Consider the following 55,912-nt stretch of genomic DNA (forward strand, 5'->3'; position numbering starts at 1 on the left):
GTCGGTCGCGCTCTCCTCGTACGTGCCCATGTGCTCACCTGCCCCCGTCGTGTCGCCCATGGCGGCTCAGTCCGCCGTGATCTCCGCGCTGTCCGTGATCTCCGCGCTGTCCGTGACGTTCGTGATCTTCGGGCCGGCCGTGATCTCCGTGATCGCCGTGCCGGGCTTCTCCGCCTCGGCCCCCGTGGCCCCCTCGCCCGTATCGGCCCCCGGCGGCTCCGGCGCCCCCTCCGCCCCGAACGGCAGCACCCGTACCTCAGGCCGCTCCACCGGCTTGGCCGTCATCGGCGTCTCCAGGCCGTCGATGAAGACGAGGGACGCCTGGTAGACGACGGACAGGGCGTACGGGGTCTGGTAGAGCATCCCCCACAGCTTCGATGTCTCGTCGATGTCCATCACCATCGGTGTGAACCGCACCCGCTGCGCCGCCTCCGCGAGGTTGCTGCCCGCCAAGTAGGGCTTCTCGCCCGCGAGTTCGATGACGTCCTTGGGCAGGACCGGTATCTCGTGCAGTGTGCGCACCACGGAGCCGATGAGTCGCTGCCCCACCAGTTCGGTCTCGTCGCCGTACGCGCTGATCACGTAGTGCAGGTCGAGTGCCGCGGCGGCCCGGCGTACCAGCGTGCCGTCCGGGGCGCGGGTCGGCAGATCGTTGGTGCGCCGCGAGGTGTTGGGGGTGACCTGGTGGAGGAAGACGGAGATGGTGGGGTCGGTCGGCGGCTCGGCGGGCGGCTTGCGCGGCTCCACCTTGACGGCCATGTCGATCTCCGGCTGCAGGTGGGACTCGATCAGCAGGGCGAGGGCCTGGCTGACATGGGCGATGGCAAGTGCGTTGCTCATGGCGTCGGTTCCCCGGTTCCTGTCTGTCGTGTCGCCCGTACGGCCACTCGTGCCCCTGCCACCGCGACATGGTTCACTTGCGCCCCCGGGCCAGGTATTCCGCCAAGCCGAGGGTGGCGCCCGGCCGCTGGGCCACGTCCTGCCGTACCTGACCGGCCACGGAAGACTTCTGACGAGTGGTCACTTCCAAGCGGCCGATCTGTACATGCACCACCTGCTCGGGCGTCCGCCCGGGTCGGCGTGCGGACGCCTGCCGTGCGGCGGCGGCGCGGGCCGCCGTCGTGTCCGCGGGGCTGGGGTGCGGTGCCGTGGACACGACGGCGGCGGGAGCGGCGTCCGCGCCCAGGGGGGTGGGGGCGGACGCCGCGACTCGGTCCGCGCCGGCGTCCGGGCCGGAACGCCCGGTGTCGCGCGGAGTGGCCCGTGACACCGGGAGCGGCCCGGCCGCGAAGGGCGCGGCGGGACGCAGCAGCGGTGCTTCGGGCAGGGTGGCGGCCGGGGCGGGTCGCACCGACTCCGTTGCCGCGAAGGGAGGTTCGGTGTGAACGACGGTCCGTTGGTGTTCCGTGTGCCGTCGGATCTCGGCCGGGGGCCGGGGACCGTCCCGGTCGGGCAGGACCGCGAAGGTGGCGGGCGTCCCTGCCGCGGCATCAGGGACGTCCGGTTCCGGCGCGCGGGCCCGTACGGCTTCGACGCGTTCGAACGGGCCGGGCAGCCGCGGCCGTAGCCGGGCGGTGTCCGGTGCCGCGGCGGCGTGCCGGGCGAGCAGCCGGTCCAGGAAGTCGGGTTCCGGCGCGGGCGCCCGCGAGGAGGGGTCGGACACTCGTGGATCAGACATGCGTGAGTCGGGCGCTCGGGAGTCAGACATCCGCACACAGCTCCAGGTAGTAGCGGCGCCGCAGCGGGCTGAGCGCCAGGATCTCCGGCTCGCTCCAGCCGTAGGCGGTGGCGAGCAGATGGACGTCGAGGAGCATGTCCCGTGCCCACGCGTCGAGTTCGCTCCACAGGTAGGAGGCGATGTCGAGGTCGGCCCGGGAGGCCGTGTCGCAGTCGGGGCAGTTGATGTTCAGGGTGACGTCGGCGCCCGGGTCGGCGCTCTCGACGGCCTCGGCGATCCGCCGCTGCACCGGCACCGGGAGGGCGTCGGCGGGGTGCGGCGTGCCGTCGTGGACCGCCGAGACCAGGCAGCGGGCGAGCAGCGTGGCGCGCGGGTCGGCGGACCGGGCCGCGGTCGCGAGGTCGGCCGCGGCAGGCAGCCGGAAGGTGACGTCCCAGCCGTCCTCCGTCAGCCGTACGAGCGGCTGCCCGGGTCGGGTGAGGGAGCGGGCGAGGTCACCCGCGTCCAGCTCGAACTCCATGTCCGAGCCGCACACTTGGCAGTCCAGCCGTACCTGCATCCGCTCCCCGAACAGGGCGCGGCGCAGGGCGAACAGGTCTCCCTCGCGTTCGCCCAGCGGTACGGCGGGCAGCGCCGCGGGGTCGAGGTCCGGGCGCGCCGTGCCGTGCAGCAGCAGGGCGCGCCCGGCGGGCGTCTCGGCGAGCCCCGCCTCCCAGGTGGCCAGCAGCTCGGCCGCCCCGGTGTTCGCCATGTGGTCTCCCGGTGTCCTCACCTCGCGTCGGACAGGGCCTGGTCGGGATCAGGCCGGGTTGAGGAAGGAGGGCTCTTCGGGCTCGGGGACCTCGTAGTCCCGCTCCCAGCCCTCGCATTCGAGCTTCAGCGACTGGATGGCCACCGCGTTGGCGTTGGCGTCGAGTTCGCCGAGGACCTGGTACTCGCTGGGCCAGGTCCGGTACAGCTTGTGCGAGACGGCGACCTGCCCGGCCTCGTTGAGGACCTGGATGACGATGTCCTTGCGGAAGTCGGCGAGGGAGACCTCGGCGCCGAGGCCCGCGCCGACCTGCCAGACCTTGTTGGCCCAGCGGTCGAACTCGGGGTCGTGGGTGACACCGCGTTCCAGTGTGATGCCCTCGAACTCGGAGCGTCCCGGCGACTTGCGCGGGGAGCTGGGGTCGCCGCCGTGCCGGTGCTTGACGACCTCGGTGGTGCGCTTGAGCGGGCTGACCTTGCTGATACCGGCGACCGTCCGACCGTCCCACAGGACTAGGAACTTGAAGTTCTTGTAGGGGTCGAAACGATGGGCGTTGACGGTGAACTCTGCCATCGGATTCCTTCAGCTCTCCAAGATTCCCGCGGGACTACAGCTCGAACCGGCCGGACTGGTCGAACTGGTCGAACTGGCCGAACTGGCCGAACTGGCCCGACTGGCTGAACTGGCCGGACATCTGCTGGATGTTGACGATCACGAACTCCGCGGGGCGGACCGGTGCGATACCGACCTGGACGTTCACGATGCCGTTCGCGATGTCCTCGTCGGTCGTGGTGTCGCGGTCGCACTTGACGAAGTAGGCCTCGCGCGGGGTGCTGCCCTTGAAGGCGCCCTGCCGGAAGAGCGTGTGCAGATACGAGGACGCGACAAGGCGGATCTGCTGCCACAGGCTCTCGTCGTTGGGCTCGAACACCACCCATTGCAGGCCGCGTTGGAGGCTCTCCTCGATGTGCAGGGCGAGTCGGCGTACGGGGACGTACGCCCATTCGCTGTCGAGCGCGTCGGCGCCTTCCAGGGTGCGGGCGCCCCAGACGACCGGGCCGGTCGCCGGGAGGCTGCGCAGGCAGTTGACGCCGAGCGGGTTGAGCAGCCCGGTCTCGCGGTCGGTCAGGTCGACGGTGAGGGAGTGCACGCCCGCGAGCCGTGCCCCGGTTCCGGCCGGTGCCTTCCATACGCCGCGCTCGGCGTCGGTGCGCGCGATGACGCCCGCGATCGCGCCGGAGGGCGGGAAGGCGCGCAGCCGTCCGGTGAGCGGGTCGGTGAGGTGCAGATGCGGGAAGTACAGGCCCGCGTGGTTGCCGCGTACGGCGTCGAAGGCGGCGATACCGGCGCGCGCCGCCTCGGCGCCGGTCCACTTGCCGGGGGCGTCGACGAGCAGGAAGATCCGCCGTTCCTGGCACAGGAGTCGGGCGGCGGAGACGACGGTGAGCACGTCCTCGGTCTTCTCGTACGCCGCGAGTTCGGGCAGGACGAGGAGGTTGACGTCGGCGACCTGGCGCAGCGCCTGGATGCCGGTCTTGTCGGCCTCGGAGCCGATCAGGTCGCGGGGACCCGGGGCCTCGCCGTCCGTGCCGCCGGTCAGCGGGAAGACGGGCGGGTTGACGGAGGCCTCCAGGCCGAGGTCGTTGGCGCACTCGCCGAGGAAGCGGACGACGTCCCCGGAGTCGGTGGATCCGGCGACCACTTGGAGACGGCGGCCGAAGGCGGTGACTTCGGTGCCCGCGAAGGCGTGTCGGCCGTGGGCGTCGGGCAGGGCGCGCAGCTTGCGTTCGAGCAGTAGGCCCAACTCGGCGACGGAGCAGGGCACTTCGCCGTCGCAGTAGGGGTCGTAGAGCGTGAACTCGCGTTCCACGTCGCCGATCTTGACGGTAAGGTCGACGGCGAGGTCGGGCAGGTGGTGGCCGAACGGCTTGGAGACGGTGCCGGACGGGTCGGGGCGGCCCTCGCCGACCGCTTCGACGCGGATCAGCCGGGAGCCGGCGCCGACGACGGTGGGTGCGTAGCGGTCGCTGTCCGCGTCCATGGACAGGGCGGTGAAGCTCTCGCGGGCCCGGCCCCGGACGTCGAAGACGCGCAGGTTGAAGGTGTCGTCGGGGCACAGCGTGTGGTGGTCGACGGCCACGCGCAGGCCGTTGCCCCACACCCCCGGTTCCTTGGCGCGCACCTCGAGGACGTCGCAGTCGCTGTGTCCCTCGGTGGACCTGAGGGTGACGTGTGCGCACTGTCCGCTGCCCGCCTTGGTGACGCGGACGACGACGGCGGTGGTGCCGCCGTTGCCGAAGAACTGGTGGACCGCGTAGCCGATGGCACTGCGCGCGCTGAGGCCGCCGAAGCGGCGCTCGAACTCCGCGAAGCTGGTGACACGCACCGGCTCGTCGATCGGACCGCGCCGGGTGTGGCCGACGAAGGCCGTCACCGATGTGGTCAGGGTCGAGATGGTGCGGGTGCTGCTGGGAAGCTCTTCGACGTAGACGCCGGGATACGTCGGCCTGGCGGCGCTCACCGCGCTCATCGGCATTCCCCCTCCTGTCCCTGTTGCGGGCACCGGACGAAGGCACCAAGAGGCAGGCGGCGGAAGGATGTTCGGGTTCCGAGTCGGGCAACGCTTGTGGCTCCTGATGCTCAGGTACGCGACTCACCTTGCTGCGCCGGGAGTTGAGCAACAAGGTGCCTTTCGGTCACCCCAAGGAAGTCTTTGGTGAAGGTCAAATCCTGGAATTCACTCATCGCTTCCGCGGGCCCTCGACAGCAGGCTCACAGAATCTGCACAGGCACAGCCGGGGCAGTACGGCACCGACTGCCCTGACATGCCCGGCGACCGTTGGACAGCGCGGCATCCGCCTTCCGGTCCCGCCGCGCGCCCCCACGCACCGCTCCCCGGTCGCGCGTATTCCGCATGGCGGGATCCACGGCGCTCCGGCGACGCCCGGAGTCACAGTCACCGCCTCTCGGCGGCAGCGACGGCGCGGGCATCGAGCAGGCCACCACCCCTCGGCTTGACGAATTGCAAAGTTTTGCAATTTGGCACATGATGGACGGTCTGCCGTACCCGCCACCGGTGCTCCGTACGCCGTACTGCCCCGTACCCCGTACCCCCCATCCCGCAGGAAGCACGGCAGTGTCGTCATCGAGGAGGAGACCAAGCAATGCCGGTTCCGCTGTACCAAGCGAAGGCGGACTTCTTCCGGATGCTGGGGCACCCGGTACGGATCAGAGTGCTGGAGCTGTTGCAGGACGGGCCCAAGGCGGTACGTGACCTGCTCGCCGCGCTCGAGATAGAGCCGGCCGCCCTGTCCCAGCAGCTCGCGGTGCTGCGCCGCTCGGGGATCGTGACCTCCGCCCGCGAGGGGTCCACGGTCATCTACCAGCTCGCCGGAGGCGATGTCGCGGAGCTGATGCGCGCGGCCCGCCGCATCCTGACCGAGATGCTCGCGGGACAGAGCGAGTTGCTGGACGAGCTGCGGGAAGCCGAGGTCACGAACCGGTGAGCTCCCTGGTGTCCCCGGCGCTCGCCCGGTTCCGTTCCCTGCTGCCCACCCGCGCCGACTGGGCGGTGATGGGCCGCAACCCCAAGCGTGACCTGCTGGCCGGGCTGACCGTGGCGATCGTCGCGCTTCCGCTCGCGCTCGGCTTCGGCGTCTCCTCCGGTCTCGGCGCCGAGGCGGGTCTGGCGACCGCCGTGGTCGCGGGCGCCCTCGCCGCCCTGTTCGGCGGCTCGAACCTCCAGGTCTCCGGCCCGACCGGCGCGATGACCGTGGTACTGGTGCCGATCGTCGCCCAGCACGGCCCCGGCGGCGTCCTCATGGTGGGGCTGATCGCGGGCGTCCTGCTGGTCGGCCTGGCCCTGCTGAGGGCGGGGCGCTACATGGCGTACATCCCGGCCTCGGTGGTCGAGGGCTTCACCCTCGGGATCGCTCTGGTGATCGGCCTCCAGCAGGTCCCGAACGCGCTCGGCGTGGCCAAGCCCGAGGGCGACAAGGTCCTGGTGGTGACCTGGCACGCCCTGGAGGCGTTCGCCAAGGCGCCGAACTGGACCGCCGTCGGGCTCGCCGCGGCCGTGGCGCTCGTCATGCTGCTGGGCGCGCGGTGGCGGCCGACGATCCCGTTCTCGATCATCGCCGTGATCGCCGCCACACTCGTGGCGCAGATCTGCCACCTCGACGACGCCGCGCCGATCGGCGATCTGCCCGCGGGGCTGCCCGCCCCGTCCCTCGGCTTCGTCGATCTCTCCGCGTTCCCGTCGCTGCTCGCCCCGGCCGTCGCGGTGGCCGCCCTCGCGGCGCTGGAGTCGCTGCTGTCCGCGCAGGTCGCCGACGGCATGACCGTCGGGCAGAAGCACGACCCGGACAAGGAGCTGTTCGGCCAGGGCCTGGCGAACATCGCCGCCCCGCTGTTCGGCGGCGTCCCGGCGACCGGCGCGATAGCCCGTACCGCGGTCAATGTGCGCACCGGCGCCTCCTCGCGGCTGGCCGCCCTCGTCCACGCCGCCGTCCTCGCGGTCATCGTGTTCGCCATGGCCCCGCTGGTCGCGAAGATCCCCCTCGCCGCGCTGGCCGGGGTGCTGATCGCGACCGCGATCCGGATGGTCGAGGTCGGCTCGCTGCGCGCGATGGCCAAGGCCACCCGCGCGGACGCGGTCGTCCTCGTCCTGACCGCCGTCGCGACCCTCGCGCTCGACCTGGTCTACGCGGTGATCATCGGCCTCGTGGTCGCCGGGGCGCTGGCGCTGCGCGCGGTCGCCTCCCAGGCCCGGCTCGACCAGGTCGACTTCCGCCCCGATCTGCCCGGCGAGCACAGCGAGGAGGAGCACGCGCTGCTCGCGCAGCACATCGTCGCCTACCGCATCGACGGACCGCTGTTCTTCGCCGCCGCGCACCGCTTCCTGCTGGAACTGTCGGAGGTCGCCGACGTCCGCGTCGTCATCCTGCGGATGTCGCGGGTGTCCACCGTCGACGCGACCGGCGCCCTGGTCCTGAAGGACGCCGTCGACAAGCTCAACCGGCGCGGCATCGTCGTCATGGGCTCGGGCATACGGCCCGGTCAGCGGCAGGTGCTGGACTCCGTGGGCGCGCTGGACCTGCTGCGTCTGGAGGGCCGGGAGTACGCGACCACGCCCGAGGCCATCGCGGGGGCCCGCGCGTATCTCGAAGGCGCCGGACTGCTGGAGCCCGTACCCGCACCCGCCACCGGGGTGGCCGTCCGATGATGGCCGCCCAGGCGGCGGGGCTGCCGCTGCGGCACGTCCTGACCCTGCCCACGATGGGCTCGGCCGTACGCCTGGCCCGGGAGACGGCGGAACTGGTGCTCGCGGAGTGGGGGGTCCCCGCTCGGCATCCGAGCGTGGACCCGGCGCTGCTCATCCTGTCCGAGCTGGTCGCCAACAGCGTGCGGCACGCCGCCGCGCTGTCCGAGACGGTCACCGTCATCTACGCGGCGAGCAAGGACACGTTCGCGTTCGCCGTCCATGACCGCCACCCCCACCAGCCGACCCTGTACGGGGCACACGCCGCGTCGCCGGGCAGCGGCCTCGGCACGGTCGTCGAACTGACCCATTCACTGGGCGGCACCGCGGTGCTACGGGGAGACGCGGACGGCGGCGGCAAGAGCATCTGGATCACGCTGCCGCTGTGACCGGGCGGCCAGGACGACCGGCAAGTGGCCATCGGAAGCAGCCTGTTCGCTTCCGGTTCACGGGGGGGCGTGTCGTTTCCGGTACACGGGGGGCCGTGCCCGAAGTGCTGTGGCACGATCGGCTGCCATGTCGTTCTTACCCACATGGTTGTCAACTGCCCGCCGCCGCCTGCCCGTTGCCCTGGCGACAGCGCTCCTCGCGGCCGGAACCGGTGTCGCCGAGGCCGCCCCGGAGTCCACGGCTGCCGCGACACCCGATCTCCCACGCTACGACGTGACGTTGCGCGCGGACACCGACGGAACCCACTGGACGGGCCAGGAGCGCGTGTCGTTCCGTAACGCCTCCGAGCAGCCCCTGCGCGAGGTGTACCTGCGGCTGTGGGGCAACGGCGTGGACGGCTGCGGCACTTCGGGCAGCCCCTCCCCCGTCGCCGTGTCCCGGGTGCGCGGCGGTACGGCGGGGTCGCTCGACGTGGACTGCACCGCGCTGCGTGTCACCCTGCCCACGCCGCTCGAACGCGGTCGGCGCACCGCCGTCTCCTTCGACGTGTCCCTCACCGTGCCCGGCCGCAACGAACGCTTCGGCAGCGAGGGCGCGTTCCGCTTCCTCGGCAACGCGCTGCCCGTCCTGGCCGTGCACGACGCAGCGGGCCCGCACCTCGATCCGTACGTGGCGACCGGCGAGAGCTTCTACACCGTGGCCGGTGACTTCCAGGTCACGCTCGACCACCCGTCGACCCTCCGGGTCCCGGCGACCGGCCGCACGAGCAGCGGCCCCGGCGCACCGGGACGCACCCGCACGCACAGCGTCGCGCACCACGTACGGGACTTCGCCTGGGCGGCGGGCCCGTTCCGTACCGCCGAGGAGACCACGCCGGGTGGTGTACGGGTCAGGTCGTACTGGTCACCCGACACGCCCGCCGAGGGTGTGCGCCTGGGCCGCCAGGAAGGTGCCGCCGCCGTCGACCGGTTCGGCGAGGAGTTCGGCGACTACCCGTACGGTGAACTCGACTTGGTGATGACACCGGAGTTCGGCGGCGGGATGGAGTACCCCGGCCTGGTGCTGCTCGGCACCACGGAGGAGGGCAACGCCGTCGTCCACGAGGTGGCCCACCAGTGGTGGTACGGCATCGTCGGCAACGACGAGTACGGTGCGCCCTGGCTGGACGAGAGCTTCGCCCAGTACGCCAACTACCGCTTCTACGGCGTGGACACCGTCGACTGCTGGGACCCGGACGACTGGCCCGACGAGGACGCCGCGCTCACCAGCTCGATGTCCTACTGGTCGCAGCAGCCCAACTGGTACCACCTCATCTACACGTCCGGCCCCTGCGCCCTGTTCGACCTGGAGCGCACGCTGGGCAGCGCCACCATGGCACGTGTCATGAAGCGCTACGCCGCCGACCACTGGTACGGCATCTCCACCACCGCCGACTTCAAGAAGACGGCGCAGTCCATGACCGACAAGGACCTGACCTCCTTCTGGGAGAGCCACCGCATCCGGTGAACCTCACGCACCGAGGCCCAAGAGTCGCGGTCCAAGATTCGAACAGGCGGGCAGGTACTCCCCAGAACGGGTGCACGGTACACATGTGCCTGCGGAGAGCCCTGTTGTTCAACGATTCTTGTGGTGCGCGGGAAACGGGCTGCAGACCGAATCTTCGCGCATGTCCCTCACGTGCCCGGCACGTGAAGCGTGCGTAGTCCCACGCACGCGACTGCACACACATGGAGAATCAGTAATGAACGTTCTGACCAACTTGCTCGCCGGCGTCCTCCACTTCGTGGGCTGGCTCGTCTGAGTGAGTTCTTGAGGGTGCCGCCTCCACGCTGAGGGAGGCGGCACCCCGCCACCTGACGGCACCCCGCCACCCGACGGCACCCTGCCGCTCGGCGTCAGCCCTCGAATCCCTGATCCCGGAGGATCTTGTCGATGCGGGTGCGATGAGTCCTCTCCCACGCATCGAGTGATTCGCCCGCCTCCTTGGCCGACTTGGCGCGAGCCGCGGCCATCACCTCGTCCCGGCGAGCGAACGGGACGACCACGACGCCCTCTTCGTCGGCCACCACGATGTCGCCCGCGTTCACCGACACCCCGCCGCACCGCACTTCGACGTTCAGCGGTTCAACGGCCCGCTTGCCGCCGGGGATCGGGATGACCCCGCGGGCGAAGACGGGGAAGCCCATCGCGCGCACCTCCGCGAGATCGCGGATCAGCCCGTCCGCGACGAAGGCCGCGACGCCCCGGCGCTGGGCGACGGCACAGACATTGCCTCCGGCCAGCGCGTAGTCGAGATCGCCGGACTCCACGACGATGACCGTCCCCGGCTCGGCCCGGTGAATCGCGGCGTGCAGCATGAGGTTGTCGCCCGGCGGACACCGCACGGTGAACGCGGGCCCGGCGACGCGGGGAACCGGCTGCCACAACGGACGGATGCCGATGTCCATGACCTGTGCACGGCCCAGCACGTCAGCGAGGGTGGTCGTCGGGATGTCCGCCCAACCGACGGCGGCTGCGGCTTCGTTGACGTCTGCCATGGCTCCCCTGTTCCTCTTCCTCGTCGCTGTGGCTACGACGCCCGGCCGCGTCCCCGCTGCTCCGGATCCCCCAACTCCCGTTCCCCGGCGGCCTGGCCGTCCGTCGCCGACAGTACTCTTCCTTGGTCGTCCGTGATCGAACTCGCACAGACTCAGGGAGACCATCGACATGCGACTGCGCTGCGCCGTTCTCGACGACTTCCAGGACGCCGCCCTCGGCTCGGCCGACTGGAGTGTGCTGGAGGACCGCGTCCAGGTCGTCACCTTCAGCGAACACATCGCCGACGAGGACGAACTCGCCCTGCTTCTCGCCGACTTCGACATCGTCGTCACCCTGCGCGAGCGGGTGCCGTTCCCGGCCACGCTGCTGGACCGCCTGCCCCGACTGCGGTTGCTCGTCGCCTCCGGTATGCGCAACTCGGTCATCGACTACGCGGCGGCGAAGCGGGGCGGGGTGACGGTGTGCGGCACGGCCAGTTCCTCCACCCCGCCCGTCGAGCTGACCTGGGCACTGCTGCTCGGGCTGGCCCGCAACCTCGTGGCCGAGAGCAACGGGCTGCGGGCGGGCGGCCGTTGGCAGTCCACGGTCGGCACGGATCTGCACGGCCGTCGGCTCGGTCTGCTGGGCCTGGGCAAGATCGGCAGCCGGGTGGCGCAGGTGGGGCTGGCCTTCGGGATGCGGGTGAGCGCCTGGAGTCAGAACCTGAGCAAGGAGCGCGCCGAGGAGGTCGGTGTCGAACTGGCCGCCTCCAAAGAGGAGTTGCTGCGTGACAGCGACTTCGTCTCGATCCATCTCGCGCTCGGCGACCGCACCCGCGGCCTGCTCGGCGCGGCCGAACTCGCCCTGCTCAAGCCCACCGCCTACCTGATCAACACCTCGCGCGCGGCCCTGGTCGACCAGGACGCGCTGCTCGCCGCTCTGCACGAGGGCCGGTTCGCCGGGGCGGGCATCGACGTCTTCGACATCGAGCCGCTCCCCGCCGACCATCCGCTGCGCACCGCCCCGCGACTGCTCGCCACCCCGCACCTCGGCTACGTCTCGCAGGCCAACTACGCGACGTACTACGGCCATGCGGTGGAGGACATCCAGGCGTTCCTCGCGGGCGAACCGGTACGCCGCTTGGGCTGACCGGGATGCGCCCGCAAGGACTTACGGGACAGCCCTCAACAGCGCGAGGATGTCGACAGCCGCCGTAGCGCCGGGCTCCCGCCCTTGCGCCGCCGAGGCGTTGGCGAGTCTCAGCAGCGTCTCGTTGACGGGCGTGGGCACCCCGTGCATCCGGCCCAGGAGCAGGAACTCCCCGTTGAGATAGTCCACTTCGACGGAACCGGCGCCCCGTGCCAGACTCTGCCACGTCGATCCCAGCGCACGCTCGCCCTCCGGCATCGGCCGCGCCTCCACGGCGCCTTCGCGCAGCGCGGCCAACTCGGCGGTGTCCGCGCAGTCGATACCGGCCGCCTTCAACACCGCCGTACCCTCGGCCCGAGCCCGCTCGGCCAGCTCCGCCGCGGGGCTCCCGGGCGTCACGGGACCGCACAGCGCCTCCACCGTCTGGGCCAGGTTGCCCAGCAGTTTGGCGTACTTGAACCTCATGACGTCGGGGACCACCGGGGCGCGGAACACCGAGTCCTCCAGGTCCGCGGCGATACGGCGAGCGGTGTCGTCCGTGCCGTCCGGGTAACGGCCCAGCACCAGCACCCCGGTGTACGGGCCGCAGGCCGCGGTGACCGCGCCCGGACGCAGGAAGGAGGCGGGCAGCACCACGCACACGCCGTACACGCGGCGGAAGAGACGCAGGGCCAGCCGCTCGTTCTCCACTCCGTTCTGCGCGCACACCAGCGGCAGTGACTCACCCGCCGTGCCGCCACCCGCGACGGGCCGACCCGCCCACCGGGTCAGCGCGTCGGCCGTGTGCTGCGTCTTGACGGCCAGCACCAGGACGTCGTCGGGGCGCAGTTCGACGTCCTCGGGCCCGCCCGCCACGGGCACGCGTACCTGCCGCGTGCCTTCCGGGGTGGTGAACCTCAGCCCGTCCTCGCGCAGGGCCGCGCCGTGGGCACCACGCGCCACCAACACGACGTCCCGGCTGCTCTCGTGAAGCCGCCCGCCGATGGATCCGCCGACCGCACCGGCCCCGATGACGATGTACCGCATCGCTGTTCCTCGCCCCTTCCGGACGGACCGCTCAGTGTCCGGAAGGCTACCGCTCGCGGGAACCTCTCAGCCCCGGATCGCGGCCTGGTACGCCGCCAGTGCCGCCGCGTCGTCGATGCTGCCGTGGTGGTGGAACTGGCTCCAACGGCCGTTGTCGTAGCGGAAGTAGCGGCTGGTGCGGATCGACAGGGGTACGGCCTCGCCGCCGTTCACCGCGTACTCCCCGGTCTCGCGTCCGGCGAACACGGCGTGGGTGTCGTCGGCGTACTCGACCACGTCGCCGAAGGTGACGGTGACTTTGGCCGGGCCATGGAAGACCTGGTCGTACAGCGCGGTGATCGCGTCGCCGCCGCGCAGGATGCCGCCGAGCGGGTTGTTGAGCTGCGCCAGCGGATGCTTGGTCCACACCTGTGAGAAGACGTCGAGATCGCGGTTGTTGAAGGAGAAGTAGAACGTCTCCAGCGCGGCCAGCGCACCGTCGATGCCGGGGGTGACCGTCTCGTCGATCCGGTTGCGGGAACCGGGGCCGAAGGAGATGTCGAGCTGCTGTGCCATGAGAACCCCTAGAGTGTTCGATGGAGGTCGACCACATGAGTGTACGACAAACATCGAACAGTGCGCGGGCTCGTGGCCTGACTCACGCGCATCCGCGCGACGTCCCCTTGCAGGACGCGCTGACCGCGGTCGCGGACCCCGTACGGCGCGCGATCGTCAGGGAGTTGGCCGGACTGCCGGACTGGACGAAGGCGTGCGGGACCTTCGACCTGCCGGTCACCAAGGCCACCCGGAGCCATCACTTCGCGGTGTTGCGCGCCGCCGGGATCATCGAGCAACGCGACGAGGGCCCACGCCGCCTCAACCGCCTGCGCCGCGAGGAGTTCGACGCGGTGTTCCCCGGCCTGCTCGACCTGGTGATCGCCGAGCGGGTCGAAGAGGGGAGTGCACAGGACTGACGCACGGCACGCCTTCAGCGTGACCCCCGACTCGCGAAACACATACCGTCAACTGGTCACGACAGCCCAGCAGTTCACAGTAGGACTTCCGTCCGTCAGCCATCGCCCCACCGCCCACATGTCCGGCAGGATCGCGAGCGGGCCGTCCGGCGTGCCGCGTCCTTCGGCGCGCACCGCGATCACCGACGCCCCCGCGGCCCGCGGCGGACACGAGCAGTTCCACCACCGGCGGGGTTCACCTTCCCGCAACCACGAGCATGTTGCGGTCATGTCAACTCATCCCTTACGTTTACGCGCGTCAACTCACCTCACAGACAGCGGCGTTGACGACGCGCGCGTGACCCTCTGACACCCCCACCCCACCCGGCTCCGACGCCCCCACCGACCGTCGAAGGACGCGCTACGGCCGCCCCGGCCCGAGCGCATCGCGGTATCCCTCCACACACCTGGGAGCACCATGCCCGCAGCCACTCTCACGCGCCGCAGATCCGGTCACCCGGGTACCGGCCCCCGCCGAACGCTCGCCAGTGCCGCCGCACTTCTGGCCGCCGCCCTCACCGTACTGCTCGCGCCCGGCACCGCCTCGGCGGCGGACTCCCCCGACCAAGGCACCTCCGAGCACGGCACCCCGGTACGCATGACGCACCCGGAGGAGGACCACGCCGGATCCGGGCTCCAGCGGCTGACCGCGCGCTCCCTGTCGGCCGGGGCGACGGCCGCCGTCAGCACGGGCCCTGCGGGCCTCGACGTCAGCGGCCACCAGGGCAACGTCGACTGGGCGTCCGTCAGGAGCAAGGGCGCCGCCTTCGCCTACGTCAAGGCCACCGAGGGTACGACGTACACGAGTCCCTCCTTCTCCCAGCAGTACGACGGTGCGTACAACGCCGGACTGATCCGCGGCGCCTACCACTTCGCGCTGCCCGGCAATTCGAGCGGTGCCGTACAGGCCGACTGGTTCGTCAGCCATGGCGGCGGCTGGAGCGCCGACGGCAAGACGCTGCCGCCCGCGCTGGACATCGAGTACAACCCCTACGGGGACACCTGTTACGGGCTGAGCCAGAGCGCGATGGTGTCCTGGATCCGGGACTTCAGCAACGAGGTGCGCGCCAAGGTCGGACGCTACCCGACGATCTACACCACCACGAACTGGTGGACGACGTGCACCGGCAACAACAGCAGCTTCGGTGCCACCAACCCGCTGTGGATCGCCCGTTACGCCGCCGACCCCGGCACGCTGCCCGCGGGCTGGTCCGCCCAGACGATCTGGCAGTACGCCGACTCGGGCACCTTCCCCGGCGACCAGGACACCTTCAACGGCACGCTCACCGACCTCCAGGCCTTCGCCAAGGGAGGCGGCTACACCCCACCGCCGACGGCCGGTTGGCCCACCGTGCAGCAGGGGGCGAGCGGTGAGCGGGTCAAGACCGTGCAGTCCCTGCTCAACGCGCAGGGCTCCGCGTTGACGGTGGACGGCTCGTTCGGGCCCGCCACCGACACCGCGGTGCGCTCGTTCCAGTCCGCACACGGCCTCACCGTCGACGGCGTCGTCGGCCCCCACACCTGGCAGGCGCTCGTCGTCACCGTACGACAGGGGTCGTCCGGACCTGCCGTCCAAGCGGTGCAGCGCCAACTCAACGCACACGGTGCCGCGTTGACCGTGGACGGCTCGTTCGGGCCCGCCACCGACACCGCGGTGCGCTCGTTCCAGTCCGCACACGGCCTCACCGTGGACGGCATCGTCGGCTCCAACACCTGGCAGGCCCTGGTCGCTTGACCTTCGGCGCGTCATCACCCGAGGAGGAGACTTCCATGACTACGGCACGACACTTCGCGCGCGGGATCGACCGCCGCACTCTGTTGCGTGGCGCGGCGGGGTTCACGGCCACGCTCGGCCTGGCGGCGACGGCCGGTCTCGCGACGGCGGGCAGCGCCTCGGCCTACGGCTGGAGCCGCACCCTTCAGCAGGGCGCGTCCGGCGCCGATGTGGTGGAGTTGCAGATCCGCGTGGGCGGTTGGGCCGCCGGCAGCGCCCAGCAGACGTATGTCGCCTGGGACGGCGCCTTCGGCCCGGCCACGGCCGCCGCCGTCCAGCGCTTCCAGTCCGCGTACGGCCTGAGCGCGGACGGCGTCGTCGGCCCGGCGACACAGAGCGTGCTCAACAGCCTTGAGGCGGGCGACGGTTCGACCGCCCACTTCAGTTTCAGCGAGTTCTACTCCAAGGACGGCGCCGCCTTCAACAACGGCAAGGTCGGGGCGGCGACGGTCAAGGAGAACGTACGGCGGCTGATGTACAAGCTGGAGGCCGTGCGCAAGAAGGCCGGCAACAGCGCGATCACCATCAACTCCGGCTTCCGCAGCATCGCGCACAACGCCGCGTCGGGCGGCGCGTCCAACAGCATGCATCTCTACGGTGTCGCCGCGGACATCGTCGTCTCGGGACACAGCACCCTGCAGACCTACAAGATCGCCGAGACCTGCGGCTTCTCCGGCCTCGAGGCGTACTCGCACTCGTGGCAGCACGTCGACAGCCGTGTGCAGTACGCCTCTTACGGCTCGGGCTCGTGGTGGTGGGAGAGCGGCGTGGTGTGATCCCCCCGCCCCGCCGGACCGGGCCCGGCCACGCCACCACGGCGCGGACGGGCCCGCAACCGTCGTTACGCGTCCCGGGAGTTGCTCGGCTCCTGGCCCTCCTCGCCGCGGTCCGGGCGGGCCGATCGGACGATGAGGGCGCGTAGTTCGTCCACCGCCTTGGTACGCGCCCCGACCAGGTCCGGACGGGCGAGCGTGGCGACGGCGACAGGGACGGGACGCGGAGTCCGGGCGAAATGTTCGCGCACCTCCGCCACGATATCGGCCTGTGCCCCCCATTCACCCCCGATGACGATCATGCGCGGGTCGGCCAGGGAGACGGCGGCTGCCAGGACACCGCCGATGGCGCGTGCGAGGGCGGTACGCAACCGCGCCGCCCGATCGGCTCCGGCAGTCGACTCCGCGACCAGTGCGGCCGTGTCGATGGCGGTCGAACCGGGCCGGCGCAGACCGAGAGCGGCGAAGACCTCGGTGAACAGCATCGCCGTACCGTCCGGACCCACGGTCCACAGATGCGCGATCTCGCCCGCCAGACCGTGGTGACCACGACGCACCTTCCCGTCGTTGACGACGGCGCACCCAAGGCCTTCGCCGAGGTGGAGGTAGACGAAGTCCGCGACGTCGACGGCGCATCCCTGGTGATGCTCGGCCTGGGCCGCCCAGTTGACGTCGTTGTCGACGAGGACGGGTCCCCGGACATGGGGGGCGAGAACGGCGGGCGGGTCGAGTTCGCCGACGAGGAACGGCGCGTCCGGGAGATGGACGAGCCGGCCCGTGGCCCGGTCGACGGGGTCGGCCGCGCTGACCACCGCCGTGCGCAGCGCGACCGTGGTGCGCGCGGCGAGGTCGGCGGCAGCCTCGCCGAGGGCACGTGCCGCCTGGTGTGGTCCGTCGCTGTGGCCGAGGCCGCTGTGGGACCGCGCGAGGACGGCGCCCCGGACGTCGACGGCTTCGGCGATCACGCCCTGCGGGGTGATCCCGGCCACCAGAGCGGCGCCGGTGCTCGGGGCGAGGGCGTAGTACGAGCCGACCCGTCCGCGCCCGGTGGTGCGTTCGCCGGTGTCGACGACCAGACCCCTCTCGTTCAGGCGCTGGACGCTGTCGGAGATCGTCGGCTTGGAGATCCCGGTGTGCGCGGAGATCTCCGCGCGGGTCAGCCGGGGGTGGTCCATGAGGGAGCGCAGCACGTTCTCGTCGGTCAGCGCGCGCAGCATCTCCAGCGAGGGTTTCGACGGGGCCATACCCACAGTCTAGTAAGGAGCCTTGCCTAAATGCGCCCGAGGGCTTACCTTCCCGTACCAGTAAGGAGTCTTCACCAAAAGGAGTCGAGCGTGCCGCTCGCCGCTGAACCCCCCGCCTCCCCCGCCCTGCCGCACTGGGCGGAGGCCCCGGCCGACCTCGCGGCCGCCATCCGCGAGATCAAGCCCGCCCTGCGGGCCCGTATCGAGTCCTCCGGCCGCACCGTCCCCGAGGTGTTCGCGGCTGTCGAGCGGCGCATCGAGGCCCGTATCGCCGAGATCGAAGCCGACCGGGAACGGGGTGAGGAGGTCTGGCCCGTCCTCGACTACGCCGCCATCGCCGACGGAACGGTCACGCCGGACCAGCTCGCCAAGGTGCGCAAGCGCGGCTGCCTCGTCGTCCGCGGCCACTTCCCGCGCGAGCAGGCCCTGGCCTGGGACGCGGACATCGTCGACTACGTCGAGCGCAACGGGTTCTTCGAGCAGTACACCGGCCCCGGAGACGACTTCTTCGGCAGTGTCGGTTCCAAGCCCGAGATCTACCCCGTCTACTGGTCCCGGGCCCAGATGCAGGCCCGCCAGTCCGACCGCATGGCCACCGTCCAGTCCTTCCTCAACTCCTTCTGGAAGCACACCTCCGACGACGGCACCCAGTGGTTCGACCCCGACCGCGACGCGCTGTACCCCGACCGCATACGGCGCCGCCCGCCGGGCACCGACTCCTCGGGCCTCGGCACCCATTGCGACCCCGGCACCCTCGACCTGTGGATGACCGAGGAGTACCAGAAGGCGTTCCGCCACCTCTTCGACGGCACCGCCGAGCAGTACGACCCCTGGGACGCCGCCCACCGCACCACCGGGCCGCAGTATCCGGGCTCCACCATGTGCTCGGCGTTCCGCACCTTCCAGGGCTGGACCGCCCTGTCCGACATGGACGCCGACCAAGGCGTCCTGCACACGATCCCGATCCCGGAGATCATGGCGTACCTGCTGTTGCGCCCCCTGCTGCCGGACGTCCCCGAGGACTCCCTGTGCGGCGTGCGCACCAACCAGGTCTTCCCGGTCACCAAGCGCTGGCACCCCACGCTCTACCGCGCCCTCACCCCGATCCCCGACGTGCAAGCCGGCGACTCGGTCTGGTGGCACTGCGACATGATCCACAGCGTCGCTCCGGTCGAGGACCAGAAAGGCTGGGGCAATGTCGTCTACATCCCCGCCGCCCCCTGGTGCGCCCGCAACGAGCACTACGCCGCGGAGGTGCGCAAGGCCTTCGTGACGGGCTCCAGCCCCAGCGACTTCCCCGCCGAGCACTACGAGCGGACCTGGCCGGACCGCTTCACGATCGACGACCTCAACGAGACGGGGCGGCGCGGTCTGGGCCTCGACTGACACACCGAACCGGGGGTGGCCGGTGGCCGGTCACCCCTGCCTGGCGTCAGTCCTGACCGTGCAGGGACTCCGCCGCCGCGTCGGCGATCGTCTCCGCCACGAGGGCGAGTGCCGGGACGTCCAGCTTCCACTGCTGCCAGTACAGCGGTACGTCCACCCGCCGCCCCGGCACCAGTTCCCTGAGGGCGCCCGACCGCAGCAGGGGTGCCGCCTGCGGCTCCGGGACCAAGCCCCAGCCGAGACCCGCGGCCACGGCGTCGCAGAACCCCTCGGACGTGGGGACGTAGTGCCGGAGCCGACCCGCGCCCGACCCCTGAGGGGTGAGGGAGCGCACGAACCGGTCCTGGATCTCGTCACGCCGGTCGAAGACGATCACCGGCGCGTCGGACAGACAGCGCTCCAGCGGTCCGGCCGACAGATGGCGCGCGGCGAACCGCGGACTCGCCACCGGCAGATACCGCGCCCGGCCCAGCGAACGTACCGTGCAGCCCACCACGGGCTCCGCCGACGACGTCACCGCCGCCATCACCCGCCCCTCGCGCAGCAGCGCCGCGGTGTGGGCCTCGTCCTCGCGGTGGAGGTCGAAGCAGATCGGCGGGTCCTGCGGCACCCGGGTCAGGGCGGGCAGGAACCAGGTGGCCAGGGAGTCCGCGTTCACCGCGATGGGCACCCGGACCGGACCCGCTTCGGCCGCGATGCCCAGTTCGCTGTGCATGTCCCGTTCCAGGGCGGCGAGTTGGCGTGCGAAACGCACCACCACCTCGCCCGACTCCGTCGGCCGGACCGGCTTCGTCCGCATGAGCAGCACCCGCCCGGTGCGCTGCTCCAGCGTCTTGATCCGCTGGCTGACGGCGGACGGGGTCACATGCAGAGCGGCGGCAGCGGCGTCGAAGGTGCCCTCGTCGACGACGGCGAGCAGCGTACGTACCTGGTCGAAGGGCAGCTCGTTCATCACGTCTGCTAATGCTAGCTAAGAAACTTTAGCTGTACTGATGGCTCGCTGGTCCTTAGCGTCCCATGCCATGAACAGCGGAATCCTCCCGGCGGCCGTCGCCGGGTTCAGCACAGGCCTGTCCCTCATCGTCGCCATCGGCGCGCAGAACGCGTTCGTGCTGCGCCAGGGGGCTCGTCGGCACGCTGTTCTCGCGGTGGTCGGCATCTGCGCCGCGTCCGACGCGGTCCTGATCGCCCTCGGTGTGGCCGGACTGGGCGCCGTGGTCACCGCGTGGCCCGCCGCGCTGACGGTGGTCGGTCTGGCCGGTGGCGCCTTCCTCACCTGCTACGGCGTCCTGGCCGCCCGCCGTGCGCTGCGCCCCGCCGCGGCGGCGGGACTCACGACACAGGGCACGTCGGCGGGCTCCGTCCGCACCGCGGTCCTCACCTGCCTGGCCCTGACCTGGCTCAACCCGCACGTCTACCTGGACACCGTGCTGCTGCTCGGCTCGGTCGCGGCCGACCGCGGCTCGCTGCGCTGGGCCTTCGGCCTCGGCGCGATGCTGGCGAGCCTGACCTGGTTCACCGGCCTCGGCTACGGGGCCCGGCTCCTCGGCGGCGTCCTGGCCCGCCCTGCCGCCTGGCGGGTACTGGACTCCCTGGTCGCGGCCACCATGCTGGCGATGGGCATCATGCTGCTGGCACGCACCTTCTGACGCGCCGTCAGCCAGTCCGAGGCGAGGACGAGGGCGATCGGACCGCAGGCTAGGATGAGCGCCCACTCATCGACTGTGACAGGCCCTGGGAGGCCGGATGTCCCAAGCGGACCACAGCACCAACCCGTTGATCGACACCAGTCGCCCGCACCCTGCGCGGATGTACGACTGGTTCCTCGGCGGCAAGGACAACTACCCGGTGGACGAGGCGATGGGCCGACAGCTCATGGCCATCGAGCCGAACGCCCCGATGATGGCGAAGATCAACCGCGCGTTCATGCACCGGGCCACCAAGTGGCTTGCGGGGCAAGGGGTTCGGCAGTTCCTCGACATCGGCACCGGCATACCCACTGAGCCCAACCTCCACCAGGTCGCCCAACAGGTCGCCCCCGAGACGCGCGTTGTCTACTGCGACCACGACCCGATCGTGCTGGCCCACGCGGAGGCTCTGCTGCGAGGCAGCGCCGAAGGTGCCATCGACTACGTGCAGGCCGATGCCCGTGACCCCGAGGCCATCCTCGAACAGGCCGGGAAGACCCTGGACTTCGACCAGCCGGTCGCCCTGTCGCTGATCGCGCTGCTCCACTTCGTCAGCGACGAGGCCGGGGCGTACGAGCTGGTCGACAGGTTCAAGGGCGTTCTGGCGCCCGGGAGTTACGTGGTGCTCTCCCACACCACCGCGGACTTCCACCCGCCGGAGGAGGCCGAGCGGGCCACGGACATGTACTCCGCCAACGGGCTCACACTCGCGCTGCGCAGCCGTACGGAGTTCACCCGGTTCTTCGACGGCCTGGACCTGGTGGAGCCGGGTGTGGTGGCCTCGGAGGCTTGGCACCCGGAGCTGGCGCAGCCGGTGCCGGGGCAGGAGGACGTCATCAGCGCGGGGTACGCGGGAGTGGCACGCAAGCCGTGACGGCCCCGGCCGTACGGGGTGACCGGGCCGAGGCCGTCATGTGACGGCCCGGCCCGTCGGTCCGGGGCCGACGGGCGCGCAGCACTGTTCGACTCATGTCCAGGGAGATGATCATGTCGACCGCCGACCGATTCCGCGCCGCCGTGGACCGCCGTGACCTCGCGGCGCTGGGCGAGCTCTTCACCGAGGACATCCGCCTCTACAGCCCGGTGAAGTTCACCCCCTTCGAGGGCAAGCCGATGGTACTGGCCCTCTTCCAGGTCCTGCTGCGCACGTTCGAGGACTTCCGCTACATCGGCGACCACACCGGCACCTCGCAGACCAGCTCCGACGACGCGTCCGTACCCTCCGCGGTGCTGATCTTCCGTGCCACGGTGGCCGGTAAGGAGATCCACGGCATGGACCTGCTGCACTTCGACGACGACGGCCGGATCAAGGAGATCACGGTCATGGTCCGGCCTCGGTCCGCTGTCCAGGCCCTCGGCGAAGCAGTCCTCACGGGCTTGGTCGCGGACGGCCTCGTACCGGCTCCGCAGGGTCAGTAGACACACACGGTGCGTGCGCGCCTGCCCGGTGCGGCGCGCGGGTTCACCGCCGATGGACGCTCACGGCATACCCACCACCGTCGTACGGATCGGCGTCCCACGTGGCGAAGCGGTCGATGAACGTGAGGCCTGCCGCGGCGCAGTACTCGTCGTACTCGGCCGACGTGATGCTGGGCGGCACGGGCAGATGGGCCGCGTCCAGGCCGAAGCCCGCGACCAGCAGACCGCCCGGCCGCAGGGCCGCGGCCAGGCGCCCGACCACCGCGGCCTCGGTCCCGGAAGCGAGCAGCGGGAGGACGTTACCGGCGGCGACCACGAGATCGAAGTCCGCCGCGACACCGAGCGCACGGGGCTCGAACTCGGTCAAGTCGGCCTGGAACCAGGGCAGTTCAGGAGCCTGCTGCCGCGCCACCGCCAGCATCGACGCATCGAGATCCACCCCGACACAGTCGTACCCCAGCTCCGCGAGCCGGATCATGACCCGTCCGGTCCCGCACCCGGCGTCCAGCACCCGCGCCCCGACGGGCACGAGAGCCGCGCAGAACCGCGCCTCCCCGTGCACGTCCTTCCCGCTCCGGGCCAGGGCGGCGAACCGCGCGGCGTAGTCCTCTCCGGACGCGTTCCCGGTCAAATCCGTCCAACGGCTCATGGGGCCAACTATAGACAGGAGATCAGGCCAGGGTCTCACGCAGCCAGGCACGCTCGGCACGGCTGGTGGCACGGGCCATCACCAGCATGCCCCGGCGATACGGATCGTCCATGTCCTCCGCACACAGGGGCCGATCACCCTCGTAGAAGAACCCGGCCGGCTGCTCCAGGAACTCCAGGCGCCGGCGCAGGACCGCATGCTGCGCGCTGGTGTCGGGGAGCTGGGAGAGGAACGCCAGGACGGTGAAGTACCGGGTGCTGTCGCTGATGTCGTGGTCCGTCGGTGTCCGCAGCCGCCGATGCAGCTCACCACGGCCGTCCTCGGTCAGGCTCAGCACGTTCCGCCGGGCGGCCGACGTACCGGACTCGGCGCGCTGCTCCACCATGCCCGCCTTGCGCAGGCGGTTGATCGCCGGATAGAGGCTCCCGTCGCTGACGGGGCGAGCATGCCCGGACAGCGCCGCGATCCGACGGCGCAACTCGTAGCCGTGCAAGGGCCGTTCGGCCAGGAATCCCAGGATCGCCAGCTCCAGCATGCTGCTATCGTCGCACATCGAAACGACATACCTCGAAACGAGGTATCCAAGTCAAGGCGCCGCGACTCGAAGCGCCGTGGGGGAGGAACGCGTCATGAGGGACGCACGCGTCATGACCTACACCGAGGAATGGGTGACCGCTCGGGCCCGGACCGCCTACGAACAAGGGCTGGCGACCTTCGAGATCCGTCCCGAGCGCTCGGCGCTGCTGGTCATCGACATGCAGGACGAGTTCGTCCGCCCCGGCTGGAGCCCGTACTGGGTCCCCGCGGCGACCCGGATGGCTCCGCGTCTGCGCCGCCTCGTGCGCCACTGCCGGGACGTTCATGTCCCGGTGATCTGGACGATCTTCGACGACACCCACCTCGGCCTCGACCGCCCGCACGCCCTGCGGCACCTGCCGCACGCCGACACCGACTGGCGCAGACCCGAACCGGCCCAGGTCTGGGACGAGATGGGCCACCGCGCCGACGAGGTGCTGATCCGCAAGCCGTCCTACGGCGCGTTCTACGACACCCCGCTCGACACGATCCTGCGCAACCTCGGCCGGGACACGGTCATCGTCACGGGAACGCTCACCAACTACTGCTGCGGCACCACCGCACGCCAGGCGTACGAGCGCGGCTACCACGTCGTGTTCGGCGCGGACGTCACAGCCACCGACGACGAGTCCCGCCAGGAACCCGAACTGGCCGTGCTGCGCAAGGGATTCGCGCTCGTACTCAAGGCGGACGAGATCACGGAGCGGCTGCGGGCGCAGGACGCGGCGCCGGTGTCGGCGCCGACACCGTGACTACCCGTGGAACGGCCCCGTCACCGCGAACGTCGTGCCGGGGGTGTAGCAATTGACGTACATAGTCCGTCCGTCCGGGGCGAAGGTGACGCCCGCGAACTCGCCCCACTCGGGGGCCTCGGGGGTGCCGATGTTCTGGCGGTTGCGGGCCATGGCGTACACCTCGCCGCGGCGGCTCACGCCGAAGACATGCTGCGCGCCGTTGCCGTCCTCGCAGACCATGAGGCCGCCGCCGGGCGCGAGGCAGATGTTGTCCGGTGACTCGCCGGGCAACTGCACCTCCGTGTCCGGGCCGAAGACGATGACGAGCGTGAGGCGGTGGGCCGCGGGGTCGTAGCGCCAGATCTGCCCGAAGTGGTCCGCGGCGGAGCCCTCCGTGCTGTGCGCGAAGGACGACACGAAGTACACGCACGTGCCGCCCCAGTAGCAACCCTCCAGCTTCTGGGCGTGGGTGATACCCCTCGGCCCGAAGTCCTGCAGACGGACGGGCGTTCGGGTGGCGAGCGGGTCGGGGACGTCCACCCATTCGATGCCGTCGAACGAGGCGCCCGTCTCCTGGACGGAGGAGAGGTCCGGTACGCCGGGCACGCGCATCGCCTGAAGCCGACCGCCCGCGCGCAGTGAACCGACGCCGCCGCGCGGGCGGTTGGGCAGGAACCGGTAGAAGAGACCGAAGGGCTTCTCGAAGGCGTCCTCGGTCTCGTAGACGATGCCCTGCTGGGGGTCGATCGCGATCGCTTCGTGCTGGAAGCGGCCCATGGCCGTGAGGGGTACGGCCCCGGTGCGGTGGGGATCGACCGGATCGACCTCGAAGATGAAGCCGTGGTCCTTGGTGTAGCCGTTGGTACCGGCTCTGTCCTCGGTCTCCTCGCAGGTGAGCCAGGTACCCCAAGGCGTCGGTCCACCCGCGCAGTTGACGGCCGTACCGGCGATCGCGACCCGCTCGGACACCACGGTGCCGCGGTGGTCCAGGGTCAACGCCGTGCACCCGCCCTTGCCTTGGGGGTCGTAGGTGATGCCCTCGACGGTCGGGACGGCGAACCGTGCCGTGACGCGGTTCTCGTGGTTGCGTACGAGGTGCACGCTGCCGCCCTTGCCCGCGAAGGCCGACATACCGTCGTGGTTGCTGGGGACGGTCCCCTCACCGGAACGGAGTCGGTCACCCTCGCGGGAGAGCACCTGGTAGCGGAACCCCGCCGGCAGGTCGAGCAGGCCGTTCGGATCGGGCACGAGCGGTCCGTAGCCGGAGCGGCCGAGCGCACTCGCCGTACCCGCGAAGAGCTCCGAGAGGGCTCCGCTGAACGCGATGCCCAACCCCACGGCACCGGAGCGAGCGAGTACTTGACGTCGGTTCACCGTGCGACCGCTCTCGGGCGTGCTGTCGGACCTGGTCTCGGACATGGGTAACCCTCCTGTTGGCGGACAGGAACTATGGCCCCGCAGTGTCTACCACCTGACAGCGACCTCGGAAACCACACAACCGGCCGTCCACCGCAGACTCGACGAGGGCCGCTCAGGGTCATCACAACTGACGGGCCCTGCTCACCGCCTCGCGTATCGCACCCTGCGTCCGGGGCCGCTGCGTTGCCAGTAGGTCGACCGCCCGGCCCAGCCAGTCCGCGTCGGCGAACCTTTCCGCCTCGCCCTCGTCGGCGGTCTGCGGGCTCCGGCTCGGTTCACCGGGCGGAGACCTTGTGGACGGTGGTGTCGTCGGGGTTCAGCCGGCGCCCGTCCGCGGAGAGCACTTCCAGTGGGCGCAGGCGTTGTCCCTGTCGGCGGTCGACCAACTGTGAGTGGGGTTCGTCGGGGGCGAAGAAGTTCTGTTCGCCCCACTGCCGCAGCGCCACGATGACGGGCTGCCCCTGGCCTTCACCCCGCGTTCGGCTGCCTCGGGCTCGTGCTGTGGGCCTTCACCCGAAACAGCACCCCGGGCCCCACCACCGAAGTCACCCCGGGCGGTGAGGACCGACACCTCACCGGGTGAGCGATGCCGAGGCCGCTGGGCGCCCGTCACGTTTCGGTAACCTGGCCGAAACCCTTGACGTTCCTCCTCGCTCGTTCTTAACCTCACTGAACCGCGTAATCAGCAGTTCCAGCAGTTCCAGCAGTTCACGTGCTGCGGCGCTTTCCGCAGTGTTTTGGCAGGCACAGACATAGACCACCTGTCGGTGGCTTGGTCGTGCCTGTTTTCTGTGCCCCCTATGCCGCCGTCAGGTCTTCCTCGAAGGCGGGATTCATGGCACAACGTCCGAGCGTCAGAGGCGTCGCAGACGTCGTTGCGCTCATCGATGGGCTGGGCAAGATCACCGGCCGGGCCCAGGTCCTCTGGTTCCTCGTGTTCGGCGGGCTGTTCCTCGATGCCTACTCGAACGCGGCGCTCAGCGCCGGTCTGGGGCCGATGACGTCCCAGATGGAGCTGACCAGCACCCAGGTCTCGATCCTCACGGCCACCGCTCCGGCCCTGGCGATCATCTTCAACCCCCTCGGCGGCTGGCTCGCCACCCGCATCGGCCGCGTTCCCCCGCTGCTCATCGCCAAGGTGTTCGCGATCGCGGGTGCCCTGCTCGCCGCGTTCTCCGGTGACTTCACCGTCGTCTGGCTCGGCCGGGTCCTGGTCGGTATCGCGTACGGCATCGACTTCGCGGTGGCCATGGCGCTGCTCGCCGAGTACACGCCCGCGAAGCTCGGCGGCCGGCTCAACCTGTGGCAGGCCGTCTGGTACGTCGCCACCACCAGCAACCTCGCCCTGGCCCTGGTCTTCTTCAACCTGGACGTCGGCCCCGACATCTGGCGCTGGTCGGTCGGCTCTGCCTCGGTCGTCGCCGTCGCGCTGCTGCTGGGCCAGGCGCTGCTGCTCAAGGAGAGCCCGACCTGGCTGGCCAGCAAGGGCCGGCTGGACGAGTCCGTCGCCAACCTGGACCGGATCTACGGGATCAAGGCCGTCGCCGGTACGCCCGACGCGGCGACCCGCACCGCGGCCGAGGCACCCGCGATCGGGTTCCGCCAGGCGGGGATCCTGTTCAAGGGCGAGTACCTGCCGCGTACGGTCCTCTCCTCGGTGATCTCGCTCGGACAGTCGATGCAGTACTTCGCGGTCGGCTGGTACCTCCCGCTGATCAGCCTGACGATCTTCGGCGAGAGCTTCGAGAAGGCCACCGTCGGGTCGATGGTGTTCAACGCCTTCGGTATCGCGGGCGGGCTGCTGTCCGCGTACTTCGGCCGCCGTCTCGGGCTGCGGCTCAGCTCCGCCGCCGGTTTCGCCGGGGTCTTCGTGGCCCTGGTGGCGATGGGGCTGACCTTCGAGAAGGTGCCCACGGCCGTGGCGTTCCTGCTGCCCGTGCTGTTCATCCTGTGCCACTCGGCGGGCCCCGGCGCCAACGGCAAGTCCATCGCCGCGCTCTCCTACAGCAGCGACGTACGCGCCCTGGGCACCGGGGTCACCGGAATGGTCGGAAGCTTCGGCAGTGTCGCCGGCCTGTATGTGTTTCCGCAGATCAAGGACTCGCTCGGACTCGCCGACACCTTCCTTGTGCTGTCCGTCGTACCGCTGATCGGCCTGATCACCTGCGTACTGATCAAGTGGGACCCGACGAAGGCCGCCTCGCCCGACGGGACGGCCGGGCAGGACCGCGACACCGCTGCCACGGTCTCCGCGACCGCGCGCTGACCCCGCCCGCCGCGACCTGGCGCACACGCCCCACGCACCACTTCCCCGTCCCCGCACCACTTCCCCTCCCCCACACGACTCGCCTCGCTCGCGATGCTCGATCGCTCGGATCGCTCGGATCGCTCGATTGAAAGGGCTGCCATGACGCAGACGTTCCCCGGCGCCTCCCCACGGCGCGGTGTGCTGTCCATCGACGAAGGCACCACGGGCACCCGGGCCGGGATCGTGCTCGAATCGGGCGCCGCCCACGAGGTGTTCTACCGGTCGATCAAGGTCAGCCACCCGGACGACCTCTCGGTCGAGCAGGACCCGATGGAGATCTGGAGCGCCACCCTCGAGGTGGCGCGCCGGGCCGTCGGCCGGGCGCGTGAGGACGGCATCGAGATCACCTCGGTCGCGCTGTCGACCCAGCGGGCCACGGCGATGCTGTGGGACCGGGTCACCGGGCGCCCGCTGCTGCCCGCGGTGGTGTGGCAGGACCGGCGCAACGCACACGAACTCACCGCCTACGAAGCGGAGTGGGACGCCGTTCTGCTGGCCCGGCAGGGCCGCCCGGTCGGCGCCCGCTCCCCCTTCCTCTGGGCCGCCCACCAGATCACCGCGCACCCGGAGGTGGCCGAGGCGCACCGGGCGGGACGCCTGCTCTTCGGCACCGTCGACACCTGGCTGATCTGGCGCCTCACCGGTGGCGCCGTGCACGCCACCACTCCGACCAACGCCGCGTCCACCGGGGGCTATCTGCTGGAGCGACACGCCTGGGACGAGGCGTGGATCGCCCACCTCGGCTTCCCCCTCGACCTGCTGCCCCAACTCCGTTCCGACGACGCCGGTTTCGGTACGACCGACCCGGCCGCGCTCGGTATCGCCGTCCCCCTGGCGGCCTCCATGGGCGATCAGCACGCCGCGCTGATCGCGCTCGGCGGGCTCGCGGCCGGACAGGGCATGTGCGTGTACGGGACCGGTGCGTTCGTCGACGCGGCGACCGGCACCACCCCCGCCCTGCCCCGGCCCGACATCACCGGAGTACTCGCCCATCCCGGCCGGCGGCAGGGCGACATCAGCCACTACAGCCTGGAGGCGTACGCCTCCACCGTGGGGTCCGCGCTGCGCTGGCTCTGCGACGATCTGGGGCTGTTCGCCTCGCCGAAGGAACTCGGTGAGGAAGCGGGCCGGGTCCCCCGCCGACCGGGCCGCACCCCGTGTCTCGTCCCGTCGTTCGCCGGGATCCGTACGCCGGTCTGGCACCCGAAGGCCACGGCGTCGCTCACCGGACTCACCCTCGCCACCACACGCGCCGACCTCGCACGCGCCGCGCTCGACGGGATCGCGCACTCGGTGTGCGACCTGATCGACGGGGTCGCAGGCACCATGGGCACACCGTTCACCCGGCTCCGGGTCGGCGGCGGCGTGTCCGGCAGCGACCCGCTGATGCAGATCCAGGCCGACCTGACCGGCCTGCCGCTGGAACGGGTCTCCGACTCCGCCACCGCGAGCCTGCGCGGCACCGCGTATCTGGCCGGGGTCGCCCAAGGTCTGTGGTCCTCGCTCGAGGAGGTCGTCGAGGCGCAGGAGCGGGGCCGGGTCTTCGAACCGTCGATCCCGGAGGCCGAGCGCACCGAGTCGCGGGCCGCCTGGCGCGACGTGCTGATCGCCCATCTCGACGACCCCGCGCTGCTCCCCCTGCGGGATACCCCCGAACCTCACGCCCCCCACTGACGGCCCCGGGTCGTCGCACCGGCGGCCCGCACCGACGGGGCCGTCGAACCGAAACACCAGGAGTTGATGTTGTGATCACCATGCCCGCCCGGAAACCGCGGCGCAACGCCGGGGCGACCCGCCGGACGCCGCTGCTGCTCGACCGGGCCGCCATCAAGCGCCGGCTGGCCGACGACACGTACGACGTCCTCGTCATCGGTGGTGGCGTCACCGGGGCGTACGCCGTGCTCGACGCCGCCTCGCGCGGTCTGCGCGCGGCCCTGGTCGAGAAGGACGACTTCGCCTCCGGCACCTCGTCGAAGTCGTCGAAGATGGTGCACGGCGGCCTGCGCTACATCGAGCAGGGCAATGTCAATCTGGTCCGGCACTCGCTGCTGGAGCGTCACCGCTTCCGGAAGAACGCACCGCATCTGGTGCACCGACTGCCGTTCCTCTTCCCGATCCTGGAGAAGGAGGGTGTCTTCGACGCCCGCCTCGCCAAGGGCTTCGAGGGCCTGCTGTGGACGTACGACCTGGTCGGCGGGTGGCGTATCGGCAAGCTCCATCAGCGGCTCACCGTGCCCGAGGTGCTCGCTCAGGCGCCGACGCTGCGCGCGGAGAACCTCAAGGGCGGGCTGATGTACTTCGACGCCCGTACCGATGACGCCCGTCTCGTCCTCACCATCGTCCGTACCGCCGCCGCGCTCGGTGCGACGGTCCTCAACGGGGCCAAGGCGGAAGGGCTGTTGACGCAGGCGGGCCGGGTGTCCGGTGCGCGGGTCCTGGCGGACGGCGACAGCATCGACATCCGCGCGCGGGCCGTCGTCAACGCCACCGGGGTGTGGACCGACGAACTGGACGCGAAGGCGGACGACGGCCACACGCCGCAGGTCCGGCCCGCCAAGGGCGTTCACATCGTGGTGCCTTGGGACAAGGTGCGCATCAACTGCACGGTCACCGTGCCGATTCCGGGCCGGGCCCGCCGGGCGACCTGCACCCGCTGGGGCAACAACGTCGTCCTGGGCACCACCGACGAGGACTACCAGGGCTCCCTGGACGACGTGCACTGCACGCGCCAGGAGATGGAGTTCCTGCTGGAGGGCGCCAACACCGCCTTCGAGGGGAAGCTCACCCCGGACGACGTGGTCGGCTCCATCGGCGGTCTGCGCCCGCTGGTCGGCGGCAAGGAGGGCGCCACCCTCGACATGCGCCGCGACCACCACATCACCATCGGCCGTACCGGCATGGTGACCGTGACGGGCGGGAAGCTCACCACGAGCCGGCACATGGGCGAGCTGGTCATCGACAAGGTGATGACGGTGCTCGGCCGCAAGGGCAGGAGCCGCACCACCGACCTCCCGCTCCTCGGCGGCGCCGGTTACGACTCCGAGGCCGTCGCCGCGTCCGGTGGCGTCGCCGCGCACCTGGGCGAGCGCTTCGGCACCGAAGCCCGGTTCGTCGGCGATCTCATCCAGGACGACCCGTCGCTGGCGGAGCCGATCGTCGCGGGACTCCCGTACACGAAGGCGGAGGTCGTGTACGCGGCCCGCGCCGAACTGGCCCGGTCGGTCGACGACGTCCTCTCCCGCCGCACGCGTGCCCGGCTGTTCGCCCGGGACGCCTCCGCCGACGCCGCCGAGGCCGTCGGCGCGATCCTCGGCCGGGAACTGAACCTCACGGACGCGGAGGTCGAGCGCTCGGTCGCCGAGTACCTCGCGGCCGTCCGTCATGAGAAGTCCGTACTCCTCGAAGGGGCAGCAGCATGATCAGCCGTCAGACCATCACCCACCCGTTCAACCGGGGCAACTACACCGTCGGGGCCCCCAGCTTCGCCAAGTGGGCGCAGAAGACGCCGATCGGCGACGGCGAGGCCGCGCTCCAGGTGGACCCGGTCGAGGTCCCCGCGTCCGTGGTCGAGGCGCTGCGTGAGGCCGCGCACGCGGTACACACCTCCCGCGACGAGGTCGTCACCCGGACCCGTGACTGGTGGGCCGGTTCGATGATCGGCGAGACCGAGGGCCGTCCCGCGACCCCGAACGCCGTGATCGTCGAGGTCGCCGACGCCGACCAGGTCGCGGCCGTGCTGCGGATCTGCCATGACGCCGGTGTCCCGGTCACCCCGTCCGCGGGCCGCTCCAACGTCACCGGCGCCGCGCTGCCCGTCTTCGGCGGCGTCGTCCTGGACGTCTGCGGGCTGGACCGGATCACCGGCTTCGACGCCGAGTCGAACGTGGTGGACGTCCAGGCCGGCATGTTCGGCGACCTCTTCGAGAAGCAGCTCCAGGAGGAGTACGGCGTCACCACCGGCCACTGGCCGTCCGCGTTCGCCGTCTCCACCGTCGGCGGCTGGATCGCCTGCCGCGGCGCCGGTCAGCTCTCGACCCGGTACGGCAAGATCGAGGACATGGTCGTCGGCGTCGACGTCGTGCACGCGGACGGCACCCGCGCCACGTACGGCGACTACGCGCGCGCCGCGGTCGGCCCCGACCTGCGCCAGTTGTTCGTCGGCTCCGAGGGCACGCTCGGCGTCATCGTCTCGGCCCGCCTGCGGGTCCACCCGCTGCCGGAGTACGCGAGCGCCGTGGCGTACGGATTCACGTCGTTCGCGCAGGGCCTGGACGCCTGCCGCAGGATCATGCAGCGCGGTGCCACCCCGGCCGTCCTGCGTCTGTACGACGCCCTGGAGTCGGGCACCCACTTCGGCCACCCGGAGACCAACCTCCTGCTCATCGCCGACGAGGGCGACCCGGCCATCGTCGACGCGTCGATCAAGGTGGCCAGGGAGGTCTGCGAGGAGTACGGCCCCGAGCTGGACAGCCAGGCCGTCTTCGAGCGCTGGCTGGACGAGCGGATGCTGGTCGGCAAGTCCGCCGAGGGCTTCACCCCGGGGCCGGGCTTCGTCGCCGACACCCTGGAGATGGCCGCGTCCTGGACCGACCTCCCGGTGATCTACGAGGAGGTCGTCGCCGCGATCGAGGCGGTGGACGGCACGCTGGCCGCCTCGGCCCACCAGTCCCACGCGTACACCGACGGCGCCTGCGTCTACTTCTCGCTCCGCGGGGACGTGGCGCCAAAGGCGCGCCGCGACTGGTACCGCGCGGTGTGGGACGCGGCCAACGCCGTCCTCATCAAGCACGCCGCGGCGCTCAGCCACCACCACGGCTGCGGTCTGCTGCGCGGCCCCTACCTGGAGGAATCCCTCGGGGCCGCCTTCGCCACGTTCGTCGCGGTGAAGCGGTCCCTGGACCCGGCCGGCATCCTCAACCCTGGCAAGCTGGGCCTTCCCAGCCGTTTCGGTACGTCTCCGCTGAACTGACCTCAGCAGCCACGGACCCCTCATCTCCAGGCAGGCCCCGTCATGAGTCCTCTCCCGTCCCGCTCCAGTGCCGCACTCGACGCCCGGCTGGTCGCCGCGCTGGCCGAGGTCCCGGTCATCGCGTCGGTCGTCGGCACCCAGCCGCTGCGGCAGTTCCTGGGCGCACCGGCCAAGGTGTGTATCGTCGCGTCGCTCACGGTGGGGCAGTTGCCCCAGGTCGTGCCGACGCTGGCGCGGGCGGGGAAGACCGTGTTCGTGAACGTGGACAGCAGCCCCGGTCTGGCCCAGGACCGGGGCGCGCTGGAGTTCATCAAGAACATGGGCGCGCAGGGCGTGGTCAGTACCCGGCTCTCGCTGATAGAGAAGGGCCGGCCGCTCGGCCTGCTGACGATGATGAAGGTGTTCGTCACCGACCGGTCCAATCTGCGCCGTTCCACGGACGCGGTCTCCCGTGGGGCGCCGGACCTGGTCGAGATCATGCCCGCCCCGATCGTCGCCCGGATGAGCGAGCAGGCACAGCGCGCGATGTCCCCGTCGGTCGCCGCGGGCTTCGTGGAGAGCCCCGCGGACGTGGCGCTGGCGCTGGCTCTCGGGGCCGTCGCCGCCGCCACGTCCGACCCTCGCCTCTGGCATCTGCGCCGGGACCGGCTTCCGCCGGTTCCGCCCGCCGCTCTGAAGAGGCCTCCCGCACCGTCCCAGGAGTAAGACCCCATGTCATACGTCGTCGTCGCCCGTTACCGCACGAAGGAAGGCGCGGAGAACACCGTCCTCCCGCTGCTCGACACCATGGCCACCGCGTCCCGTCAGGAGCCGGGCAACCTCGCCTACCGCGTCCACCAGGGCACCGAGGACCCGCGGGCGATCGTGCTGTACGAGGAGTACGTCTCCGAGGCCGACTTCACCGCGCACTGCGCCACCCCGCACTTCCAGGACATCGTGCTCGGCAAGGTCGTCCCGCTGCTGGAGACCCGTGAGGTGCTGCGCTGCACCCCGCGCCCCGAGGTGCGGGCATGAAGACCCGTGCGGTGGTCCTGCGCGCCGTCTCGACCGCCCGCCCCTACGGCGAGACCCGCCCGGTCGAGGTGGAGGAGCTGGAGTTGGGCGCCCCGCGCGAGGGCGAGGTGCTCGTCCGGATCACCGCCGCCTCGCTCTGCCACTCGGACCTGTCGGTGGTCAACGGCGACCGGGTCCGCCCGCTGCCGATGGCGCTGGGGCACGAGGCGGTGGGCATCGTACGGGAGACCGGACCGGGCGTGAGCCGGGTCCGTCCCGGTGACCATGTGGCCCTGGTCTTCGTGCCGAGCTGCGGCTTCTGCGCCGACTGCGCGGCGGGGCGGCCCGCCCTGTGCGCGCGGGCCGCCGCGGCGAACGGTTCAGGGGCGCTGCTGCACGGCCCGTCGCTGCTGACCGACGCCTCCGGCGCCCCGGTCCACCACCAGTTGGGTGTCTCCGCGTTCTCCGAACACGCGGTACTGGCCCAGGAGTCGGTGGTGCCGATCCCGAAGGACATCCCGTTCACGGTGGCGTCGATGTTCGGCTGCGCGGTCCTGACCGGCGCCGGAGCCGTCATCAACACGGCGGGGCTGCGCCCCGGCCAGTCGACGGTGGTCTACGGCCTGGGCGGCGTGGGCCTGTCCGCGGTGCTGGGCGCCCGCGCGGCGGGGGCGTACCCGGTCATCGCGGTCGATCCGGTGCTGGAGAAGCGCGAGTTGGCCCTCCGCCTGGGCGCGACCCATGCGTACGCCCCCGGCGAGGCGGTCGAGGCGATCCGTGAACTCACCTCCGGTGGAGCCGAGTTGGCGGTCGAGGCGGTGGGCAGCCCGAAGGTGATGGCCGAGTGTCTGACGGCCGTGGCCCGGGGCGGCACGGTCGTCTCGGTGGGCCTGCCCGCCCCCGACCGGGTGCTGGAGGTACCGGCGTTGGCGTTCGCGGGCGAGGGCAAGTCCCTGCTGGGCTCGTACATGGGCGACGCCGTACCGCGCCGCGACATACCCCGGTTCCTGGACCTGTGGCGAGCGGGCCTCATGCCGGTGGAACGGATGCACACGGCCACCCTGCTGTTGACCGACATCAACTCGGCGATGGAGGAACTGGCGTCGGGCCGGGCGATCCGTCAAGTCATCGACACATCGGGGATGTTGAACATCTGACCCGCACGCGACACCACCAAGAGCCCCGACGGCGCTCCTTCCCCTCCCGGAAGGAGCGCCGTCGGGCCTAGGGCCTGTCGTCAAATTCCCGTCTGCCCCCACGAGTTCCTCGACCACGGCCATACCCGGTCCGGCCACTCGGAAGTTACGGTTCCTCCCATGGCTGACGGTGTGTCCGCGTTACCACTCCCTGCCCCCGCCCTCCCCCGCGACGCGCCCCGCCCCTTCTCAGCGTTCTCTCCCCGGAGGTCCCACTGATGAAGCCCACCCTCACCGAGCCCTCGTCCGCATCCCCCGAGAGTCCCCACGCTGAACTCCGCGTCACGCGACGCAGAGCGCTCCAGACCGCCGCGGGTGCCCTGGGAGCGCTGGCCGTCGGCGCCGTCGCCGATGTCGCCGCCGCGCCGACCGCGCGCGCCGCCGACCACGTCCTGCCGAAGGGCTTCAACGGCGACATGTCCGACCTGAAGCACGTGGTGGTGCTGATGCAGGAGAACCGCTCCTTCGACCACTACCTCGGTCAACTGCCGGGCGTACGAGGGCATCACGACAAGCAGGTGCTGAAGTTCCAGGACGGCACCGACGTGTTCCAGCAGCGGGCCGCCGACGGCACCATCGTGACACCGGCCGTCTCGACCGCCACCTGGGGTGACAACCACAACTTCTACGGCGCCAACGGTGGCCGCTGGAACACCTGGGTGAAGGACAAGGGCGACCACTGCATGTGGTACTACACCCCCGACCACATGCCCTGGATGTACTCGCTCGCGTCCCAGTACACCGTCTGCGACATGAACTTCTGCTCGCTGCACGGCCCGACCATCCCGAACCGCTACTACCTGATGTCCGGCACGGCGGGCGGCGAGACCACCAACGCCGGGCAGAACGACTACACCCGGACCTGGCAGACGGTGCCCGAGCAACTGCAGCAGGCGGGCATCGACTGGCGTGTCTACTCGGACAACAGTGGCCATGGTGTCGGCGGCAGCCTGCAGAGCGGATTCGTCGGCGAGTACGGCTGCAACGTGACGAACAGCTTCCGGGCGTTCGACCCGCGGATCGCGAGCGAGGCGGACCTCGCCCCGGGCACCGGCAGGATCTGGAAGGCCAACTCCTTCGTCTACTCGGGCGCGACCACGCCCGACGACGACTCCGAGGAGAACCTGGACGCGGTACTCAGGGACTTCATCGCGGCCTGCGCGCCGGGAGCCGAGCACCCGCTGCCGGAGGTGTCATGGGTCGTCATGCCGGCTGCATGGAGCGAGCACCCCGACTTCGACACCGTGCACGGCGAGCGCTATATGAACAAGGTGCTCCGGACGTTGCAGAGCAACCCGCGCATCTGGAACCACACCCTGGTGATCATCACTTACGACGAGAACGACGGGAAGTTCGACCATGTGCTGCCACCGCGCCCCGAGCCGGGCACGGCGGGCGAGTTCTCCGGCACCACTCCGTACGGCTTCGGTCCGCGGGTGCCGATGCTGCTGGTCTCACCCTGGACGCGCGGCGGCCATGTCGCCTCGGAGGTGTTCGACCACACGTCGGTCATCCGGTTCCTCGAGACCTGGGCCGCGCACCTGGGCAAGCCGTTCACCTGCCCGAACATCACCGACTGGCGCCGCTCGATCGCCGGTGACCTGACCAGCGCGCTCGACTTCGCCCACCCCCGGCCGGGCCCCGTGGAGATCGCCGACCCGGTCGACGGAACGCCGCCGACGCTGCCGGAGGGCGGACTGAAGCCACGCGGCCTCTCCTTCCACCCGCACGCCACGCTCACCGAGGACCGCGCCACCGGCACGGTGACCCTGTCGATGACACTGACCGGCGGCCCGGCAGGCAAGGCCGTGAGCCTCCAGGTCTTCCCGGACAAGTACCTGGACTTCTCGAACACCCCGTTCACCGTCTCGGCCTCGACTCCTCGCCGATACACCTGGAACACGAACGAGACGGACGGAAAGTACGCCTTCTCCGTCTACGGCCCCGACGGCTTCCTACGCTCCTTCGCCGGCCGACTCACCCCCGCCGCCCGAACCAACGCCGCGATCCCCCGCGTCGAGGCGAAACTCGTCCCCGGCCCCACCGCCAAGCTCCGCCTGACCCTGCACAACGACGGCAGACGCGCGATCCACTACACCCTGACAGCGAACGACTACGCAGGCGGCACCCGGCGCTGTACCGTGTCCCGCGGCAAGCCGGTGGTCATCAACTGGCCGACCGAGCAGGGCTACTACGACGTGGTGATCACCGCCGACACCGGAACGGGCTGGACCCAGCGGTACGCGGGCCGAGTGGCGACGGCCTGAGGAAGCGGCCGGGGGAGGCACGAACCCGGAGCGGTCGGCCCGGCTGTCACCGCAGTCGGACGGGCAGCCGCTCCGGTCCCCTGATGAGCATGCCGCCCCGCCAGGTGATCGTGGCAGGATCGGCGTCGAGTGCGAGGTCGGGGCAGCGCCGCAGCAGGGTGCCGATCGCGACCCGGCCCTCCAGACGTGCCAGCGGCGCGCCCAGGCAGTGGTGGATGCCATGGCCGAAGGCCATGTGGCCACGTGCGTCACGACGTATGTCGAAGCGCTCGGCATCGGGAAAACGCGCGGGGTCGCGGTCAGCATCTGCCAAGGCCACAAGCACCAGTTCCCCGCCGCCCGCCACCACCGTGCCGCCGATGTCGAGCGGCTTGGTGGTGAAACGGTACGTCGGGGTCTCCACCGGTCCGTCGTAGCGCAGCATCTCCTCGACCGCGTTCTCCAGCAGTGAGGGATCGGCTCGCAGGGCCGCTGATTGCTCGGGGTGGGTCAGCAGAGCCAGGACGCCGTTGGAGATGAGGTTGACCGTTGTCTCGTGACCCGCGACCAGAAGCAGCCAGACGGTGCCCAACAGTTCACCGGCTGAAAGCCGGTCGCCGTCCTCGTCGGTGACGCGGATCAGTGCGCTCAGCAGGTCGTCTTGGGGTTCCCGCTGCTTGCGCGCGATCAACTGGGCGATGTACGCGCTCGCGGCGTCCGCCGCGGCAACTCGCTCGTCCGCGTCTTGGGACGTCAGGGCAGTGTTGGACCATGTCCGGAACGCCTCGCGGTCCAGGGACGGAACGCCGATGAGCTCGCAGATCACGGCGATGGGCAATGGAAAGGACAGCACTTCGACCAAGTCGGCGCGGCCACCGGGCCTGCCGAGCGCCGCGTCCAGAAGGCCGTCGGTGATTTCCTGCACCCGTGGCTCAAGGGCCCGCACACGCGCAGGCGTGAACTCCTTCGCCACCAGCTTGCGCAGTCGCGTGTGGTGCGGTGGATCGGAGTTCAGCATGTGGCGGCCGGCAGCCAGGTTCGGCAGACCGAGGCCCGGGGAGGCGTTCGACCAGTCCTTGGACAGACTCGGATCCGCCAGCACCGCGCGCCCCGCCTCGTGACCCACGACGAGCCACGCTTCTGCCCCCTCGGGCATCCGTACGCGGTGCACAGGGCCTTGAGCGCGCAGCGCCGCGTATACCGAGTACGGGTCGCAAGCGAAGTCATGGCCGAGACCAGCGAGGTCCACCACATCACTGGCGTTCGAAGAACTCTTCGCATCCGCCATGCGCAGTCCATCCTTCTGATGGGCGAAGTACCGATCTGGTCTGCAACGTGCAAACGTATCCGATAGTGCACGCATACGTAGCGGCCGATCCGGCCAAACAACGACTGGTCGACGCGGTATGCGTTCCGCAACGCTGCCCACGTTCTTCGGGCAGAACGCCTCGCCGAGCCAGACTCTCGCGAGGGTCCGGATCTACGTGTCCCGTACCGCCCGGCCGCGGGAGCAGCGCAGGGCGAACAGCACAGTGGCCGCCTCCGAGGGTCTCGTGGGCTGGTAGCCGGTGAGTTCTGCGAACCGGCTCAGCCGGTTGAGTACGGTGTTGCGGTGGCAGTACGACTGCCGCGCGGTCTCCGCCACCGACCCGGACGCGCAGTACGTGATCACCGTGGTCAGCAGCCGCTCCCGCTCCTGCGGAGGCAACTGGTCCAGTGGTGCCAGCACCGCGTCGGCCAGCATCTCCCCGACAGGACCCAGCCGCGCCGCGGCCACGGGCATCCACGCATCGCTCAGCGTCACGGGCCCCGACGTCTCGTCGCCGTCCAGCGTCGCGGCGATCGCCTCGGTCACCCGGACCACATCGGGAACGCGGGCCAGTCCGTGCGCTACCGGGCCGAGGGCGCACGGCACGCCGTCCAGCCAGTCGGGCGGCGGTGTGCGCGCCGCGCGGGGCAGTCTGGCCACGAGCACCAGCATGCCGTTGTGCTCCTGAAGGTGCGTCACATGATGTGACATCCGTGCCGCGACGGCCCTGCGCAGCTCCTGCTGGAACTCGGGCGGCGCCGTCGCCACCGCGAAGTCCGACTGCGTACTCACCTGGAGCAGGGTCGCCACCTGCGCGACGAGTTGCTGGTCCCGGCCGTCCGACGCCAGCAGCCTGCCCATGAGCGCTGTCCTCTCGCGCTCCCGCTCGCGGGCCAGTACGGCGACCTCGTCGAGGTAGGCGGCGTGCACCTGCACGGTATGGAACTCCACGACCTCCCACACCCGCACCGCGCCTCGGGTCAGCTCCGGCAGATCGGCCGGCCGGGTGCGCTCCAGGAACGCGGTCCACAGCACCCGGAAGTCCATGCGTACCGCCTGCAGCAGCCGCTCCAGCGGTATGCCCTGGTGGGCCCGGCGGCGCCCCAACCGCTCCGGCACTCCGCTCAGTTCACCGGGCACCGGGAGGCCGCCGATGAGGCGGAGAAGCAGTTCGAAGCAGGCGCGCGCGGTATCGCGCAGGTCGTCGTGCGTGACCGTCGACCGGTAGTCCTCGAACGTGGAGACCTCGGCGACATAGCGGACGACCAGCGCGTCCACGTCGTCCAGGCAGTCGCGGACGAGCGCCCTCAGCTCGGCGGAGACCGGTGCCCCGGCCTCGTCTCCCGGCCGCGACACAGCGCCGCCCACCGGATCGTCGCCGCTCAGTGGATTGTGCATATGCCCATTATCCGTGCCCCATCGTGGAGCGATTCGTCATTGTTCACCCCCGGATCCACCGGGCAGAGTGCGGTGTACACCTCAGCGTGGCCACCGGGCGGCGCAGGATCCGGAGGGAACGACCCCATGCACCTCACACCGCGCGAACAGGAGAGGCTGACGCTCTTCACAGCGGCCGAGCTCGCACGGCGACGGCTGGCCCGTGGGGCGTCGCTCGGTGCGACGGAGGCCATCGCCCTGGTGTGCGACGAGGTGCTGGAGATGGCTTGGGACGGCGTACCGCTCCCGGAGATCCTCGACCGCGCCCCCGGCATCGTGCCGCGGGACCGGCTGCTGCCCGGTGTCGCGGAGACCGTGCCCGGTATCCAGGTCGAGGCCCTCTTCCCGCACGGCTCCACCCTGGTCCACGTACCCGAGCCGTTCGGGTCCGCCGAGGACACGGGCCCCGGCGGTGTGCTGGTCGCCGAGGGCGAGGCGGAACTCGCCCCGGGCCGCCCCCGCAAGCACCTGACCGTCACCAACCGGGGCCCGAGGCCCGTCTGGATGTCCTCGCACTTCCCGCTGGAGGAGGCCAACAGCGCCCTCGAGTTCGACCGTGAGGCCGCCCGCGGCCACCGGCTGGACCTTCCCGCCGGGACCTCGACCGAGTTCGAACCCGGCCGGGCGCGCACCGTGACCGCGGTGCCCCGAGGAGGAGAACGATGAGCCGACTGTCCCGGCGCGCGTACGCGTCCCTGTACGGTCCGACCACCGGCGACCGGATCCGGCTGGCCGACACCGACCTGTGGATACAGGTCGAGGCCGATGACACGGAGCCGGGCGAGGAACTGCTCGGCGGCTGTGGCAAGACGGCACGCGACGGTCTGCTCGTGGCGGGCCGCGCCGACCGCGACAGCGCGCTGGACATGGTGATCCTCGGCGTGGTCGTCCTGGACCCGCTGATCGGCGTGCGCAAGACCAACATCGGTATCAAGGACGGCCGCATCGTCGGGGTCGGCCGGGCGGGGAACCCCGAGACGGTCGACGGTGTGGAACTCGTCGTCGACTCCCACACCGCGATGATCACCGGCGAAGGGCTCCTCGCGACCCCCGGTGTGGTGGACTCGCACGTCCATCTCTCCAGCCCGGAGGTGGTGCCCGCGGCGCTCGCGGCGGGCGTCACCAGCCTGGTGGGCATGGGCATCGGCGGCGTGTGGGACGTCGGGGCCAACCCGGCCTACAACCTGCACAGCCTCATCGAGGGCTGGCGCGACGCCCCCGTCAACGTGGCGTTCCTGGCTCGCGGTTCCTCGTCCTCGCAGGAACTGCTGGAGCGCGCGGTGCTCGCCGGCGCCGGCGGGTTCAAGATCCACGAGGACTGGGGAGCCACTCCCCGGATCGTCGACACCTGCCTGGGCGTCGCCGAGCACGCCGACCTTCCGGTCGCACTGCACACGGACACCCTCAACGAGTCCGGGTACCTCGCCGACACCCTCGCCGCCACACGTGGGCGCACCGTGCACGCCTATCACGTCGAGGGGGGCGGCGGTCATCCCGACCTGTTGGAGATCGTCTCCCAGCCGCACGTCCTCACCTCCTCCACGACGCCCACGCTGCCGCTGACACCGGCGACCGTCGCGGAGCTGTTGCCGATGACGATGACCGTGCACCGCGGCCACCACGGGATCGACACCGATGTGTCGATCGCGGCGAGCCGGGTGCGCGAGCACGCCATCGCCGCCGAGAACGCCCTGCACGACCTCGGCGCGATCAGCATCGTCAACTCCGACTCCATGGGCATGGGACGGATCGCCGAGACCGCGCGCCGCACCTGGCAACTCGCCCATGTCCAGGCCCACTTGGCCGGGGAGACCGGCCCCGACGTCGTCAACAACGAACGCGTACTGCGCTATCTGGCCAAGATCACACTGAATCCGGCGATCGCCCATGGCATGGCCTCGGACGTGGGATCGCTGCGGCCCGGCAGCATCGCCGATGTCGTGCTGTGGCGCCCTGCCACCTTCGGTGCGCAGCCGGAGCTGGTGTTGAAGTCCGGCTTCGTCGCCTGGGGGCTGTCCGGGTCGGGCTCCGGTTCCACCCGGCTGACCCAGCCCCGGGTGATGAAGCCCTACTTCGGCGGTCTCGGCGGCGCTCCGCGCCGACTGTCCACGGTCTTCGTCTCCCAGGCATGCCTGGACGACCGTGCCGCGGCCGAGGCGCTCCCCCGAGGAGTCCGCTACACCGCGCTGCGGAACAGCCGGGGTCTGACCCGGGGCGACATGGTCGCCAACACGGCCGTACCCGATGTGCAGGTGCCCAGAACCCCCGACGCGGTCCTGGTCGACGGACGGCCCATCGACATCCACCACGCCGCCGACCTGCCGCTGACCCGGCTGCAGAACCTGGCCTGAGATCCGAAAGTCACCCCATGCTCGACCTCCTCATACGCAACGCCCGTATCCGCACCGTCGACGACGACCGCCCCCGCGCCCATACCCTCGGCGTCTTCGCGGGGCGCATCGTCGGACTCGACGAAGCGGTGGAGGACCTGCCTGCGCGCACCACACTGGACTGCGGCGGCGCGGTCATCGTCCCCGGCTTCGGCGACGCCCACAACCACATGGTCTGGTTCGGCCAGTCACTGGGCGAACTCGACCTCAGCGGGGCCACCACGCTGCCGCAGATCTACGAGGCGGTCGCCCGCCGGGCGGCCGGCCTCCCCTCCGACGCCTGGATCGTGGGCTCCGGCTACGACGACACCGTCATGGGTGCGCACCCGCACCGCGGCGAGCTCGACCGGGCGGCCGGCGGACGACCGGTGTGGCTCAAACACCGCTCCGGGCACATGTGCGCGGTCAGCAGCGAAGTACTGCGCAGGACCGGCGTTCTCGACGGCACCACCGCCGAGCCGGAGGGCGGCGTCATCGTCCGCGACGACCGCGGCGCCCCGACCGGCCTGCTCCAGGAGCGGGCCCAGGGCCTGGTGTCCGCCCTCGTCATGCCCTACCCGGTGACCGAACTGGCCGACGCCGTCGCCAGGGCGAGCGCCGTGTACGCCTCCGAAGGCCTCACCCACGTCGTGGAGGCGGGGATCGGACTCGGGCTGATCGGCCGCAGCCCTGTCGAGGCCGCCGCTTACCAACTCGCCCGCGAACGGGGCACGCTGAGCACCCGGGTCGAGCTGATGGTGGCCGCCGACAACCTGCACGCCCTGCGCGCGCACGCCGACGACAACATCACCACAGGACTCGATCTGGGACTGCGCTCGGGCTTCGGCGACGACCGGCTCCGGCTGGGCCCCATGAAGATCTGGCTGGACGGATCCCTGATCGGCCGCACGGCCGCGGTCTCGGAGCCGTTCTGCGGACACGCCCACGCGACAGGCGTCTTCCAGAACGGCCCGGAGGACATGCGCCGACTCGTCGTGGCGGCGCACCGGGCCGGCTGGCGGGTCGCCGCGCACGCCATCGGTGACAGTGCCGTCGACCTCGCCCTCGACGCGTTCGCCGAGGCCCACCGCGTCGCGCCACGCCACGACGTACGGCACCGCATCGAGCACTCCGGCGTGGTCCGCCCCGATCAGCTCGACCGCTACGCCGAGTCGGGCGTGGTCCCCGTACCCCAGCCGCACTTCCTCTACGAGGTGGGGGACACCATGGCCGAGGCTCTCGGCTCCGCACGGACCCCGTGGATGTACCGGCACCGCTCCTTCCTCGACCGGGGGGTCCGGGTGCCGGGCAGCTCCGACCGGCCCGTGGCGCCCGGGGCACCGCTGCTCGGGATGCAGTCCATGGTCGAGCGGCTCAGCAAGGCGGGCACCGTGCTCGGCGCCGACGAGCGGGTCACCGCCGAACAGGCCCTGCGCGCCTACACCCTCGACGCGGCGTGGGCCAGCCATGACGAGGACCGGCGCGGCAGCATCACCCCCGGCAAGCACGCCGACTTCGTCGTCCTTTCCGACGATCCCGTCGACATCGACGCCGGCCGTATCGGCGCGATCGATGTCCTTGCCACCTTCGTGGCCGGTACCTGCGTACACGGCACCGACGTACTGGCTGCATCACCCCGGTGAAGCCCACCCCCCGTCCCCACGGCCGCACCGCCACGGCCGCACGCAAGGAGTCAGATGTGAACACCCTGAGCAAGGCCTCCCCGCAGTCTCCACCGGGCACCTCGGCCGACGTCACCGGCAAGGACGCCGGGCGGGTCGCCTTCGCCGCCTTCGTCGGCACGGCACTGGAGTGGTACGACTACTTCCTCTTCGGCACCGCCGCGGCCATCGTCTTCAACCGGCTGTACTTCACCACGCTCAACCCCACGGCAGCCACCATGGCCGCCTTCGCGACGTTCGGTGTGGGATTCGTCGCCCGGCCGATCGGTGCGCTCCTCTTCGGTTGGCTCGGCGACCGGATAGGACGCAGACCGGCCCTGCTCATCACCGTGGTGATGATCGGGTGCGCCACCGGCCTGATCGGCGTGCTGCCCGGCTACAGCAGCATCGGAGTCGCCGCGCCGCTGCTGCTCGTCACCCTGCGCCTGCTCCAGGGCATCGCGGTCGGCGGCGAGTGGGGCGGTGCCGTCACCCTCGCCGTCGAACACGCCCCTCCCGGCAAGCGCGGCCGTTACGCGGCGCTGCCGCAGGTCGGTTCGCCCGTGGGCACCCTGCTCTCCTCCGGTGCGTTCTCCCTGGTGCTCCTCCTGCCGTCCGCCTCGTTCGACGCCTGGGGCTGGCGTCTGCCGTTCCTGTTCGCCTTCCCGCTGCTGCTCATCGCCGTCTACATCCGCCGCAAGGTCGAGGAGTCGCCGCTCTTCGACGAACTCCTGAAGCAGGACGAGCGGGCCAAGATCCCGGCGCTCGAAGTCTTCCGCTCGGCCTGGGGACGACTGCTGGTCGCGATGGCCTCGGCGATGCTGGGCGTCGGCGGGTTCTACCTGCTGACCACGTTCGCGATCAGCTACGGCAGCGAGACACTGGGGGTCTCACGCACCCTGATGGTCAACGCGACGCTGTTGGCCGCCGCCGTCGAGATCGTGGTGATCCTCGTCGTAGGGCGCCTGGCGGAGCGGCTCGGCCCCGGCCGGGTGACGCTGTGGGGCGGTGTGCTCAGCGCTGTGATCGCCTTCCCCGTCTTCTGGCTGATCGACACCAAGAACCCCTGGGCGATCGTGTTCGCCGTGATGGCAGGCATCGCCGTGCTGTCCGTCGCCTACGCGGTCTCCGGGGCGCTGCTCACCGAGCTGTTCCCCGCGCGGCTGCGGTACAGCGGCGTGGCCCTGGCCTACAACCTCGCCGGCGCGCTCACCGGCTTCCTCCCCTTCGCGGCGACCGCGCTGCTGAAGGTCAGCGACGGGGCCTCGTGGCCCGCGGCCCTGCTGCTCGTCGTGCTGGCTCTGCTCACCGCACTCGGCGGTCTCCTGGGAGAGCGGATGCGCGTCTCGGACAACGTCACCAGTGGCTGACATCTGTCCACCGAACGCCGCCCCTTGACGGGACGACGTTGCCTGCCGGGCACTGGCTGTGTTGGCCCCCGGCAGGCACCCGCCGACCTACGAGGCGTCATTGCAGGCAACGTCCGGCTTGCCTCCGCCCGAGTGGAGGCAAGCCGGACGTCGGCTCGCCAGGCTGACTCGTCCTCTCCTGGCCACGCCCTCACGCGCAGCCCCTGTGGTGTGCGAACCCGCAACCATCGCGGCTTCCGCAGCCAGGTCTTCCGGGGCGCCCGGCTTGCTCACTGAGGGCCCGGATGCGCGCGTGGGAGCGATTGACGGCCTGCTGAGACTCGCTGTTGCCAGTCACGCCCGACCGACCGGTCGCCATCAGCCCCGCGCCGTCCTCCGCATACCCGTACGCACGTACGCGTCCTGTGGCGATGCCGGTGATACTGGCGTAGCCGGAAGCACGAAGTGACCCGCTGGGGGGCGTAGATGGGTAACTTCCAGGTGAGTCGGGGAATGCCGCTCGCAGAGTGGAGAAACCCGGCGATCGCTGCCGAGGTCTATGCGCGGTGCACCACTCCCCGCGGTGAGGTGACCCTGACCCGGGAACGCGGCCCACGGACCCGCCCGGAAGACCACGCCGATGCGGTGGAGAGCTGGACGGTGTCCCTGCGGGACGGAGAAGCCACGCTCAAGGTTCATCGGCTCGTGGCGGACCCGCTGTTGTTGCGGCGGCGGATCCGGAAGGGTTTCGAGGGCGAGACAGACGGGGAAGCGCTCCGTTTCACCGGCACGTCCGCGCTGCGGCGCTCCCGCCGATCGGTCATGTACGAAGGGCCCACGATCGATGTCCTGATCGTGCCGCGCGCGTTCAGCCTCCGTCTTGTCGAGCGCGGAGAGGAGATCGGACTCGGCTCATTCAGCAATCAGTGGGAGGTGCCGGACCCCACGGACCACGCCGTGCTGGCCGTCTGCCTCTTCGCGTGGGCCGGGTTGGAGGACCTGCTCAGGACACCCGTGCTCCGGGACCTGTGACGGACTGGCGCATGCTTCGTCATTCAGGACCGCCAGAACCTCAACCCAACCTCCTCGCCTCCCCGGTCGTAGCTGTAACTACGGCGGACGAGGGGCGGAGGGTTACGACGGTCGGGAGCCGCCCCGCCGGACGTGCGAGTCGAAAGGCGTCACCTTTCCCTTGGGGTCCGCCGCGAAGTTGGGCTGTTCACCTACTGGAGTACCGCCCAGCCAACGCCCGTCTCTTCGGCGCCCGAATATCCGGTCCTGCGCCCGTTCCGAATCGGCATTCCATAGGTCTGTCGCAAGCCTCACGATGCGGACGACCTGGGAAGACCCCCGCCCCCAGGGCCAACCACGCGGCCACGGAACCGCCGTCGACAGACACCACCGCCCTGTGTGCCTCTTGCGACACGATGGCTGGCGCCACCATGGAGCGCGACTGCACCACCGCCCAGTACTCCAGCCGTAGATCGTGATCTTCATGGTTGTTGGGCTGCCTGTTGTTTCTCCCCCGGCACCCGCCTCAACCGGGCGGTGGTCGAGGCGCGGACTCCCTGCGCACCAGCCTTGCCTTGACCTTCCAGCCGCTGGAGGGACCAGAGTCGAGGTGGCGGCCTGCGGCGGTCAGGCCTCCACGGGATCGGCCGAGGGCGTGATCGTCCGGTTCGTCCCGCCGGTGCTTCCCCCTTTTCGGCCGGTGGCCGCCGCGTGCTGGTGGGCCCGGACTACGGTGGAGTCGATCTGCACCAGCCAGTCGATGTCACCGGCCGCGTCCGCCTGGGCCTGGACCTGCTGGAGGGCGTGGGTGAAGACACCGTCAAGGCATAGCGGCGGAAGCGGGTGTACACCGTCTTCCACGGCCCGTAGCGTTCGGGCAGGTCACGCCAGGTGATCCCGGTACGGATCTTGTACACCATCCCGTTGATCACCCGGCGGTCGTCCACGCGTGGGCGCCCCATCCCGGAGCCGGGTATGAGCGGAGCGAGCAATTCCCACTCTTCATCGGTCAGTTCATGTCGACGCACGACAACATGATCGCACCGACAAGATCACTTTGAAGACGGACGCTAGTACTCCAGCCGTGCGCCGTCATCTTCATGTCTGGTTCGCGGCTTGTCGGCGGTAATGGCCGGCCTGGGCTCGGGCCTGGTGGCGACGTCGCCAGTCGGACCAGCGGAGCCGGTGGGCTGCGTCGTGCACGGGTTGGACGACCAGCGTTGTGAACAGTCGCTGGATCTCGTTGCAGGTGAGCGGGATCAGTTCGTCCGGGGCGGGATAGCTGGTGTGGTCGTGGTCGCAGACGACGGCGAGGAAGGCGTGGGCGAGCATGGCCAGGGACCCAGCGGAGCCAGGAGGTGAAGCGGCGGAGTTGGTGCTCGTCCAGTCCGGCCAGCCCCTTTGCGGCCTGGAAGGTCTCTTCCACTCGCCATCTCGATCCGGCGACGCGGACCAGGTTGGTCAGGGGCATGGGGGCGGGTGACCAGCAGCGGTAGTAGGCGAGTTCACCGGTTCTGCGGTCGCGGCGGATCAGCAGTTGATGGCTGCCGGGCCGGGGTTCGACCAGGTCGATGACGGCCCAGCCGTAGAAGCGGTGCCCCTTGGCGCCGGCCCCTGCCGACAGCTTCTGCCAGGCCCGCCTGGGCACCTTCGCGGCCAGGGCGACCGCGCGGAACTTCCCCGCACCGGTGCTGACTTCGGCCGAGCAGGCGACCGCGAGCACGTAGCCGACCTGCGGCCCTCGGAGATGACAGGCTCTCTGCAGGCAGCGGCATTGATGGCATCCAGGCCACCGACCTCGGCCAGGGCGGCAGCCGACGAGCACAGGATGGTCCGCCAGGTCACCACACATTGGCATAATCGCTGATTATCAATTCTCTGGCAACCTCAAGTAAACCGCCATTCCCTCTCGATTAGAGTGCGCTGGCGAAACAACCGTGTCAGAGAACACGCTATGGGCCCACGTGTCTTGACTGTCGCGCAGCGCGCCATCCCCGGATACAATCCCCCTCAGGATCCACCGCGGCCCGTCACACCCCAGCATCCTGACACTCATACACCTCGATGGCTTTGCAATCTGAAGCTCGGCACGGGGCCCGACACCCGCCAGGCCTGCCCACTCCTTGACTGTTCCACCGGAACCCTTGATACTCTTCATCAATTCGCCGTGTATGGAGGTCCAATTTCTACGGGCGCTAACCCATAAACGCCTGAAGTTGGATAGCTGTTCTTCCGTACACCACAGTTACGACAACCGGGACCCAGTTGCCCCCTGCTTCCAGCCTGACTTCATCGAGACCCGACGGCAGAGGAATCTTGAGGCCTCCCAGGTCCATCAGGCTGACTCCCGCCCAGCCAGTCTCAGTCACATCCCATGGACCCGCGTCCCGTCCTCGCACCACCGACATATGCGGATCCCAACCCCTTGACTCCTCTAAAACGGGACTAAGTCAGCTCTCTCCCGAGGAAGAATTCATCCAATCTCGAAGCCCAATCTTCCGACTCAAGGCCAGCATCCATCAGCAAATCTCGCCAGTCCTCCGCCATAAACTCCAAGGCCATAACCACCCTATCGATGTCACCCCTGGATACCAGGATGACGGCAGCCAGTAGACGTTCGCCGGCATCACCACCGAACGATTCACGTTCCATTTCGTGAAGCATCGAAATTACAGCTTCCCAGTCCGCAGGAAAATCCTTCTCAATCTTCCTCGCAAGCCGTCGACTGACAGGCATAGAGCCCCTCCATTGATCAGACATGACGAGATGGAGTTGACCGCGGACAGGTCCCAGGGAGCCCAGTCGCTGATGTTGAACATGGCACCATGGAACGCCCACCCCCGGGTCTTCTCCACGCACGGTCATGCCTACAACAGAACCTGGCGTGAATGGCCGGAAGAAGTCGTCTGGCGTCCGACGAGCTGGGTGCGGATCTTGTCGATGGCCCAGGCGGGCGGCACTGCACCGCCGGATGCCCGGTACCACGCAGCCCTCGAAGCGGAGCCGACCCAGCCGTCGTTCACCCAGTGGATCAACGACGCGCAACGAGACAAGGGGGCTGCGCGGAAGAATTCCGATGCGCTGCCACCATCACTCGGAAGAAGGAATCCCCACTCGACGCGCAACGGATCCGAGAGGTCACCGAGGGTCTTGAAGACATCACACAACGCATCCACCCAGCGGATACCGATACTGAAGGCCTCCCCTGCGGAGCCCTCTGGATCGACATCACCTACGAACACGCAACGAGGACCGCGACCGCAAGGTCGTGGTCCTCGTCTCTGTATCACCAATCGTTGTGTCCGAGGGGGGACTTGAACCCCCACGCCCGATAAAGGGCACTAGCACCTCAAGCTAGCGCGTCTGCCATTCCGCCACCCGGACTAGGTGTCTGTCGCCTCTCGGGGCTTCCCCGCGGCGACATGGACAACAATACCAAGGTTTCGGAGTGGCTTTCACCTGCATATCTGCGCGGGGAGGGGCGGGGGCGAGACAGGGACTCGGGTGTGGCTTACGGTCACCATGCGGCTACGGTCCGCGTGAAGACTCACGTCAGCGGGTTCTTGTGGCTTCGTTGCCAGGGCGTGGTGGCGAGCGTGGGCGTTGTGATTCGGCCGTTACCGATCGTCGTCAGGGGCGTCCGCGCAGGGAGTGCAGGTACGTGCTGGAGCGGCGGGCGAAGGTGAAGGGGTCCGACGGGTTGTCGTGTTCGGTCTGCCAGTGGTGGGCCAGGCGCTCGCCGCGCAGCCGGGTCACGGCCGACAGGAAGCGCTCGTAGTCGATGTCGCCGTCGCCGACGTCCACCATGCGGTAGCCGTACTGGTTCGAGGGGTCGCTCACCCCGTCCTTCACGTGGAAGAGCGGGTAGCGGTGGGAGTGCTCGAGGGCGTAGTCGAGGGGTTCGAAGGGGGCGGGGGTGCCGTCGGGTCGCCGGGAGAAGCGGAACTGGCCCGCGTACGCCCAGTAGATGTCCATCTCCAGGTACACGAGGTCGGGGTCGGTCTCGGCGAGCAGGACGTCGTAGAGGCGGACCTCGGGGTCGTCGCTCGCGAAGGAGAACTCGTCGGAGTGGTTGTGCTGGTAGAACTTCATGCCGCGCGCCTTGGCCGCCGCGCCGTAGGTGTTGAACTCCTCGGCAGCCCGTTTCCAGGCGGCCACCGTCGAGCCGTAGCGGAACGGGCTCGACGCGGTGCCGATGTGCTTGAGGCCGAGGGCTTCGGCGTCGTCGAGGACCCGGGTGAGGTTCTGCGCGAAGGTGTACGCGTTCGGGTCGCTGGAGTAGTAGCCGACATGGCTGCCGATCGGGGTCAGACCGTGGTTCCTCGCCAGGCGCTTGAGCTGGGCGAGGGTGATGGGGCCGACGGCGTCCTGGGTGTAGCCGGCGAATTCGATCTCGTCGTAGCCGTACTTCTCCAGCTCGTCGAAGACAGGGGCGAAGCCGAGCGTGGCGACCTTGTCGCGCAGGCTGTAGAGCTGGACGCCGAGTCGTCCGGGCGGCAGTACGGGACGGCCGCCGCCCGCGGCGGGGGCGGGGGCCGCGGCCTTCCCGGTGGCCGCGGTGGCGGAGGGGGCGACGGCGCCCAGCAGGGCGGCGGCGGTGGTGCCCGCGGCCACCCCGAGCATGCCTCGTCTGCTGAGGCGGTGGGTCAGTTCGGGGTCGGGCCGGGAGATGCGGCTCATGCCTGGAACTCCTCGCTGTCGAAGGGCGTTGTCAGTGGTGAGTGCTTCACTGGTGACCAGTCGGATCGGTGAGACCGGCGAGTTGGAGCAGGAGTGACTTCACATCGGTGGCCGCGACGCGGTCGCCGACGGCTCGGGGGGTGGAGCAGATGAGGAGCGGACCGTCGTCATCGCTCAGCGGCAGGCGGCCATGGCTGCCGCGAATAGGTGACGGGTCGAGGGGCACGACCGCCATCCGGTAGCGCAGGCCGAGCTTCTTGCGGGCCAGGGCGGTGGCTGCCCTGACCTTGACGTAAGGGTCGAGCGGATCCATGAAGAGTTCGGCCGGGTCGTATCCGGGTTTGCGGTGGATCTCGACCAGTCGCGCGAAGTCGGGCGCGCGGGCGTCGTCGAGCCAGTAGTAGTACGTGAACCAGGCGTCCGGTCCCGCGAGGGCGACCAGTTCGCCGGAGCGCGGGTGGTCCAGGTGATGGGTCTTCTTGCCCTCGTCGTCCAGGAGTTGCTCCACGCCGGGCAGGTCGATGAGTGCGGCCCGGGTGGCGTCGAGGTCCTCGGGGCGGCGTACGTAGACATGGGCGATCTGGTGGTCGGCGACCGCGAAGGCGCGGGAGGCCATCGGGTCGAGGTACTCCATGCCGTCCTGCGTGTGCACCTCGAGGAGACCGGCGCGGCGCAGGGCGCGGTTGATGTCGACGGGGCGGTTCACGCGGGTGATGCCGTACTCGGACAGCGCGACGACCGTGCGTCCGGTGGCGCGGGCGTCCCTGAGCAGTGGCGCCATCGCGGCGTCCAGGTCGGCGGCTGCTTGCAGCGCGCGTGGGTCGTCGGGGCCGAAGCGCTGGAGGTCGTAGTCGAGGTGAGGGAGGTAGCAGAGGGTCAGGTCGGGGTTCCTGGTCCGCATGATGTGGCGGGTGGCGTCGATGATCCACTGGCTGGAGACCAGGTCGGCGCCGGGGCCCCAGAAGTGGAAGAGGGGGAACGTGCCCGATTTCTGGGTGAGTTCGTCGTGCAGGGCCGGGGGCCTGGTGTAGCAGTCGGGTTCCTTGCGGCCGTCGGAGTAGTAGACCGGACGAGGGGTGACGGTGATGTCGGTGTCGGCGCCCATGGCGTACCACCAGCAGATATTGGCGACCGTGTAGCCGGGGTGCGAGCGCCGGGCGGCGTCCCACAGCTTGTCCCCGGCGACCAGGCCGTTGTGCTGTCGCCACAGGAGTACGTCGCCGAGTTCCCGGAAGTACCAGCCATTGCCGACGATGCCGTGCTCGGAGGGCATCGTGCCGGTGAGGAAGGTGGACTGGGCGGCGCAGGTGACGGCGGGCAGCACGGTGCCGAGCGGTGCCTGGGAGCCGGACTGTCCGAGCGCCTTGAGGTGGGGCATGTGGTCGAGCAGGCGGGGGGTGAGGCCGACGACGTCCAGGACGAGGAGGGGAGTGGGGCCTTGGGTGGTCCGGGGGGCGCTCATGGGAGTTCCTTCAGACCGAGGTCGGTCAGCAGGTCGCGGGCGAGGGTGAGTTCGGCGGCGATGCCGTCGGCGAGGCGGCCTCGGGCGCGGGGCCGCAGCTCGGGCGGGAGGGACTGCCAGGTGTAGGTCTCGACTTCGAGGTGGTGGGTGAGCGGGTGCGGGCCGCCGACAAGTCGGGTCAGTGCGGCCTTCAGTACGGGCAGCGTGGAGGTGAGGGGCGCGGCGGGGGCCGCGTGCAGCGGGACGTGGAAGTGGGCGCGCCAGGCGGAGCCGTCGGGCAGGGCGTCGCCTCGCAGGGCCTCGCCGAGGTCGTCGGTGCCACGCAGGCCGGTCGGTGTGAGGGTGCGGGTCTGGTGCAGGAAGCGGGGTTCGTCGAAGGCGGCGAGGGCTTCTCGGGTCTCGGGGAGGTGGGGGTGTTCGGCGTGCAGTGCGGCGGAGAGCTGGGTCTTGACGAGGGGGACATGGGCCCGCGCGAGTGTGTCCAGGGCGGTGTGCGGATCTTCGAAGGAGGTGGCCAGGTGGCAGGTGTCGACGCAGATGCCGATGCGGTCGTGGGCGATCGAGGCCAGCGGGGCGATGGCGTCGCCGGTGGTCTCGATCACGCAGCCGGGTTCCGGCTCCAGGCCGACGCGGATGGACCGGCCGGTCAACTCGGCCAGGGCGTCGAGGCGTCGGCCGAGGGTGCGCAGGGCGGTGCGGGCTGTTGTCGCGCGCCGCTCGTCCTCGGGGGTGCGCCAGGCGAGCGGCAGGGTGGAGACGGTGCCCTCGGTGATGTCGTCGGGGAGCAGGGACGCGAGGATGCGGGCGAGGTCGGTGGTGTGGTGCAGGCGTTGCGGGTCGGCCCAGTCCGGCTGATAGACGCGGTACTTGACCTGTTCGGTGCCGAAGCCTTCGTACGGGAAGCCGTTGAGGGTGACGACCTCGAGGCCCCGGTGGTCGAGTTCGGTGCGCAGGCCGCGCAGGGCGGACGGGTCGGTGACCAGGGCGTGGGCGGCGTCCCTGGCCAGCCACAGACCGATACCGAGACGGTCGCGGCCGAGGCGGCGGCGCACGGGCTCGCAGTGGTCGCGCAGTTGGGCGAGGACGCCGTCGAGGGTCTCGGCCGGGTGGACGTTGGTGCAGTAGGCGAGGTGGACCGTGGTGCCGTCGGGGTGGCGGAAGCGCATCGCTCATCCCCCGCCGCGCAGGACGGAGTTGCCCTCGTGGGTCGCTTCCGTGACCGTGACGTCGAGGTTCAGCCGGCCGCTCAGGCCGTAGAACTCGACAGGGTTGCGCCACAGGACGCGGTCGGCGTCGTCCTCGGTGAAGCCCTCGGCGAGCATCAGGTCGCCGACCCTGCGGGTCTTGAGCGGGTCGCTTCTGCCCCAGTCGGCGGCGGAGTTCACCAGGACGCGCTCCGGCCCGTGGGCGCGGAGGATGGCGACCATGCGCTTCTCGTCCATCTTGGTGTCGGGATAGACGGAGAAGCCCAGCCAACAGCCGCTGGTCTTGGCCTCCTTCACGGTGGGTTCGTTCAGGTGGTCGATCAGGACGCGTTCCGGGGGCAGCGCGGACTCCCGGACCACGTCCAGGGTGCGGCGCAGGCCCGCGAGCTTGTCGCGGTGCGGGGTGTGGACGAGCGCGGGCAGCGCGTGGTCTGCGGCGAGCTGGAGTTGGGTGGCCAGGGCGATGTCCTCGGCGGGGGTCATGGAGTCGTAGCCGATCTCGCCGACGGCCACGACCTGGTCCTTGACGAGATACCTGGGCAGTTCGTCGAGGACGGGCACACAGCGGGGGTCGTTGGCCTCCTTGGGGTTGAGCGCGAGGGTGCAGTGGTGGGCGATGCCGTACTGGGCGGCGCGGAACGGCTCCCAGCCGAGCAGGGAGTCGAAGTAGTCGAGGAAGGAGGCGGGAGAGGTTCGGGGCTGGCCCAGCCAGAAGGCGGGTTCGACCACGGCGCGGACGCCCGCCGCGTGCATGGCCTCGTAGTCGTCGGTGGTGCGTGACGTCATATGGATGTGGGGGTCGAAGATGCGCATCGGGACTCCTTGCCGGGGAGGTCGGCCACGGGGTGCCGGGCGGGTTCGGACGCGGGCTCGGACGCGGGCTCGGGCTCGGACGCGGGCTCGGGTTCGGTCAGGGCCAGCACTCGGTACAGGTCCTCGGGTACGGGACGGCCCGCGGCGGCGCGTTCGGTGGCGTAGTCGCCGAGCATGCGGGCGAGTTCGGTGTCACCACGGGCGCGCCGGGCCAGGTCTGCCACGCTGTCGACGGGGACGGCGGTGAACAGGCATTTCAGCACCGCGTGCCGCCAGGTGTGGGCGCTCAAGCAGCGGGCGGCGTAGGGGCCGACGGCGGCGGTCAGCAGCCGGGTGTCGTTGGTGCGCAGTGCGTCCTCGACCAGGGGGACGGCCTCGGGGCCTGCGACGAGGTGGGGCAGGGCGTGCAGGACGGCCCGGCGCTCGTCGGCGGTGCCGTGGTGGTAGACCCGGGTCAGGGCTGCCATGTCGGCGCGGGCCGCGCGGAGGATGAGGACACGGACGGCGTCGGCGTGTGCGGAGCCGCACCGGCGTCCGGCCTCGGCGAGGCGCACCTCCCAGGCGGGGTACGGCTCGTGGGGTCCGGAGCAAGTGGCGGCCGTGTCGAGTGCTTCGGCGAGCCAGGTGCGGGCGGCAGGGGCGAGGCGGGAGTCGAGAGAGGCGTGTAGTTCGTCCGGTGGGGTGTGGGCGGGGCGAGTGCCGTCTTCGGGGGTGGGAGAGGAGGTCATGTGACACTCACCTTCTTCGCGAAGGTCGCCGCGATCGGGGCCAGGGCCGCGGTGAGCAGTGCCGTCACCGGTGTTCCGGAGCGGGCGGAGAGGGCGGCCTGGAGCGGGATCGTGGCGCGGATGCCGCCGCCGACGGCTCGTTGGGTGAGCGGGGGTGAGGGGTTGAGAGCGGCGTGGGCGTAGCCACGGGCCGCGGTGGTGGCGTAGACGGCGACGAGGGCTGCGCGCAGGGCGTCCTTGGCGGTCGGTCGGGTGCGGGGCCGAGCGGTGCGGGTGGCCGGGGCACTGGCCGTGGCCGCTCCGGCGTGGCGGTGGGTGAGCAAGCGGCTGGTGACCGCCCCCGTCGTGGCCAACGCGGTCAGTGGGGCGAGCGTCGAGCCGCCGTGGGTCTCGTGCCGGGAGACGGTGGTGACGGCGAGGGTGTGACCGCTGAGGAGGGCGGCCGGGCGAAGTGCCGGGCGGATACGGCCTGTGGTGGCCTCGGCGCCGAGAAGCAGGTCCAGGCCGCGGGCCGCCGCCATCGCGGCCGGACCGGCCGGGGTGTGCTTCAGGCCCAGGTCGTAGGCCCAGACGGTGGCGGCGAGGGGTGCCGCGACGGTGAGTGCGGGGCGACCCGCACGGTGGGCCAGGGCGAGGCCCGCCACCGTGCCGACACAGGCCGCGGTGAGGGCCGCGGTGGGACGGATACGGCCGGACGGCAGCGGGCGGTGGGGGCGTTCGGCGGCGTCCTCGTCACGGTCGGCCCAGTCGT

The 55,912-nt window shown here is 70.5% G+C and carries 51 protein-coding genes, 1 tRNA gene and 4 pseudogenes (1 of these 56 cut by a window edge); 27 read left to right on the forward strand and 29 right to left on the reverse strand.

Going from position 1 to position 55,912, the window contains the following annotated elements; all coding sequences use genetic code 11:
- Positions 1-66: 66 nt before the first annotated feature.
- From NGF19_RS17505 to NGF19_RS17525, 5 genes are all read right to left on the reverse strand, one after another.
- On the reverse strand, positions 67-840 hold the full coding sequence (locus NGF19_RS17505) for a Pvc16 family protein (protein ID WP_252425886.1): 774 nt from the start codon (positions 838-840) through the stop codon (positions 67-69).
- Between the two features lie 73 nt (positions 841-913).
- On the reverse strand, positions 914-1,663 hold the full coding sequence (locus tag NGF19_RS17510) for a hypothetical protein (protein WP_252425887.1): 750 nt from the start codon (positions 1,661-1,663) through the stop codon (positions 914-916).
- A gap of 37 nt (positions 1,664-1,700) precedes the next feature.
- Complete coding sequence (locus tag NGF19_RS17515; protein WP_252425888.1) at positions 1,701-2,429, reverse strand: T4 family baseplate hub assembly chaperone; 729 nt, start codon at positions 2,427-2,429, stop codon at positions 1,701-1,703.
- A 48-nt stretch (positions 2,430-2,477) separates the two neighbouring features.
- On the reverse strand, positions 2,478-3,002 hold the full coding sequence (locus tag NGF19_RS17520) for a phage tail protein (protein WP_252425889.1): 525 nt from the start codon (positions 3,000-3,002) through the stop codon (positions 2,478-2,480).
- 34 nt (positions 3,003-3,036) lie between these two features.
- Positions 3,037-4,965, reverse strand: coding sequence for a phage tail sheath subtilisin-like domain-containing protein (locus NGF19_RS17525; RefSeq protein ID WP_252425890.1), 1,929 nt, complete (start codon positions 4,963-4,965; stop codon positions 3,037-3,039).
- A 628-nt stretch (positions 4,966-5,593) separates the two neighbouring features.
- On the opposite strand from NGF19_RS17525, the gene NGF19_RS17530 reads away from it, so the two are divergent.
- The 4 genes from NGF19_RS17530 (at position 5,594) to NGF19_RS17545 (ending at position 9,585) form a co-directional block, all read left to right on the forward strand.
- Positions 5,594-5,935, forward strand: coding sequence for an ArsR/SmtB family transcription factor (locus tag NGF19_RS17530; protein ID WP_252425891.1), 342 nt, complete (start codon positions 5,594-5,596; stop codon positions 5,933-5,935).
- A 68-nt stretch (positions 5,936-6,003) separates the two neighbouring features.
- Complete coding sequence (locus NGF19_RS17535; RefSeq protein WP_252426010.1) at positions 6,004-7,653, forward strand: SulP family inorganic anion transporter; 1,650 nt, start codon at positions 6,004-6,006, stop codon at positions 7,651-7,653.
- Positions 7,653-8,078 (forward strand): ATP-binding protein, encoded by a 426-nt coding sequence (locus NGF19_RS17540; protein ID WP_252426011.1) that lies wholly within the window; start codon positions 7,653-7,655, stop codon positions 8,076-8,078. Before NGF19_RS17535 ends, NGF19_RS17540 begins: the two co-directional genes overlap by 1 nt.
- Positions 8,079-8,205: 127 nt before the next feature.
- Positions 8,206-9,585, forward strand: a complete 1,380-nt coding sequence (locus NGF19_RS17545; RefSeq protein ID WP_252425892.1) for a M1 family metallopeptidase — start codon at positions 8,206-8,208, stop codon at positions 9,583-9,585.
- A 389-nt stretch (positions 9,586-9,974) separates the two neighbouring features.
- Here NGF19_RS17545 and NGF19_RS17550 read toward each other — a convergent pair whose 3' ends face one another.
- On the reverse strand, positions 9,975-10,616 hold the full coding sequence (locus NGF19_RS17550) for an RraA family protein (protein ID WP_252425893.1): 642 nt from the start codon (positions 10,614-10,616) through the stop codon (positions 9,975-9,977).
- A 169-nt stretch (positions 10,617-10,785) separates the two neighbouring features.
- Between NGF19_RS17550 and NGF19_RS17555 the strand changes: the two genes are divergently transcribed.
- Positions 10,786-11,745 carry a D-2-hydroxyacid dehydrogenase family protein gene (locus tag NGF19_RS17555; protein WP_252425894.1) on the forward strand — a complete coding sequence of 320 codons (960 nt, stop codon included), beginning with the start codon at positions 10,786-10,788 and terminating at the stop codon, positions 11,743-11,745.
- A 21-nt stretch (positions 11,746-11,766) separates the two neighbouring features.
- Here the strand turns inward: NGF19_RS17555 and NGF19_RS17560 are convergent, their stop codons facing one another.
- Both NGF19_RS17560 and NGF19_RS17565 read right to left on the reverse strand, forming a co-directional pair.
- Positions 11,767-12,771, reverse strand: coding sequence for a ketopantoate reductase family protein (locus tag NGF19_RS17560; protein WP_252425895.1), 1,005 nt, complete (start codon positions 12,769-12,771; stop codon positions 11,767-11,769).
- Between the two features lie 66 nt (positions 12,772-12,837).
- Positions 12,838-13,326 carry a YybH family protein gene (locus NGF19_RS17565; RefSeq protein WP_252425896.1) on the reverse strand — a complete coding sequence of 163 codons (489 nt, stop codon included), beginning with the start codon at positions 13,324-13,326 and terminating at the stop codon, positions 12,838-12,840.
- 35 nt (positions 13,327-13,361) lie between these two features.
- On the opposite strand from NGF19_RS17565, the gene NGF19_RS17570 reads away from it, so the two are divergent.
- The 4 genes and pseudogenes from NGF19_RS17570 (at position 13,362) to NGF19_RS17585 (ending at position 16,313) form a co-directional block, all read left to right on the forward strand.
- Positions 13,362-13,724 (forward strand): ArsR/SmtB family transcription factor, encoded by a 363-nt coding sequence (locus tag NGF19_RS17570; protein ID WP_252425897.1) that lies wholly within the window; start codon positions 13,362-13,364, stop codon positions 13,722-13,724.
- 457 nt (positions 13,725-14,181) lie between these two features.
- Positions 14,182-15,075 (forward strand): annotated as a pseudogene (locus tag NGF19_RS17575) (lysozyme); the annotation flags it as partial.
- A 39-nt stretch (positions 15,076-15,114) separates the two neighbouring features.
- Positions 15,115-15,498, forward strand: a complete 384-nt coding sequence (locus NGF19_RS17580; RefSeq protein ID WP_308288499.1) for a peptidoglycan-binding domain-containing protein — start codon at positions 15,115-15,117, stop codon at positions 15,496-15,498.
- Positions 15,499-15,533: 35 nt separating this feature from the next.
- A complete protein-coding gene (locus NGF19_RS17585) occupies positions 15,534-16,313 on the forward strand; it encodes a D-Ala-D-Ala carboxypeptidase family metallohydrolase (protein WP_252425898.1) in 780 nt (259 codons plus the stop codon).
- A 65-nt stretch (positions 16,314-16,378) separates the two neighbouring features.
- Here NGF19_RS17585 and NGF19_RS17590 read toward each other — a convergent pair whose 3' ends face one another.
- Positions 16,379-17,554: an ROK family transcriptional regulator gene (locus tag NGF19_RS17590; RefSeq protein ID WP_252425899.1), complete on the reverse strand. Its 1,176-nt coding sequence runs from the start codon at positions 17,552-17,554 to the stop codon at positions 16,379-16,381.
- Positions 17,555-17,644: 90 nt separating this feature from the next.
- On the opposite strand from NGF19_RS17590, the gene NGF19_RS17595 reads away from it, so the two are divergent.
- Positions 17,645-18,940, forward strand: a complete 1,296-nt coding sequence (locus NGF19_RS17595) for a DUF1479 domain-containing protein (RefSeq protein WP_252425900.1) — start codon at positions 17,645-17,647, stop codon at positions 18,938-18,940.
- Positions 18,941-18,986: 46 nt separating this feature from the next.
- Here NGF19_RS17595 and NGF19_RS17600 read toward each other — a convergent pair whose 3' ends face one another.
- A complete protein-coding gene (locus NGF19_RS17600; RefSeq protein WP_252426013.1) occupies positions 18,987-19,892 on the reverse strand; it encodes a LysR family transcriptional regulator ArgP in 906 nt (301 codons plus the stop codon).
- A gap of 70 nt (positions 19,893-19,962) precedes the next feature.
- Here NGF19_RS17600 and NGF19_RS17605 point away from each other — a divergent pair, with 70 nt between their 5' ends.
- The 3 genes from NGF19_RS17605 to NGF19_RS17615 all read left to right on the forward strand — a co-directional run bounded on the left by NGF19_RS17605 (position 19,963) and on the right by NGF19_RS17615 (position 22,047).
- A complete protein-coding gene (locus NGF19_RS17605) occupies positions 19,963-20,589 on the forward strand; it encodes a LysE/ArgO family amino acid transporter (protein WP_252425901.1) in 627 nt (208 codons plus the stop codon).
- Between the two features lie 97 nt (positions 20,590-20,686).
- On the forward strand, positions 20,687-21,502 hold the full coding sequence (locus NGF19_RS17610; RefSeq protein ID WP_252425902.1) for an SAM-dependent methyltransferase: 816 nt from the start codon (positions 20,687-20,689) through the stop codon (positions 21,500-21,502).
- Between the two features lie 113 nt (positions 21,503-21,615).
- Positions 21,616-22,047, forward strand: coding sequence for a nuclear transport factor 2 family protein (locus NGF19_RS17615; protein WP_252426014.1), 432 nt, complete (start codon positions 21,616-21,618; stop codon positions 22,045-22,047).
- A 43-nt stretch (positions 22,048-22,090) separates the two neighbouring features.
- Here the strand turns inward: NGF19_RS17615 and NGF19_RS17620 are convergent, their stop codons facing one another.
- Both NGF19_RS17620 and NGF19_RS17625 read right to left on the reverse strand, forming a co-directional pair.
- Entirely contained in the window at positions 22,091-22,696 is a 606-nt protein-coding gene (locus NGF19_RS17620; protein WP_252425903.1) for a class I SAM-dependent methyltransferase, read from the reverse strand.
- 22 nt (positions 22,697-22,718) lie between these two features.
- Positions 22,719-23,231 (reverse strand): PadR family transcriptional regulator, encoded by a 513-nt coding sequence (locus NGF19_RS17625; RefSeq protein ID WP_252425904.1) that lies wholly within the window; start codon positions 23,229-23,231, stop codon positions 22,719-22,721.
- A 94-nt stretch (positions 23,232-23,325) separates the two neighbouring features.
- On the opposite strand from NGF19_RS17625, the gene NGF19_RS17630 reads away from it, so the two are divergent.
- Positions 23,326-24,024, forward strand: a complete 699-nt coding sequence (locus NGF19_RS17630; protein WP_252425905.1) for a cysteine hydrolase family protein — start codon at positions 23,326-23,328, stop codon at positions 24,022-24,024.
- Here NGF19_RS17630 and NGF19_RS17635 read toward each other — a convergent pair whose 3' ends face one another.
- Positions 24,025-25,425 (reverse strand): alkaline phosphatase PhoX, encoded by a 1,401-nt coding sequence (locus NGF19_RS17635; RefSeq protein WP_252425906.1) that lies wholly within the window; start codon positions 25,423-25,425, stop codon positions 24,025-24,027.
- 275 nt (positions 25,426-25,700) lie between these two features.
- Positions 25,701-25,880: pseudogene (locus NGF19_RS17640) on the reverse strand (winged helix-turn-helix transcriptional regulator); the annotation flags it as partial.
- Between the two features lie 380 nt (positions 25,881-26,260).
- Between NGF19_RS17640 and NGF19_RS17645 the strand changes: the two are divergent.
- From NGF19_RS17645 to NGF19_RS17680, 8 genes are all read left to right on the forward strand, one after another.
- Positions 26,261-27,691, forward strand: a complete 1,431-nt coding sequence (locus NGF19_RS17645) for an MFS transporter (protein WP_252425907.1) — start codon at positions 26,261-26,263, stop codon at positions 27,689-27,691.
- A 141-nt stretch (positions 27,692-27,832) separates the two neighbouring features.
- On the forward strand, positions 27,833-29,407 hold the full coding sequence (locus NGF19_RS17650; RefSeq protein WP_252425908.1) for an FGGY family carbohydrate kinase: 1,575 nt from the start codon (positions 27,833-27,835) through the stop codon (positions 29,405-29,407).
- Between the two features lie 71 nt (positions 29,408-29,478).
- Positions 29,479-31,152: a glycerol-3-phosphate dehydrogenase/oxidase gene (locus NGF19_RS17655; protein ID WP_252425909.1), complete on the forward strand. Its 1,674-nt coding sequence runs from the start codon at positions 29,479-29,481 to the stop codon at positions 31,150-31,152.
- Positions 31,149-32,702: an FAD-binding oxidoreductase gene (locus NGF19_RS17660; protein ID WP_252425910.1), complete on the forward strand. Its 1,554-nt coding sequence runs from the start codon at positions 31,149-31,151 to the stop codon at positions 32,700-32,702. Before NGF19_RS17655 ends, NGF19_RS17660 begins: the two co-directional genes overlap by 4 nt.
- A gap of 42 nt (positions 32,703-32,744) precedes the next feature.
- Positions 32,745-33,407, forward strand: a complete 663-nt coding sequence (locus NGF19_RS17665; protein WP_252425911.1) for a glycerol-3-phosphate responsive antiterminator — start codon at positions 32,745-32,747, stop codon at positions 33,405-33,407.
- Between the two features lie 6 nt (positions 33,408-33,413).
- A complete protein-coding gene (locus tag NGF19_RS17670) occupies positions 33,414-33,716 on the forward strand; it encodes a putative quinol monooxygenase (RefSeq protein ID WP_252425912.1) in 303 nt (100 codons plus the stop codon).
- Positions 33,713-34,852, forward strand: coding sequence for a zinc-binding dehydrogenase (locus NGF19_RS17675; protein WP_252425913.1), 1,140 nt, complete (start codon positions 33,713-33,715; stop codon positions 34,850-34,852). The genes NGF19_RS17670 and NGF19_RS17675 overlap by 4 nt, the downstream gene beginning before the upstream one ends.
- Before the next feature lie 257 nt (positions 34,853-35,109).
- Positions 35,110-37,158, forward strand: coding sequence for an alkaline phosphatase family protein (locus tag NGF19_RS17680; RefSeq protein WP_252425914.1), 2,049 nt, complete (start codon positions 35,110-35,112; stop codon positions 37,156-37,158).
- Between the two features lie 46 nt (positions 37,159-37,204).
- Here the strand turns inward: NGF19_RS17680 and NGF19_RS17685 are convergent, their stop codons facing one another.
- Both NGF19_RS17685 and NGF19_RS17690 read right to left on the reverse strand, forming a co-directional pair.
- A complete protein-coding gene (locus NGF19_RS17685; protein ID WP_252426015.1) occupies positions 37,205-38,425 on the reverse strand; it encodes a cytochrome P450 family protein in 1,221 nt (406 codons plus the stop codon).
- A 192-nt stretch (positions 38,426-38,617) separates the two neighbouring features.
- Positions 38,618-39,844, reverse strand: coding sequence for a PucR family transcriptional regulator (locus tag NGF19_RS17690; protein ID WP_252425915.1), 1,227 nt, complete (start codon positions 39,842-39,844; stop codon positions 38,618-38,620).
- A 126-nt stretch (positions 39,845-39,970) separates the two neighbouring features.
- Here NGF19_RS17690 and NGF19_RS17695 point away from each other — a divergent pair, with 126 nt between their 5' ends.
- The 5 genes from NGF19_RS17695 (at position 39,971) to NGF19_RS17715 (ending at position 46,294) form a co-directional block, all read left to right on the forward strand.
- Complete coding sequence (locus tag NGF19_RS17695; RefSeq protein WP_252425916.1) at positions 39,971-40,549, forward strand: urease subunit gamma; 579 nt, start codon at positions 39,971-39,973, stop codon at positions 40,547-40,549.
- Complete coding sequence (locus NGF19_RS17700; protein ID WP_252425917.1) at positions 40,546-42,234, forward strand: urease subunit alpha; 1,689 nt, start codon at positions 40,546-40,548, stop codon at positions 42,232-42,234. The genes NGF19_RS17695 and NGF19_RS17700 overlap by 4 nt, the downstream gene beginning before the upstream one ends.
- 17 nt (positions 42,235-42,251) lie before the next feature.
- Positions 42,252-43,895, forward strand: coding sequence for an amidohydrolase (locus NGF19_RS17705; protein WP_252425918.1), 1,644 nt, complete (start codon positions 42,252-42,254; stop codon positions 43,893-43,895).
- A gap of 56 nt (positions 43,896-43,951) precedes the next feature.
- Positions 43,952-45,283, forward strand: a complete 1,332-nt coding sequence (locus NGF19_RS17710; RefSeq protein ID WP_252425919.1) for an MFS transporter — start codon at positions 43,952-43,954, stop codon at positions 45,281-45,283.
- 492 nt (positions 45,284-45,775) lie between these two features.
- The gene (locus NGF19_RS17715) at positions 45,776-46,294 is read left to right on the forward strand and encodes a hypothetical protein (RefSeq protein WP_252425920.1); all 519 of its coding nucleotides are present in this window, start codon (positions 45,776-45,778) and stop codon (positions 46,292-46,294) included.
- A 604-nt stretch (positions 46,295-46,898) separates the two neighbouring features.
- Here the strand turns inward: NGF19_RS17715 and NGF19_RS17720 are convergent.
- The 13 genes and pseudogenes from NGF19_RS17720 to NGF19_RS17770 all read right to left on the reverse strand — a co-directional run.
- Positions 46,899-47,301: pseudogene (locus NGF19_RS17720) on the reverse strand (IS5 family transposase); the annotation flags it as partial.
- Between the two features lie 70 nt (positions 47,302-47,371).
- Positions 47,372-48,005 (reverse strand): annotated as a pseudogene (locus tag NGF19_RS17725) (transposase family protein); the annotation flags it as partial.
- 138 nt (positions 48,006-48,143) lie between these two features.
- Entirely contained in the window at positions 48,144-48,518 is a 375-nt protein-coding gene (locus NGF19_RS31145) for a DUF3710 domain-containing protein (RefSeq protein ID WP_372505681.1), read from the reverse strand.
- Positions 48,469-48,681, reverse strand: a complete 213-nt coding sequence (locus tag NGF19_RS31150; RefSeq protein ID WP_372505676.1) for a DUF3710 domain-containing protein — start codon at positions 48,679-48,681, stop codon at positions 48,469-48,471. Before NGF19_RS31150 ends, NGF19_RS31145 begins: the two co-directional genes overlap by 50 nt.
- A gap of 37 nt (positions 48,682-48,718) precedes the next feature.
- Positions 48,719-49,009: a hypothetical protein gene (locus tag NGF19_RS17730; RefSeq protein ID WP_252425921.1), complete on the reverse strand. Its 291-nt coding sequence runs from the start codon at positions 49,007-49,009 to the stop codon at positions 48,719-48,721.
- 131 nt (positions 49,010-49,140) lie between these two features.
- Positions 49,141-49,515: a hypothetical protein gene (locus tag NGF19_RS17735; RefSeq protein ID WP_252425922.1), complete on the reverse strand. Its 375-nt coding sequence runs from the start codon at positions 49,513-49,515 to the stop codon at positions 49,141-49,143.
- Positions 49,516-49,572: 57 nt separating this feature from the next.
- A tRNA-Leu gene (locus NGF19_RS17740) sits at positions 49,573-49,657 on the reverse strand.
- A 246-nt stretch (positions 49,658-49,903) separates the two neighbouring features.
- Entirely contained in the window at positions 49,904-50,953 is a 1,050-nt protein-coding gene (locus NGF19_RS17745) for a sugar phosphate isomerase/epimerase family protein (protein WP_252425923.1), read from the reverse strand.
- Positions 50,954-50,999: 46 nt separating this feature from the next.
- Complete coding sequence (locus NGF19_RS17750; RefSeq protein ID WP_252425924.1) at positions 51,000-52,415, reverse strand: alkaline phosphatase family protein; 1,416 nt, start codon at positions 52,413-52,415, stop codon at positions 51,000-51,002.
- Complete coding sequence (eboE, locus tag NGF19_RS17755; RefSeq protein WP_252425925.1) at positions 52,412-53,581, reverse strand: metabolite traffic protein EboE; 1,170 nt, start codon at positions 53,579-53,581, stop codon at positions 52,412-52,414. Before eboE ends, NGF19_RS17750 begins: the two co-directional genes overlap by 4 nt.
- 3 nt (positions 53,582-53,584) lie before the next feature.
- Positions 53,585-54,433, reverse strand: a complete 849-nt coding sequence (locus NGF19_RS17760) for a TatD family hydrolase (RefSeq protein WP_252425926.1) — start codon at positions 54,431-54,433, stop codon at positions 53,585-53,587.
- Complete coding sequence (locus NGF19_RS17765) at positions 54,403-55,161, reverse strand: EboA domain-containing protein (protein WP_252425927.1); 759 nt, start codon at positions 55,159-55,161, stop codon at positions 54,403-54,405. The genes NGF19_RS17760 and NGF19_RS17765 overlap by 31 nt, the downstream gene beginning before the upstream one ends.
- Positions 55,158-55,912, reverse strand: partial view of an SCO3242 family prenyltransferase gene (locus NGF19_RS17770; protein ID WP_372505678.1) — the 3' portion only. It continues 241 nt past the right edge of the window; the window shows 755 of its 996 coding nt (coding positions 242-996); its start codon lies off the right edge, out of view — the gene reads right to left on this strand; the stop codon is at positions 55,158-55,160. The genes NGF19_RS17765 and NGF19_RS17770 overlap by 4 nt, the downstream gene beginning before the upstream one ends.

The sequence above is a fragment of the Streptomyces macrolidinus genome (genome assembly GCF_023887685.1).
Lineage (GTDB): Bacteria > Actinomycetota > Actinomycetes > Streptomycetales > Streptomycetaceae > Streptomyces > Streptomyces macrolidinus.

Coding starts and splice junctions, on each gene's coding strand:
- NGF19_RS17505 (WP_252425886.1), bottom strand. CDS start 840: ATGAGCAACGCACTTGCCATCGCCCATGTCAGCCAGGCCCTCGCCCTG.
- NGF19_RS17515 (WP_252425888.1), bottom strand. CDS start 2,429: ATGGCGAACACCGGGGCGGCCGAGCTGCTGGCCACCTGGGAGGCGGGG.
- NGF19_RS17520 (WP_252425889.1), bottom strand. CDS start 3,002: ATGGCAGAGTTCACCGTCAACGCCCATCGTTTCGACCCCTACAAGAAC.
- NGF19_RS17525 (WP_252425890.1), bottom strand. CDS start 4,965: ATGCCGATGAGCGCGGTGAGCGCCGCCAGGCCGACGTATCCCGGCGTC.
- NGF19_RS17530 (WP_252425891.1), top strand. CDS start 5,594: ATGCCGGTTCCGCTGTACCAAGCGAAGGCGGACTTCTTCCGGATGCTG.
- NGF19_RS17535 (WP_252426010.1), top strand. CDS start 6,004: ATGGGCCGCAACCCCAAGCGTGACCTGCTGGCCGGGCTGACCGTGGCG.
- NGF19_RS17540 (WP_252426011.1), top strand. CDS start 7,653: ATGGCCGCCCAGGCGGCGGGGCTGCCGCTGCGGCACGTCCTGACCCTG.
- NGF19_RS17545 (WP_252425892.1), top strand. CDS start 8,206: ATGTCGTTCTTACCCACATGGTTGTCAACTGCCCGCCGCCGCCTGCCC.
- NGF19_RS17550 (WP_252425893.1), bottom strand. CDS start 10,616: ATGGCAGACGTCAACGAAGCCGCAGCCGCCGTCGGTTGGGCGGACATC.
- NGF19_RS17555 (WP_252425894.1), top strand. CDS start 10,786: ATGCGACTGCGCTGCGCCGTTCTCGACGACTTCCAGGACGCCGCCCTC.
- NGF19_RS17560 (WP_252425895.1), bottom strand. CDS start 12,771: ATGCGGTACATCGTCATCGGGGCCGGTGCGGTCGGCGGATCCATCGGC.
- NGF19_RS17565 (WP_252425896.1), bottom strand. CDS start 13,326: ATGGCACAGCAGCTCGACATCTCCTTCGGCCCCGGTTCCCGCAACCGG.
- NGF19_RS17570 (WP_252425897.1), top strand. CDS start 13,362: ATGAGTGTACGACAAACATCGAACAGTGCGCGGGCTCGTGGCCTGACT.
- NGF19_RS17585 (WP_252425898.1), top strand. CDS start 15,534: ATGACTACGGCACGACACTTCGCGCGCGGGATCGACCGCCGCACTCTG.
- NGF19_RS17590 (WP_252425899.1), bottom strand. CDS start 17,554: ATGGCCCCGTCGAAACCCTCGCTGGAGATGCTGCGCGCGCTGACCGAC.
- NGF19_RS17600 (WP_252426013.1), bottom strand. CDS start 19,892: ATGAACGAGCTGCCCTTCGACCAGGTACGTACGCTGCTCGCCGTCGTC.
- NGF19_RS17605 (WP_252425901.1), top strand. CDS start 19,963: ATGAACAGCGGAATCCTCCCGGCGGCCGTCGCCGGGTTCAGCACAGGC.
- NGF19_RS17610 (WP_252425902.1), top strand. CDS start 20,687: ATGTCCCAAGCGGACCACAGCACCAACCCGTTGATCGACACCAGTCGC.
- NGF19_RS17615 (WP_252426014.1), top strand. CDS start 21,616: ATGTCGACCGCCGACCGATTCCGCGCCGCCGTGGACCGCCGTGACCTC.
- NGF19_RS17620 (WP_252425903.1), bottom strand. CDS start 22,696: ATGAGCCGTTGGACGGATTTGACCGGGAACGCGTCCGGAGAGGACTAC.
- NGF19_RS17625 (WP_252425904.1), bottom strand. CDS start 23,231: ATGCTGGAGCTGGCGATCCTGGGATTCCTGGCCGAACGGCCCTTGCAC.
- NGF19_RS17630 (WP_252425905.1), top strand. CDS start 23,326: ATGAGGGACGCACGCGTCATGACCTACACCGAGGAATGGGTGACCGCT.
- NGF19_RS17635 (WP_252425906.1), bottom strand. CDS start 25,425: ATGTCCGAGACCAGGTCCGACAGCACGCCCGAGAGCGGTCGCACGGTG.
- NGF19_RS17645 (WP_252425907.1), top strand. CDS start 26,261: ATGGCACAACGTCCGAGCGTCAGAGGCGTCGCAGACGTCGTTGCGCTC.
- NGF19_RS17650 (WP_252425908.1), top strand. CDS start 27,833: ATGACGCAGACGTTCCCCGGCGCCTCCCCACGGCGCGGTGTGCTGTCC.
- NGF19_RS17660 (WP_252425910.1), top strand. CDS start 31,149: ATGATCAGCCGTCAGACCATCACCCACCCGTTCAACCGGGGCAACTAC.
- NGF19_RS17665 (WP_252425911.1), top strand. CDS start 32,745: ATGAGTCCTCTCCCGTCCCGCTCCAGTGCCGCACTCGACGCCCGGCTG.
- NGF19_RS17670 (WP_252425912.1), top strand. CDS start 33,414: ATGTCATACGTCGTCGTCGCCCGTTACCGCACGAAGGAAGGCGCGGAG.
- NGF19_RS17675 (WP_252425913.1), top strand. CDS start 33,713: ATGAAGACCCGTGCGGTGGTCCTGCGCGCCGTCTCGACCGCCCGCCCC.
- NGF19_RS17680 (WP_252425914.1), top strand. CDS start 35,110: ATGAAGCCCACCCTCACCGAGCCCTCGTCCGCATCCCCCGAGAGTCCC.
- NGF19_RS17685 (WP_252426015.1), bottom strand. CDS start 38,425: ATGGCGGATGCGAAGAGTTCTTCGAACGCCAGTGATGTGGTGGACCTC.
- NGF19_RS17690 (WP_252425915.1), bottom strand. CDS start 39,844: ATGCACAATCCACTGAGCGGCGACGATCCGGTGGGCGGCGCTGTGTCG.
- NGF19_RS17695 (WP_252425916.1), top strand. CDS start 39,971: ATGCACCTCACACCGCGCGAACAGGAGAGGCTGACGCTCTTCACAGCG.
- NGF19_RS17700 (WP_252425917.1), top strand. CDS start 40,546: ATGAGCCGACTGTCCCGGCGCGCGTACGCGTCCCTGTACGGTCCGACC.
- NGF19_RS17705 (WP_252425918.1), top strand. CDS start 42,252: ATGCTCGACCTCCTCATACGCAACGCCCGTATCCGCACCGTCGACGAC.
- NGF19_RS17715 (WP_252425920.1), top strand. CDS start 45,776: ATGCCGCTCGCAGAGTGGAGAAACCCGGCGATCGCTGCCGAGGTCTAT.
- NGF19_RS31150 (WP_372505676.1), bottom strand. CDS start 48,681: ATGTCGGTGGTGCGAGGACGGGACGCGGGTCCATGGGATGTGACTGAG.
- NGF19_RS17730 (WP_252425921.1), bottom strand. CDS start 49,009: ATGCCTGTCAGTCGACGGCTTGCGAGGAAGATTGAGAAGGATTTTCCT.
- NGF19_RS17745 (WP_252425923.1), bottom strand. CDS start 50,953: ATGAGCCGCATCTCCCGGCCCGACCCCGAACTGACCCACCGCCTCAGC.
- NGF19_RS17750 (WP_252425924.1), bottom strand. CDS start 52,415: ATGAGCGCCCCCCGGACCACCCAAGGCCCCACTCCCCTCCTCGTCCTG.
- eboE (WP_252425925.1), bottom strand. CDS start 53,581: ATGCGCTTCCGCCACCCCGACGGCACCACGGTCCACCTCGCCTACTGC.
- NGF19_RS17760 (WP_252425926.1), bottom strand. CDS start 54,433: ATGCGCATCTTCGACCCCCACATCCATATGACGTCACGCACCACCGAC.
- NGF19_RS17765 (WP_252425927.1), bottom strand. CDS start 55,161: ATGACCTCCTCTCCCACCCCCGAAGACGGCACTCGCCCCGCCCACACC.